Source organism: Streptomyces sp. NPDC051987, assembly GCF_040680735.1.
In the GTDB taxonomy this organism is placed as follows: Bacteria; Actinomycetota; Actinomycetes; order Streptomycetales; family Streptomycetaceae; genus Streptomyces.
This window is the reverse complement of the sequence record NZ_JBFAXI010000009.1, coordinates 1-57,671: the sequence shown is the minus strand read 5'-3', so window position 1 is coordinate 57,671 and position 57,671 is coordinate 1. Positions and strand designations below refer to the sequence as shown.

The 57,671-nt window shown below is 71.6% G+C and carries 46 protein-coding genes, 1 tRNA gene and 1 riboswitch (1 of these 48 running past the window's edge); of the genes, 28 read left to right on the top strand and 19 right to left on the bottom strand.

Translation table 11 applies throughout. The annotated features are described in order from the left end of the window. Positions 1-614: the 5' end (the start) of a sodium:solute symporter family protein gene (locus AB0M11_RS07620; RefSeq protein WP_365702600.1), read on the bottom strand. The gene continues 1,036 nt to the left of window position 1, outside the view; the window shows 614 of its 1,650 coding nt (coding positions 1-614); it begins with the start codon at positions 612-614; the stop codon falls past the left edge of the window. 200 nt (positions 615-814) lie between these two features. Here AB0M11_RS07620 and galT point away from each other — a divergent pair, with 200 nt between their 5' ends. The 3 genes from galT to galK are packed head-to-tail and all read left to right on the top strand — an operon-like array spanning position 815 to position 3,999. Beyond that, positions 815-1,873 (top strand): galactose-1-phosphate uridylyltransferase, encoded by a 1,059-nt coding sequence (gene galT / locus AB0M11_RS07615; RefSeq protein ID WP_365702438.1) that lies wholly within the window; start codon positions 815-817, stop codon positions 1,871-1,873. Continuing rightward, entirely contained in the window at positions 1,873-2,841 is a 969-nt protein-coding gene (galE, locus tag AB0M11_RS07610) for a UDP-glucose 4-epimerase GalE (protein ID WP_365702436.1), read from the top strand. The genes galT and galE overlap by 1 nt, the downstream gene beginning before the upstream one ends. Next, a complete protein-coding gene (galK, locus tag AB0M11_RS07605) occupies positions 2,842-3,999 on the top strand; it encodes a galactokinase (RefSeq protein WP_365702434.1) in 1,158 nt (385 codons plus the stop codon). 3 nt (positions 4,000-4,002) lie between these two features. Here galK and AB0M11_RS07600 read toward each other — a convergent pair whose 3' ends face one another. Continuing rightward, a complete protein-coding gene (locus AB0M11_RS07600; protein ID WP_365702598.1) occupies positions 4,003-4,461 on the bottom strand; it encodes a GNAT family N-acetyltransferase in 459 nt (152 codons plus the stop codon). 262 nt (positions 4,462-4,723) lie between these two features. Between AB0M11_RS07600 and AB0M11_RS07595 the strand changes: the two genes are divergently transcribed. Next, the gene (locus AB0M11_RS07595) at positions 4,724-5,497 is read left to right on the top strand and encodes a response regulator transcription factor (RefSeq protein ID WP_365702432.1); all 774 of its coding nucleotides are present in this window, start codon (positions 4,724-4,726) and stop codon (positions 5,495-5,497) included. A gap of 198 nt (positions 5,498-5,695) precedes the next feature. On the opposite strand, the gene tamR is transcribed toward AB0M11_RS07595, so the two are convergent. After that, complete coding sequence (tamR, locus tag AB0M11_RS07590) at positions 5,696-6,193, bottom strand: MarR family transcriptional regulator TamR (RefSeq protein WP_365702429.1); 498 nt, start codon at positions 6,191-6,193, stop codon at positions 5,696-5,698. An 89-nt stretch (positions 6,194-6,282) separates the two neighbouring features. On the opposite strand from tamR, the gene AB0M11_RS07585 reads away from it, so the two are divergent. The 3 genes from AB0M11_RS07585 (at position 6,283) to AB0M11_RS07575 (ending at position 7,725) form a co-directional block, all read left to right on the top strand. After that, positions 6,283-7,110 (top strand): trans-aconitate 2-methyltransferase, encoded by an 828-nt coding sequence (locus AB0M11_RS07585; protein ID WP_365702427.1) that lies wholly within the window; start codon positions 6,283-6,285, stop codon positions 7,108-7,110. After that, positions 7,110-7,472, top strand: coding sequence for a VOC family protein (locus tag AB0M11_RS07580; protein WP_365702425.1), 363 nt, complete (start codon positions 7,110-7,112; stop codon positions 7,470-7,472). Before AB0M11_RS07585 ends, AB0M11_RS07580 begins: the two co-directional genes overlap by 1 nt. Positions 7,473-7,551: 79 nt before the next feature. Continuing rightward, positions 7,552-7,725 carry a CsbD family protein gene (locus AB0M11_RS07575; RefSeq protein ID WP_365702423.1) on the top strand — a complete coding sequence of 58 codons (174 nt, stop codon included), beginning with the start codon at positions 7,552-7,554 and terminating at the stop codon, positions 7,723-7,725. 10 nt (positions 7,726-7,735) lie between these two features. Here the strand turns inward: AB0M11_RS07575 and AB0M11_RS07570 are convergent, their stop codons facing one another. Beyond that, the gene (locus AB0M11_RS07570; RefSeq protein ID WP_365702421.1) at positions 7,736-8,410 is read right to left on the bottom strand and encodes a TetR/AcrR family transcriptional regulator; all 675 of its coding nucleotides are present in this window, start codon (positions 8,408-8,410) and stop codon (positions 7,736-7,738) included. Continuing rightward, positions 8,407-9,417, bottom strand: a complete 1,011-nt coding sequence (locus AB0M11_RS07565) for a fatty acid desaturase (RefSeq protein ID WP_365702419.1) — start codon at positions 9,415-9,417, stop codon at positions 8,407-8,409. The genes AB0M11_RS07570 and AB0M11_RS07565 overlap by 4 nt, the downstream gene beginning before the upstream one ends. 308 nt (positions 9,418-9,725) lie before the next feature. Here AB0M11_RS07565 and ppc point away from each other — a divergent pair, with 308 nt between their 5' ends. Further along, positions 9,726-12,458, top strand: coding sequence for a phosphoenolpyruvate carboxylase (gene ppc, locus AB0M11_RS07560; protein ID WP_365702417.1), 2,733 nt, complete (start codon positions 9,726-9,728; stop codon positions 12,456-12,458). 179 nt (positions 12,459-12,637) lie between these two features. On the opposite strand, the gene AB0M11_RS07555 is transcribed toward ppc, so the two are convergent. The 7 genes from AB0M11_RS07555 to AB0M11_RS07525 form a co-directional block, all read right to left on the bottom strand. Then, positions 12,638-13,138: a hypothetical protein gene (locus tag AB0M11_RS07555; RefSeq protein WP_365702415.1), complete on the bottom strand. Its 501-nt coding sequence runs from the start codon at positions 13,136-13,138 to the stop codon at positions 12,638-12,640. Between the two features lie 42 nt (positions 13,139-13,180). Next, a complete protein-coding gene (gene pth, locus AB0M11_RS07550; protein WP_365702413.1) occupies positions 13,181-13,795 on the bottom strand; it encodes an aminoacyl-tRNA hydrolase in 615 nt (204 codons plus the stop codon). 172 nt (positions 13,796-13,967) lie between these two features. Continuing rightward, positions 13,968-14,561 carry a 50S ribosomal protein L25/general stress protein Ctc gene (locus AB0M11_RS07545; RefSeq protein WP_365702411.1) on the bottom strand — a complete coding sequence of 198 codons (594 nt, stop codon included), beginning with the start codon at positions 14,559-14,561 and terminating at the stop codon, positions 13,968-13,970. Positions 14,562-14,758: 197 nt separating this feature from the next. Further along, positions 14,759-15,739, bottom strand: coding sequence for a ribose-phosphate diphosphokinase (locus AB0M11_RS07540; RefSeq protein ID WP_365702409.1), 981 nt, complete (start codon positions 15,737-15,739; stop codon positions 14,759-14,761). Between the two features lie 140 nt (positions 15,740-15,879). Then, positions 15,880-17,328, bottom strand: coding sequence for a bifunctional UDP-N-acetylglucosamine diphosphorylase/glucosamine-1-phosphate N-acetyltransferase GlmU (gene glmU, locus AB0M11_RS07535; protein ID WP_365702406.1), 1,449 nt, complete (start codon positions 17,326-17,328; stop codon positions 15,880-15,882). A gap of 118 nt (positions 17,329-17,446) precedes the next feature. Continuing rightward, a tRNA-Gln gene (locus tag AB0M11_RS07530) sits at positions 17,447-17,517 on the bottom strand. An 11-nt stretch (positions 17,518-17,528) separates the two neighbouring features. Next, positions 17,529-18,407 carry a hypothetical protein gene (locus AB0M11_RS07525; protein ID WP_365702404.1) on the bottom strand — a complete coding sequence of 293 codons (879 nt, stop codon included), beginning with the start codon at positions 18,405-18,407 and terminating at the stop codon, positions 17,529-17,531. A 161-nt stretch (positions 18,408-18,568) separates the two neighbouring features. Here AB0M11_RS07525 and AB0M11_RS07520 point away from each other — a divergent pair, with 161 nt between their 5' ends. After that, the gene (locus AB0M11_RS07520; RefSeq protein ID WP_365702402.1) at positions 18,569-19,963 is read left to right on the top strand and encodes a histidine kinase; all 1,395 of its coding nucleotides are present in this window, start codon (positions 18,569-18,571) and stop codon (positions 19,961-19,963) included. 8 nt (positions 19,964-19,971) lie between these two features. Here the strand turns inward: AB0M11_RS07520 and AB0M11_RS07515 are convergent, their stop codons facing one another. Both AB0M11_RS07515 and AB0M11_RS07510 read right to left on the bottom strand, forming a co-directional pair. After that, on the bottom strand, positions 19,972-20,505 hold the full coding sequence (locus tag AB0M11_RS07515) for an SUKH-3 domain-containing protein (protein WP_365702400.1): 534 nt from the start codon (positions 20,503-20,505) through the stop codon (positions 19,972-19,974). A 74-nt stretch (positions 20,506-20,579) separates the two neighbouring features. After that, positions 20,580-21,128: a YwqJ-related putative deaminase gene (locus AB0M11_RS07510; protein WP_365702398.1), complete on the bottom strand. Its 549-nt coding sequence runs from the start codon at positions 21,126-21,128 to the stop codon at positions 20,580-20,582. Positions 21,129-21,426: 298 nt separating this feature from the next. On the opposite strand from AB0M11_RS07510, the gene AB0M11_RS07505 reads away from it, so the two are divergent. The 3 genes from AB0M11_RS07505 to AB0M11_RS07495 all read left to right on the top strand — a co-directional run bounded on the left by AB0M11_RS07505 (position 21,427) and on the right by AB0M11_RS07495 (position 26,298). Continuing rightward, on the top strand, positions 21,427-22,452 hold the full coding sequence (locus AB0M11_RS07505; protein WP_365702396.1) for an SMI1/KNR4 family protein: 1,026 nt from the start codon (positions 21,427-21,429) through the stop codon (positions 22,450-22,452). An 8-nt stretch (positions 22,453-22,460) separates the two neighbouring features. Next, positions 22,461-25,175 (top strand): SUKH-4 family immunity protein, encoded by a 2,715-nt coding sequence (locus tag AB0M11_RS07500; protein ID WP_365702394.1) that lies wholly within the window; start codon positions 22,461-22,463, stop codon positions 25,173-25,175. 268 nt (positions 25,176-25,443) lie between these two features. Next, entirely contained in the window at positions 25,444-26,298 is an 855-nt protein-coding gene (locus AB0M11_RS07495; protein WP_365702596.1) for a cellulose-binding protein, read from the top strand. Between the two features lie 62 nt (positions 26,299-26,360). Here the strand turns inward: AB0M11_RS07495 and AB0M11_RS07490 are convergent, their stop codons facing one another. Further along, the gene (locus AB0M11_RS07490; RefSeq protein WP_365702392.1) at positions 26,361-27,854 is read right to left on the bottom strand and encodes an MFS transporter; all 1,494 of its coding nucleotides are present in this window, start codon (positions 27,852-27,854) and stop codon (positions 26,361-26,363) included. Positions 27,855-28,360: 506 nt separating this feature from the next. Between AB0M11_RS07490 and AB0M11_RS07485 the strand changes: the two genes are divergently transcribed. Together AB0M11_RS07485 and AB0M11_RS07480 are read left to right on the top strand one after the other, a co-directional pair. Then, positions 28,361-29,149 (top strand): ABC transporter ATP-binding protein, encoded by a 789-nt coding sequence (locus AB0M11_RS07485; protein ID WP_294004041.1) that lies wholly within the window; start codon positions 28,361-28,363, stop codon positions 29,147-29,149. Then, entirely contained in the window at positions 29,146-31,725 is a 2,580-nt protein-coding gene (locus tag AB0M11_RS07480; RefSeq protein WP_365702389.1) for an FtsX-like permease family protein, read from the top strand. The genes AB0M11_RS07485 and AB0M11_RS07480 overlap by 4 nt, the downstream gene beginning before the upstream one ends. Positions 31,726-31,833: 108 nt before the next feature. Here AB0M11_RS07480 and AB0M11_RS07475 read toward each other — a convergent pair whose 3' ends face one another. Beyond that, positions 31,834-34,908 carry a hypothetical protein gene (locus AB0M11_RS07475; RefSeq protein WP_365702387.1) on the bottom strand — a complete coding sequence of 1,025 codons (3,075 nt, stop codon included), beginning with the start codon at positions 34,906-34,908 and terminating at the stop codon, positions 31,834-31,836. Between the two features lie 320 nt (positions 34,909-35,228). Between AB0M11_RS07475 and mfd the strand changes: the two genes are divergently transcribed. Then, positions 35,229-38,762, top strand: coding sequence for a transcription-repair coupling factor (gene mfd / locus AB0M11_RS07470; protein WP_365702385.1), 3,534 nt, complete (start codon positions 35,229-35,231; stop codon positions 38,760-38,762). Between the two features lie 313 nt (positions 38,763-39,075). Then, positions 39,076-39,840 carry an HNH endonuclease family protein gene (locus tag AB0M11_RS07465; RefSeq protein ID WP_365702383.1) on the top strand — a complete coding sequence of 255 codons (765 nt, stop codon included), beginning with the start codon at positions 39,076-39,078 and terminating at the stop codon, positions 39,838-39,840. 100 nt (positions 39,841-39,940) lie between these two features. Here AB0M11_RS07465 and AB0M11_RS07460 read toward each other — a convergent pair whose 3' ends face one another. From AB0M11_RS07460 to AB0M11_RS07450, 3 genes are read right to left on the bottom strand one after another with little or no spacing between them, the layout of a single operon-like run. Beyond that, complete coding sequence (locus tag AB0M11_RS07460) at positions 39,941-41,062, bottom strand: hypothetical protein (protein ID WP_365702381.1); 1,122 nt, start codon at positions 41,060-41,062, stop codon at positions 39,941-39,943. After that, entirely contained in the window at positions 41,059-42,990 is a 1,932-nt protein-coding gene (locus AB0M11_RS07455; protein ID WP_365702379.1) for a M48 family metalloprotease, read from the bottom strand. Before AB0M11_RS07455 ends, AB0M11_RS07460 begins: the two co-directional genes overlap by 4 nt. 41 nt (positions 42,991-43,031) lie before the next feature. After that, positions 43,032-43,745 carry a hypothetical protein gene (locus AB0M11_RS07450; RefSeq protein WP_365702377.1) on the bottom strand — a complete coding sequence of 238 codons (714 nt, stop codon included), beginning with the start codon at positions 43,743-43,745 and terminating at the stop codon, positions 43,032-43,034. A gap of 165 nt (positions 43,746-43,910) precedes the next feature. On the opposite strand from AB0M11_RS07450, the gene AB0M11_RS07445 reads away from it, so the two are divergent. From AB0M11_RS07445 to AB0M11_RS07390, 12 genes are all read left to right on the top strand, one after another. Beyond that, positions 43,911-46,031 (top strand): N-6 DNA methylase, encoded by a 2,121-nt coding sequence (locus AB0M11_RS07445; RefSeq protein ID WP_365702375.1) that lies wholly within the window; start codon positions 43,911-43,913, stop codon positions 46,029-46,031. Between the two features lie 170 nt (positions 46,032-46,201). Next, on the top strand, positions 46,202-46,855 hold the full coding sequence (locus tag AB0M11_RS07440; protein ID WP_365702373.1) for a hypothetical protein: 654 nt from the start codon (positions 46,202-46,204) through the stop codon (positions 46,853-46,855). Positions 46,856-46,893: 38 nt separating this feature from the next. Continuing rightward, positions 46,894-48,381, top strand: coding sequence for a protein kinase (locus AB0M11_RS07435; protein WP_365702594.1), 1,488 nt, complete (start codon positions 46,894-46,896; stop codon positions 48,379-48,381). Positions 48,382-48,457: 76 nt separating this feature from the next. Further along, positions 48,458-49,282, top strand: coding sequence for a glycoside hydrolase domain-containing protein (locus AB0M11_RS07430; protein WP_365702371.1), 825 nt, complete (start codon positions 48,458-48,460; stop codon positions 49,280-49,282). Between the two features lie 170 nt (positions 49,283-49,452). Continuing rightward, entirely contained in the window at positions 49,453-50,100 is a 648-nt protein-coding gene (locus AB0M11_RS07425; RefSeq protein ID WP_365702369.1) for a SurA N-terminal domain-containing protein, read from the top strand. Positions 50,101-50,351: 251 nt separating this feature from the next. Next, positions 50,352-51,293, top strand: a complete 942-nt coding sequence (locus AB0M11_RS07420; protein ID WP_365702592.1) for a nucleoside triphosphate pyrophosphohydrolase — start codon at positions 50,352-50,354, stop codon at positions 51,291-51,293. Continuing rightward, entirely contained in the window at positions 51,290-52,600 is a 1,311-nt protein-coding gene (locus tag AB0M11_RS07415) for a cytochrome P450 (protein WP_365702367.1), read from the top strand. The genes AB0M11_RS07420 and AB0M11_RS07415 overlap by 4 nt, the downstream gene beginning before the upstream one ends. Before the next feature lie 126 nt (positions 52,601-52,726). Further along, the gene (locus AB0M11_RS07410; RefSeq protein WP_365702365.1) at positions 52,727-53,755 is read left to right on the top strand and encodes a transglycosylase family protein; all 1,029 of its coding nucleotides are present in this window, start codon (positions 52,727-52,729) and stop codon (positions 53,753-53,755) included. A 182-nt stretch (positions 53,756-53,937) separates the two neighbouring features. After that, positions 53,938-54,112: riboswitch (cyclic di-AMP (ydaO/yuaA leader) on the top strand. Between the two features lie 4 nt (positions 54,113-54,116). Continuing rightward, positions 54,117-54,797, top strand: a complete 681-nt coding sequence (locus AB0M11_RS07405; RefSeq protein WP_365702363.1) for a transglycosylase family protein — start codon at positions 54,117-54,119, stop codon at positions 54,795-54,797. A gap of 414 nt (positions 54,798-55,211) precedes the next feature. Beyond that, positions 55,212-56,498, top strand: a complete 1,287-nt coding sequence (gene eno / locus AB0M11_RS07400) for a phosphopyruvate hydratase (RefSeq protein WP_365702361.1) — start codon at positions 55,212-55,214, stop codon at positions 56,496-56,498. A gap of 117 nt (positions 56,499-56,615) precedes the next feature. After that, positions 56,616-57,092 carry a septum formation initiator family protein gene (locus tag AB0M11_RS07395; RefSeq protein WP_351489216.1) on the top strand — a complete coding sequence of 159 codons (477 nt, stop codon included), beginning with the start codon at positions 56,616-56,618 and terminating at the stop codon, positions 57,090-57,092. Positions 57,093-57,120: 28 nt separating this feature from the next. Next, positions 57,121-57,639, top strand: a complete 519-nt coding sequence (locus AB0M11_RS07390) for a DUF501 domain-containing protein (protein ID WP_365702359.1) — start codon at positions 57,121-57,123, stop codon at positions 57,637-57,639. Positions 57,640-57,671: the final 32 nt, after the last annotated feature.

The window sequence follows — 57,671 nt, the reverse complement described above, 5'->3', positions numbered from 1 at the left end:
CCCACCTTCTTCAGGCCGAGCACGGAGAGCGGGATGAGCGCCGCCAGGATCACGAAGAACTGCAGCACCTCGTTGTAGATGGCCGAGGAGAGACCGCCGAGGGTGATGTACGCCAGCACGAACGCGCCGGCGACCACGATCGCCACCCACTGCGGCCAGCCCAGCAGCGCCTCCACGACGATCGCCAGGGCGTACAGGTTCACACCGGCGATCAGGATGGCCGCGAAGGCGAACAGGATCGAACTGAGCAGGTGTGCGGCTCTGTCGAAGCGGAGGAGCAGCATCTCGGGGACCGAGCGGACCTTGCTTCCGTAGTAGAAGGGCATCATCACCAGGCCCAGGAAGACCATGGCCGGAATGGCGCCGATCCAGTACCAGTGCACGGTGTAGGCGCCGTACTGCGCGCTGTTGGCGGCCATGCCGAGGATCTCGGTCGCGGCCAGGTTCGCCGAGATGAAGGCGAGGCCGGTGATCCAGGCGGGCAGTGACCGCCCGGAGAGGAAGAAGTCGAGGCTGGTCTTCACCGAGCGGCGGGCCGCGAAGCCGATGCCCAGCACCACGAGGAAGTAGATCGCCAGGATCGTGTAGTCCAGGCCGTTGGTCGGGAGCCGCAGCCCCGCCGCGAGGTCCGTGGTGAGATCCGTCGCGAGCGATGTGGGGGATACGGGGGCATCTGTGGGGTTCTGCACCCAGCAATTCAACACTTTCGTTGTCTCACCTTGATTGATTGCGATGTTGACTGGGGTGGTGAGTTGTGTTTTGGTGTGTTCGGTTCTGTTTGATGGTTGGCTGGCTCGATCAACGGGAGTCCGCAGTGAAGAAGACCTCGACCCGGCTGGCCGACGGTCGCGAACTCATCTACTACGACCTGCGCGACGACACCGTGCGGGACGCGGTGGACCGCCGTCCGCTGGAGCGGACGCACACCACCTCGGAGGTCCGCCGGGATCCGCTGCTCGGCGACCAGGTGGCGATCGCCTCGCACCGGCAGGGCCGCACCTACCACCCGCCGGCCGACCAGTGCCCGCTCTGCCCGACCCAGGGCGACCGGCTGAGCGAGATCCCGGACTCGTCGTACGACGTCGTGGTCTTCGAGAACCGTTTCCCCTCGCTGGCCGGCGACTCCGGGCGCTGCGAGGTGGTCTGCTTCACCTCGGACCACGACGCCTCCTTCGCGAGCCTCACCGAGGAGCAGGCCCGCCTGGTCCTGGACGCGTGGACCGACCGGACCTCGGAACTGTCGCATCTCCCCTCCGTCGAGCAGGTGTTCTGCTTCGAGAACCGCGGCGAGGAGATCGGCGTGACGCTCGGTCACCCGCACGGGCAGATCTACGCCTACCCCTTCACCACCCCGCGCACCGCACTGATGTTGCGTTCGCTCGCGGCACACAAGGAGGCGACGGGCGGCGAGAACCTCTTCGACGCCGTCCTGGAACGTGAACTCGCCGGTGAGCGGGTCGTCCTTGAGGGTGAACACTGGGTCGCCTTCGTGCCGTACGCGGCACACTGGCCCTACGAGGTGCACCTGTACCCGAAGCGCCGCGTCCCCGACCTGCTCGGGCTCGACGAGGCGGCGCGCTCAGAGTTCCCCCAGGTTTATCTGGAACTCTTGAGGCGCTTCGACCGTATCTTCGGTGAGGGTGAGCCTCCCACGCCCTACATCGCCGCCTGGCACCAGGCGCCGTTCGGGACGCTGGAGGAGTTCGAGGGTGTCTCGCGCGACGACTTCGCGCTGCACCTGGAGCTTTTCACCATCCGCCGGACGTCCGGCAAGCTGAAGTTCCTCGCGGGTTCCGAGTCGGGCATGAGCGTGTTCATCAACGACGTGCCGCCGGAGCGCGCGGCCGAGCGACTGCGAGAGGTAGCGAGTTGATGAAGTACCTGGTGACGGGCGGGGCGGGATACGTCGGCAGCGTGGTCGCCCAGCACCTGCTGGAGGCGGGCCACGAGGTCACCGTCCTCGACAACCTCTCCACGGGCTTCCGCGAGGGCGTCCCGGCGGGCGCCGCCTTCGTCGAGGGCGACATCCGCGACGCCGCCAAGTGGCTGGACCCCTCCTACGACGCGGTGCTGCACTTCGCCGCGTTCTCCCAGGTCGGCGAGTCGGTCGCGAAGCCCGAGAAGTACTGGGACAACAACGTGGGCGGCACCATGGCGCTGCTCGCCGCGATGCGCGAGGCCGGCGTCCGCAAGCTCGTCTTCTCCTCCACGGCGGCCACCTACGGGGAGCCCGTCCACACCCCGATCACCGAGACCGACCCCACCGCCCCCACCTCGCCCTACGGCGCCACCAAGCTCGCCGTCGACCACATGATCACCGGCGAGGCGGCCGCCCACGGCCTGGGCGCGGTCTCCCTGCGCTACTTCAACGTGGCCGGGGCGTACGGCGCGCAGGGCGAGCGCCACGACCCCGAGTCGCACCTGATCCCGCTGGTCCTCCAGGTCGCCCAGGGCAGGCGCGAGGCCATCTCCGTCTTCGGCGACGACTACCCGACGCCCGACGGCACCTGCATCCGCGACTACATCCACGTCGCCGACCTCGCCGACGCCCACCTGCTGGCCCTGACGGCCGCGCAGCCCGGCGAGCACCTGATCTGCAACCTCGGCAACGGCGAGGGCTTCTCGGTCCGCCAGGTCATCGAGACCGTCCGGCAGGTCACCGGTCACCCCATCCCCGAGGTCGTGGCCCCGCGCCGGGGCGGCGACCCGGCCGTCCTGGTCGCCTCGGCGGCCACCGCCCGCGAGAAGCTGGGCTGGAACCCGACCCGCGCGGACCTCGCGGGCATCGTCGCGGACGCCTGGGAGTTCGCGCAGCACATCAGCGCAGCAAGGGAGCAGTAAGTGGGCGCAGCAGCAGAGGTGACGGACGCCTTCCAGGAGCTGTACGGCACGGCTCCCGACGGCGTCTGGGCGGCGCCGGGCCGGGTCAACCTGATCGGCGAGCACACCGACTACAACGACGGCTTCGTGATGCCGTTCGCGCTGCCGCACGTGGCGACGGCCGCCGTCGGCCGCCGCACCGACGGCGTGCTGCGGCTGCACTCCTCGGACGTCGAGGGCGGGATCGTCGAGCTCTCCCTCGACGCCCTGGAACCCGGCACCGACCAGCAGTGGACGGCGTACCCGGCGGGCGTGGTCTGGGCGCTGCGGGAGGCCGGCCACCCGGTCACCGGCGCCGACGTGCACCTCGCCTCCACCGTGCCGACCGGCGCGGGCCTGTCCTCCTCCGCGGCCCTGGAGGTGGTGATCGCGCTCGCGCTCAACGACCTCTTCGCACTGGGCCTGCAGCGCTGGCAGCTGGCCCGCCTGTGCCAGCGTGCGGAGAACGTCTACGTCGGGGCGCCGACCGGCATCATGGACCAGACGGCGTCCGCCTGCTGCGAGCAGGGCCACGCCCTGTTCCTGGACACCCGTGACCTCTCGCAGAAGCAGATCCCCTTCGACCTCGCGGCCGAGGGCATGCGTCTGCTCGTCGTCGACACCCAGGTCAAGCACGCCCACAGCAACGGCGAGTACGGCAAGCGCCGGGCCGGCTGCGAGAAGGGCGCGGCCCTGCTGGGCGTGGACGCGCTGCGGGACGTCGCCTACGACGACCTGGACGCGTCGCTCGACCGCCTCGGTGACGAGGACGAGGTGCGGCGCCTGGTCCGGCACGTCGTCACCGAGGACCACCGCGTCGAGCGCGTCGTCGCCCTCCTCGAAGCGGGCGACACCCGTGCCATCGGACCGGTCCTCACCGAGGGCCACGCCTCGCTGCGCGACGACTTCCAGGTCTCCTGCCCCGAGCTGGACCTGGTCGTGGAGGCGGCGAACGCGGCCGGTGCGCTGGGTGCCCGGATGACCGGCGGAGGCTTCGGCGGCTCGGCGATCGTCCTCACCGAGGCGGCCGACGTCGACACGATCACCAAGGCGGTCGAGGAGGCCTTCGCGGCGGCCGGTTTCAAGGCCCCGCGGGTCTTCGAGGCGGTCCCGTCGGCGGGCGCCCGCCGGGAGAGCTGAGGCTCAGCCCAGCCGTTTGGTCAGCGTGTACTCCGTGATCCCCGGCGGATAGTCGGGGATCACGCACACCACGTCGTAGCCCTGCTTCCGGTAGAACTCCGGGGCCTGGAAGTCCCAGGTCTCCAGGCGGGCCGCGGTGCAGCCGCGGTCCGCGCGGGCGATCCGCTCGGCCTCCGCGAGCAGGCCGCCGCCGAGCCCCGTGCCGCGGTGGCGGGCGTCCACCCAGAGGTAGGTGACGTGCAGCCAGGACGCCCAGCTGTGCCCCACCAGCCCACCGGCCAGGTCGCCCGACCTCTCGTCCATCGCCCACAGGTGCAGCGGCGTCTCGCGTTCGTCCGGCGTGCCGCGCAGAGCCGCGAGGATCGGAGAGGCCGCCGTGTTGGTGGCCAGCAGCCGCGCGCGGAGCAGATCGCGTCGTTCCCTGTCGACTTCCGCCTCAATACGAAACATGCGGCACACCATAAACGCGCCGGCCGGGCAGTTCTGCAAATTGCCTTCCGCTCCCGGCGCCCAGCCGTACTCTGATGAGCAGTGCCGGTGGGGGCCGGTGCTGATCAGGGGGCGAGATCAAGTCGGATACGACGCCCGCGGTGGGGGTAGCAGTTCAGGCACGGCGGCGGCCGTGCGGTTCCGTCCACCCGTGGGTGTCGTGTCCGCGTGGTTCGTCGTTCTCCGGACCTTGGGGTATCCCCGGCTCGTGAAGAGCACTGGGGAAGGGGGTTTCGTGGTTCGCATCCGAGTCCTGGTCGTCGACGACCATCGCATCTTCGCCGAGTCGCTCGCCGCCGCACTGGCCGCCGAGCCCGACGTCGACGTGTCCGCGGCCGGCAGCGGTCCGGCCGCGCTGCGCTGCCTGGAGCGCGCGGCGGCCGAGGGCCGCCGCTACGACGTGCTGCTCGTCGACGCCGACCTGGGCGGTCGACTGCCCGGCGGCCGCGCGGCCGTGCCGGTGCAGGAGGCCAACGAGGAGGGGCTGGTCGACGGCATATCGCTGGTCGCAGGCGTCCGCTCGGCCCAGCCCGCGGTCCGGGTCGTCGTCCTCGCCGAGAAGGACGACCCGCGGCGCGCGGCCCTGGCCCTGCAGGCCGGTGCGGTGGGCTGGGTCGCCAAGGACTGCTCGCTGTCCCGGCTGCTCAACGTCATCCGGGGCGTGCTGCGCGACGAGACGCATCTGCCGCCGGCCCTGCTCACGGGCGTGCTGCGGGAGCTGACGGCGGCCCGCAAGCACCGCACCGAGAGCGAACGCCTGGTGGAGTCCCTCACCCCGCGGGAGCGCGAGGTCCTCCGGTGCATGGTGGCGGGCCTGGGGCGCAAGGCCGTCGCCGAGCGCCTCTTCCTGTCCCCGCACACCGTCCGCACCCACATGCAGAACGTCCTCGGCAAGCTGGGCGTCCACTCCACCCTGGCGGCGGTGGCGCTGGCACGGCGCGCCGGGGTGGGCCCGGCGGACCTGGGCCCCACGGGACGGATCATGCCGGAGGAGAGCAGCAGCGCCTGACCGGCACACCTCGGCAAGCGCCCCGCCAGGGGGCGCGACCGGCGGTAGCGCCCCGCAGGGGCGCGGGGAACTGCGCGACCGGCCACGACGGCGCGGCAGTCGAGCCGAGCGGTGGCGCCCCGCAGGGGCGCGGGGAACTGCGCGACCAGCCACGACGGCGCGGCAGTCGACGAAGTGCGGCACTTTCCAGCGGAGCGCTCAGCCGGGGATGTTGTCGAACGGGGCGGTCAGCTGGCGTAGCAGGCCGGCGAGTTCGGTGCGCTGGGCGGGGGAGAGCTCGCCGAGGATCGCCCGCTCCTGGGCGAGGAGACCCGCCAGGGCCTGGTCCGCGCGGTCCTGCCCCTCCGTGGTCAGCCGGACCAGCACGCCCCGCCGGTCGCTGGGGTCCGGCAGCCGCTCCACCAGCCCCTTCTTCGCCAGCCGGTCGATACGGTTGGTCATCGTGCCCGACGTGACCAGGGTCTGCGTCAGCAACTGCCCGGGGGAGAGCTGATACGGCGTGCCCGCGCGCCTGAGCGCGGTGAGCACGTCGAACTCCCAGGGCTCCAGGCTGTGCTCGGCGAAGGCCAGCCGACGTGCCCGGTCCAGGTGCCGGGCCAGCCGGCTCACCCGGCTCAGCACCTCGAGCGGTTCCACGTCGAGGTCCGGGCGCTCCCGGCGCCACGCAGCGACCAGCCGATCGACCTCGTCCTCCATGGCGATCAGTGTAGTGGTTGTGTCGACATGAAGTCTCTTGACATCAAGTCTCTTGACATCGAGATAGCTTGCCGGGGAAGGTGGAGGACATGACGACTCCCGCCTGGGACCCCGCCCAGTACCTCCGTCACTCCGGCCACCGCGCCCGCGCCTTCGCCGACCTCCTCGCCCACGTCCCCGACCTGCCCGGCGACCCCCCGGCCATCGCCGACCTCGGCTGCGGCCCCGGCAACGTCACCGCCGTCCTCGCCGACCGCTGGCCCACCGCCCGCATCACCGGCTACGACAACTCGGCCGCGATGCTCGACAGGGCCGAGGTCGACCACGCCGGCCCCACCCCCGGCGGCGGCCGCCTCGACTTCACCCACGCCGACCTGCGCACCTGGACGCCCGAGCGGCCGTACGACCTGATCGTGTCCAACGCGGCGCTCCAGTGGGTCCCCGGACACCTCGACCGCTTCGCCGACTGGCTCGACGCGCTCGCCCCCGGCGGCACCTTCGCCTTCCAGGTGCCGAACAACATCGACGCTCCCCTGCACGCCCTCATGCGCGAACTCGCCGCCACGCCCCGCTGGAAGACCCGGCTCGCCGACGTGCTGCGCTCCGAGGACTCCGTCCACCCGCCGGCCGTCTACCTCGACCGGCTCGCCCGCCTCGGCTGCGCCACCGACGTCTGGGAGACCACCTACCTGCACGTCCTGGAGGGCCAGGACCCCGTCCTCGACTGGGCCAAGGGCACCGGACTGCGCCCCGCCCTGACCGCCCTCGGCGACGACCCGGACGCCCGGGACGCCTTCGTCGCCGACTACCGCGACCTGCTGCGGGAGGCCTACCCGAGCGCCCCCTACGGCACGGTCCTGCCGTTCAACCGCCTGTTCGTCGTCGCCCGCACGGCCGTCCCCGAGGAGAACGCCTGATGCTCACCGCCCTCGACCACGTCCAGCTGGCCATGCCCCCGGGCTCCGAGGACCTGCTGCGCGCCTACTACGTCGGTCTCCTCGGCATGACCGAGGTCCCCAAGCCGCCCGTGCTCGCGGCGCGCGGCGGCTGCTGGTTCCGGGCCGGGACCCTGCACCTGCACCTGGGCGCGGAAGCGGCCTTCCGCCCCGCCCTGCAGGCCCACCCGGGGCTCAGGGTCACCGACATCGAGGCGTTCGCCGAACGGCTCGCGGCCGGCGGCGCCCCCGTCACCTGGGACCACGACCTCCCCGGCCACCGCCGCTTCTTCTCCCAGGACCCCATCGGCAACCGCCTGGAGTTCCTGGAGCCGGTGCGCTGAGCCGCCGTTTGCCAGGGCGCGCTCCTGGTTACCCGGGGCAATGACCCCACCCAGGCAACCGCGTCAGGAGGGACCGACGGTGTCAGGACACCAGAAGGCCAAGGGCAAGAAGGAACAGATCAAGGGCAAGGCCAAGGAGGTCGGCGGGCGCGCCGCACGCGACCTGCCGATGGAGGCCGAGGGCCGCCTGGAGCAGTCCAAGGGCGACGCGCGCCAGGCCAAGGAGAAGGCGAAGGACATCTTCAAGCACTGAGCACCCCGGCTCAGGCCTTGCGGTGCCCTATCAGCCGCGGCTTCTGCTCCAGCCCGTCCAGGCCGTGCCAGGCGAGGTTCACCAGGTGGGCGGCGACCTCCGCCTTCCTCGGGCGGCGCACGTCCAGCCACCACTGGCCGGTCAGGGCGACCATGCCCACCAGCGCCTGCGCGTACAGCGGGGCCAGCTTGGGGTCGAAGCCGCGGCTCTTGAACTCCCGGCCCAGGATGTCCTCCACCTGGGTCGCGATGTCCGAGATGAGCGAGGCGAAGGAACCCGTGGACTGCGGGATGGGCGAGTCACGGACCAGGATCCGGAAGCCGTCCGTGTACTCCTCGATGTAGTCGAGCAGCGCGAACGCGGCCTGCTCGCACAGCTCCCGCGGATGGCCGGCCGTCAGCGAACTGGTCACCATGTCCAGCAGGCACCGCATCTCACGGTCCACCACCACCGCGTACAGCCCCTCCTTGCCGCCGAAGTGCTCGTACACCACCGGCTTGGACACCCCGGCCTTCGCCGCGATCTCCTCCACCGAAGTGCCCTCGAAACCCTTCGCGGCGAAGAGGGTACGACCGATCTCCAACAGCTGCTGGCGGCGCTCCGCACCGGTCATACGGGTACGACGCGCCCGCCGCTGCTTGTCGGGACTGGGGGTGCTGGAGTCGGTCGCCACGGCGTCAATCATGCCGCCTGCGCAGGCTCCGCCCCCTCCCGGGAGCCGCCTTCCCCGGTGTTACGGCGCGAATCGATACGCGAGCGTGACGGCCAGCGCACGTCGTACGCCCAGCCGAGCTGCTCGCACCAGCGGATGATCCGCGCCGAGGAGTCCAGCTGCCCGCGCTCCACACCGTGCCGCGCGGAGGTGGGGTCGGCGTGGTGCAGGTTGTGCCACGACTCGCCGCAGGACAGCACCGCCAGCCACCACACGTTGCCCGAGCGGTCCCGCGACCTGAACGGCCGCTTGCCCACCGCGTGGCAGATCGAGTTGATCGACCAGGTCACATGGTGCAGCAACGCCACCCGGACGAGTGAACCCCAGAAGAACGCGGTGAACGCACCCCACCAGGACATCGTCACCAGACCGCCGATCAGCGGCGGCAGCGCCAGCGACAGCATCGTCCAGTAGACGAACTGCCGGGAGATCGTCCGGATCGCCGGGTCCTTGATCAGGTCCGGCGCGTACTTCTCCTGCGGGGTCTGCTCCTCGTCGAACATCCAGGCGATGTGCGCCCACCACAGGCCCTTGATCAGCGCCGGCACGGTCTCCCCGTACCGCCACGGCGAGTGCGGGTCACCCTCGGCGTCGGAGAACTTGTGGTGCTTGCGGTGATCGGCCACCCAGCGCACCAGCGGGCCCTCCACCGCCATCGAACCCGCGATCGCCAGCGCGATCCTCAGCGGCCGCTTCGCCTTGAACGAACCGTGCGTGAAGTACCGGTGGAAACCGATGGTCACACCGTGGCAGCCCAGGTAGTAGAAGAACACCAGCAGGCCCAGGTCGAGCCAGCTCACGCCCCAGCCCCACGCCAGCGGCACCGCCGCCAGCAGCGCGAGGAACGGGACGACGATGAACAGCAGCAGGGTGACCTGCTCGACCGAACCCTTCCGCTCGCCGCCCAGCGTGGCCGACGAACCAGGCGAACCGGCCGACTTGCGGGCTTCTTCGATCACATCGGAACTAGACGAGGTCATGCGCGTCCCCTGTGGGGTCGAGGGTTGGAGAGGTGCCGATCCGCGGCGACCGGACGGGACGATAGAGGTACTTTCCCTACGATTCCGTAACCTACGGCGACGTAAGTATGGCAGCGAGGCGTCTTCCGGCAAGAGCCCCAGAGCCTGCGCGTCCTCATGGACACCTATCCTTGGAGTCGGTCGGACAGCGCGGTCCGCTCTGTTTCCTTCCCGGATGTCCGGCCCGTATGCGACCAGGCCATGCCTGCCGCACGGCCGCCAGACGGGTTCCCTCCAGACGAGCTTCAACACTGCAAGGAGCCGCACCTGTGAGCAGTGCCGACGACCAGACCACCACGACCAGCAGCGAGCTGCGCGCCGACATCCGCCGGCTGGGTGATCTCCTCGGCGAGACCCTGGTCCGCCAGGAGGGCCCGGAGCTGCTGGAACTCGTCGAGAAGGTCCGCCGCCTCACCCGGGAGGACGGCGAGGCCGCCGCCGACCTGCTGCGCGGCATCGAACTGGAGACCGCGGCCAAGCTGGTCCGCGCCTTCTCCACCTACTTCCACCTCGCCAACATCACCGAGCAGGTGCACCGCGGCCGCGAACTGCGCGCCCGCCGCGCCGCCGAGGGCGGCCTCCTCGCCCGCACCGCCGACCGGCTCAAGGACGCCGACCCCGAACACCTGCGCCAGACCGTGCAGAACCTCAACGTCCGACCGGTGTTCACCGCCCACCCCACCGAGGCCGCACGCCGTTCGGTCCTCAACAAGCTCCGGCGCATCGCCGCGCTCCTGGACACCCCGGTCATCGAGACCGACCGCCGCCGCACCGACATCCGCCTCGCCGAGAACATCGACCTGGTGTGGCAGACCGACGAGCTGCGCGTCGTCCGCCCGGAGCCCGCAGACGAGGCCCGCAACGCCATCTACTACCTGGACGAACTGCACGCCGACGCGGTCGGCGACGTCCTGGAGGACCTGACGGCGGAACTGGAGCGGGTCGGCGTCAAGCTCCCCGACGACACCCGCCCGCTGACCTTCGGCACCTGGATCGGCGGCGACCGCGACGGCAACCCCAACGTCACCCCCCAGGTCACCTGGGACGTCCTCATCCTCCAGCACGAACACGGCATCAACGACGCCCTGGAGACGATCGACGAACTCCGCGGCCTCCTCTCCAACTCCATCCGTTACACCGGCGCCACCGAGGACCTGCTGGAGTCCCTCCGCACCGACCTGGAACGCCTGCCCGAGATCAGCCCCCGCTACAAGCGCCTCAACGCCGAGGAGCCCTACCGGCTCAAGGCCACCTGCATCCGGCAGAAGCTGACCAACACCAAGCAGCGCCTGGCCACCGGCACCCCGCACGAACCCGGCCGCGACTACCTCGGCACCGCCGAACTCCTCGCCGACCTGCGTCTGATCCAGACCTCCCTGCGCGCACACCGCGGCGGCCTCTTCGCCGACGGCCGCCTGGCCCGCACGATCCGCACCCTCGCCGCCTTCGGCCTCCAGCTGGCCACCATGGACGTCCGCGAACACGCCGACGCCCACCACCACGCCCTCGGCCAGCTCTTCGACCGGCTCGGTGAGGAGTCCTGGCGCTACGCCGACATGCCCCGCGACTACCGCGCCAAGCTCCTCGCCAAGGAACTCCGCTCGCGCCGGCCGCTGGCCCCCACCCCCGCCCCCGTCGACGCGGCCGGCGCCAAGACCCTCGGCGTCTTCGAGACCGTGAAGAAGGCCCTGGAGATCTTCGGCCCCGAGGTCGTCGAGTCCTACATCATCTCCATGTGCCAGGGCGCCGACGACGTCTTCGCCGCCGCCGTCCTCGCCCGCGAGGCCGGCCTGATCGACCTGCACGCCGGCTGGGCGAAGATCGGCATCGTGCCGCTCCTGGAGACCACCGACGAGCTCAAGGCCGCCGACACCATCCTGGAGGACATGCTCTCCGACCCCTCCTACCGCCGCCTGGTGGCCCTGCGCGGAGACGTCCAGGAGGTCATGCTCGGCTACTCCGACTCCTCCAAGTTCGGCGGCATCACCACCTCCCAGTGGGAGATCCACCGCGCCCAGCGCCGGCTGCGCGACGTCGCCCACCGCTACGGCGTCCGGCTGCGCCTCTTCCACGGCCGCGGCGGCACCGTCGGCCGCGGCGGCGGCCCCTCCCACGACGCGATCCTCGCCCAGCCCTGGGGCACCCTGGAGGGCGAGATCAAGGTGACCGAACAGGGCGAGGTCATCTCCGACAAGTACCTGATCCCCTCCCTCGCCCGGGAGAACCTGGAACTGACCGTCGCCGCCACCCTCCAGGCCTCCGCCCTGCACACCGCCCCCCGCCAGTCCGTGGAGGCCCTGGCCCGCTGGGACGCCGCCATGGACGTCGTCTCCGACGCCGCCCACGCGGCCTACCGGCGCCTGGTGGAGGACCCCGACCTGCCGACGTACTTCCTCGCGTCGACGCCGGTCGACCAGCTCGCCGACCTGCACCTGGGCTCCCGGCCCTCCCGCCGCCCCGGCTCCGGCGTCTCGCTCGACGGCCTGCGCGCCATCCCCTGGGTGTTCGGCTGGACCCAGTCCCGGCAGATCGTCCCCGGCTGGTTCGGCGTCGGCTCCGGGCTCAAGGCCCTGCGCGAGGCCGGCCTCGACACCGTCCTGGACGAGATGCACGAGCAGTGGCACTTCTTCCGCAACTTCATCTCCAACGTCGAGATGACCCTGGCCAAGACCGACCTGCGGATCGCCCAGCACTACGTCGACACCCTCGTCCCCGACGAACTCAAGCACGTGTTCGACACCATCCGGGAAGAGCACGCCCTGACCGTCGCCGAGGTCCTGAAGATCACCGGTGAGGCCGAACTCCTCGACGCCACCCCGGTCCTCAAGCAGACCTTCACCATCCGCGACGCCTACCTGGACCCGATCTCCTACCTCCAGGTCACCCTCCTCAAGCGCCAGCGCGACGCGGCCGCGGCCGGCGAGCAGCCCGACCCGCTGCTCTCCCGCGCCCTGCTGCTCACCGTCAACGGCGTCGCGGCGGGCCTGCGCAACACCGGCTGACGGCCTCCGCACACACCGGTGCCCCCGGGGTCGTACCGCGACCCCGGGGGCACCGCCCGTCTCACCGCCCGCCCGTCTCACCGCCCGGCCGTTCTCACCGCCCGGCCGTTCTCACCGCCCGGCCGTTCTCACCGCCCGGCCGTTCTCACCGCCCGGCCTGCCTCACCGCCCGGCCCGGCTCACTGCACCGCGGCGAACGCGGCCGTCAGCAGCACCAGCCCCGAGCCCCCCAGCACCCACGCCGCCCGCCGCAACCGCATACCCCCCGCCACCACCACCGACGCCAGCAGCAGCGCACCGCCGAACGGCACCCAGGCGTACAGGACCCCGGCCGTACCCGACCGCACCACGTCCTCGGTCCCGGGCTTCACGATCACGTCGTACGTCCGCCCCTTGCGCACCCCGACCGACTTGTCGAGGACGACCGCGGCACGCGCCGACGCACCCGTCGACACCGGAGTGAACGGCCCCGTGCAGGTGTCCGCACCGCACGCCGCCACCCTGACCGTGCCCCGCTCCTTGCCCTTGGTCAGCATCACGTCCTGCGCGGTCCCCCAGGACCCCCACACCCCCGCCACGAGGATCAGCACGGCGACCGCACCCATCGACACGACACGCAACGCGTCGACCGGGGCCGTACGGGAGGAAGCGGCGGAGGCAGCAGGCATGGCCGGGATCATTGGCCATGCCCCTGCGGCGGGTCAACTGCCGTGGGGGACAAGTCAGGAGTTGTACGAGCTTTGCGCCCGCTCCAGCCCCTCCGTGACCAGCGCCTCCACCGCGTCCGCGGCCCGGTCCACGAAGTAGTCCAGCTCCTTGCGCTCCGTCGAGGAGAAGTCCTTCAGCACGAAGTCGGCGACCTGCATACGCCCCGGAGGCCGGCCGATCCCGAACCGCACCCGGTGATAGTCCGGGCCCATCGCTTTCGTCATCGACTTCAGCCCGTTGTGCCCGTTGTCCCCGCCGCCCAGCTTCAGCCGGAGCACGCCGTAGTCGATGTCCAGCTCGTCATGGACCGCGACGATGTGGGCGACCGGCACCTTGTAGAAGTCGCGCAGCGCGTTCACCGGACCGCCGGAGAGGTTCATGAACGACATCGGCTTGGCCAGGATCACCCGCCGACTGCCCGGCCCCGGCGCCCCCAGCCGCCCCTCCACGACCTGCGCCTGCGCCTTCCCGGCCCGCTTGAACTTCCCCCCGATCCGTCCGGCGAGCAGATCCGCGACCATGAAACCGACGTTGTGCCGGTTGGCCGCGTACTCCGGCCCGGGATTACCGAGCCCGACGATCAGCCAGGGGGCATTGGCGGCGGCGCCTGCGGGGGTGCTCACGTCCATCTCTCCTCACGTGCCACAGCCGCTGCTCCCCCGGGGGAGCAGCGGCTGGAGCGATACAACTACCGCTGTGGGCAATCGTTCCGCAGGGCGGAACGGGTGGGCACAGCCTGCAGCGCCGGCGCCTGTGCAGCAGACGCCACGGCAGCCGACGGTCGAGCCGCGCCGACCAGACTCAGGCCTCGGCCGCTTCCTCGGCCTCGCCCTCGCCGGCCCCGGCTTCCTCCGCCTGCGCGGCCAGCACCTGGAGAACCACCGCGTCCTCGTCGACCGCCAGGGTCACGCCCGACGGCAGGGTGATGTCCTTGGCGAGGACGGACGCGCCGGCCTCCAGGCCCTCGACGGACACGGAGACGGCCTCGGGGATGTGGGTGGCCTCGGCCTCGACCGGCAGCGCGTTCAGCACGTGCTCCAGCAGGTACCCACCGGGAGCCAGCTCGCCCTCGGTGTGCACCGGGATCTCGACCGTGACCTTCTCGCCGCGCTTGACCAGCAGCAGGTCGACGTGCTCCAGGAAGCCCTTCAGCGGGTCGCGCTGCACGGCCTTCGGGATCGCCAGCTCGTTGGACTTGCCGTCGATGTCCAGGGAGATCAGGACGTTCGGCGTACGCAGCGCCAGCAGCAGGTCGTGGCCCGGCAGGGTCAGGTGGAGCGGGTCCGAACCGTGGCCGTACAGCACACCGGGAACCTTGCTGTCACGACGGATACGGCGCGCGGCACCCTTGCCGAACTCGGTGCGCGTCTCGGCGGCGATCTTCACCTCGGACATGGTGATCACTCCTCGTAGAGGTAGGAACGGACGGGGTCACCCGGCCACGAACGGCCTGCTACGAAGAGCGCGTCGATAACGGAGGCGTGGCCTCCCTCGCCGAGCAACTGGGGAAGTCTACTCGGCGCGGCAGGCCACGGAGAAATCGATCAGCGTCCGCCGGACGCCGGCCGATCATGCAGAAGCGTTTTTACAGCTCACTGCTCGTCGAACAGGCTCGTCACCGAACCGTCCTCGAACACCTCACGCACCGCACTCGCGATCGTCGGCGCGATCGACAGCACCGTGATCTTGTCCAGATCCCGGCTCAGCTCACCCGGCGTCGGCAGCGTGTTCGTCAGCACGAACTCACTCACCCGCGAGTTCTTCAACCGGTCCGCCGCCGGACCCGACAGCACACCGTGCGTGGCGGTGACGATGACGTCCTCGGCGCCGTGCGCGAACAGCGCGTCCGCCGCCGCACAGATGGTGCCACCCGTGTCGATCATGTCGTCGACCAGGACACACACCCGGCCCTTGACCTCACCCACGACCTCGTGGACGGTCACCTGGTTCGCCACGTCCTTGTCGCGCCGCTTGTGCACGATCGCGAGCGGCGCTCCGAGCCGGTCGCACCACCGGTCCGCCACCCGCACCCGGCCGGCGTCCGGGGACACGATCGTCAGCTTGTCCTTGTCCACCTTCGTGCCCACGTAGTCCGCCAGCAGCGGCAGCGCGAACAGGTGGTCCACCGGACCGTCGAAGAAGCCCTGGATCTGGTCCGTGTGCAGATCCACGGTCAGGATCCGGTCCGCGCCCGCCGTCTTCATCAGATCGGCGATCAGCCGCGCCGAGATCGGTTCACGGCCCCGGTGCTTCTTGTCCTGCCGCGCGTAACCGTAGAACGGCACAATCACCGTGACGGACCGCGCCGAGGCCCGCTTCAACGCGTCGATCATGATCAACTGCTCCATGATCCACTGGTTGATGGGAGCCGTGTGGCTCTGGATCACGAAGCAGTCGGCACCACGAGCCGACTCCTGATAACGGACGTAGATCTCCCCGTTCGCGAAATCGAAGGCCTTCGTCGGGACGACCCCGACACCCAGCTGCTGGGCGACCTCCTCGGCAAGCTCGGGGTGGGCGCGGCCGGAGAAGAACATCATCTTCTTCTCGCCGGTCGTCTTGATCCCGGTCACAGCACTGTCTCCTCAGAGGTGTCTCAGCCGTACAGCCGGACCTCCAGCGCCCTGTGATCCGGGCACGGAAGGCGAATCAGCTGGTTAGGTGCGGGTGTGCACTTATCACGGTACGACGTCTTCGGCGCACCTGTTTCCGGTCAGTCCTCGCTCGCACCCCGCCGGGAAGCCGCCTCGGCCGCCTTCGCCGCCGAACTCCCCGGACGCTTACGAGCCACCCAACCCTCGATATTCCGCTGCTGGCCGCGGGCCACGGCCAGCGAACCGGGCGGCACATCCTTCGTGATCACCGACCCGGCAGCCGTGTACGCCCCGTCCCCGATCGTGACAGGCGCCACAAACATGTTGTCCGAACCCGTCTTGCAGTGCGACCCGACCGTCGTGTGGTGCTTGCTCTCACCGTCATAGTTCACGAACACGCTCGCCGCACCGATGTTCGAGTGCTCGCCGATCGTCGCATCCCCGACGTACGACAGATGCGGAACCTTCGTCCCCTCCCCGATCGACGCGTTCTTCGTCTCCACGAACGTACCGATCTTGCCCTTCGCACCCAGGCGCGTACCCGGCCGCAGATAGGCATACGGTCCCACAGACGCACCCGCACCGATATGCGCGGAATAAGACACCGTGTTGTCCACCCGCGCCCCCGCGCCCACCCGCGTGTCCCTCAGCCGGCTGTTCGGACCCACCTCGGCGCCCTGCCCCACATGCGTCGCACCCTGCAGCTGCGTCCCCGGATGGACCACCGCGTCCTGCTCGAACGTCACCGTCACATCCACCCACGTCGTCGCCGGATCCACCACGGTCACACCGTCGAGCATCGCCCGCTCCAGCAACCGGTCGTTCAGGATCCGCCGCGCCTCCGCCAGTTGCACCCGGTTGTTGATCCCCACGATCTCCCGGTGGTCACCCGCCACCGACGCCCCCACCCGGTGCCCCGCCTCCCGCAGGATCCCCAGCACGTCCGTCAGGTACTCCTCACCCTGACTGTTGTCCGTCCGCACCTTCCCCAGCGCGTCCGCCAGCAACCGCCCGTCGAACGCGAACACCCCCGAGTTGATCTCCCGGATCGCCCGCTGCTCCGCCGAGGCGTCCTTGTGCTCCACGATCGCCGTCACGGCCCCGGACGCGGCGTCGCGCACGATACGGCCGTAGCCGGTCGCGTCCGGCACCTCCGCCGTCAGCACGGTCACCGCGTTGCCGTCGGCGTGGTGGGTCCCGGTGAGCCGGGTGAGCGTCTCCCCGGTCAGCAACGGGGTGTCCCCGCACACCACGACCACGGTCCCCTCGACCGCCCCGCCCAGTTCCTCCAGCGCCATCCGCACGGCGTGTCCCGTGCCGTTCTGCCGCTCCTGCACGGCCGTACGGACGGCCGCGTCGACCTCGCCGAGGTGCGCGGCGACCTGCTCGCGGGCGTGCCCCACGACGACGACCAGGTTCTCCGGCTCCAACTCACGGGATGCGGCGAGCACATGGCCCACCAGGGAACGGCCGCAGATCTCATGCAGGACCTTCGGTGTGGCCGACTTCATACGGGTGCCCTCACCCGCTGCGAGAACGACGACGGCTGCCGGGCGAATGGCGCTCACGGAGTTGCCCTTCGGCTTTTTGGACGGGTGGGGGTGACATCCGCAGGATACCGGGGCGTTTCGTGGGGGACATGAGAGCGGGCCCTGACAGTGCTGTCAGGGCCCGCTACTTGTCATGCTCCCGGAGAAGGATTCGAACCCTCATTCAACGGACCAAAACCGTTTGTCCTGCCCTTAGACGATCCGGGATGGTTTTGCCGCTATGTCCGATTCCGTTGATCGGATGCGGTGGCAGCCCCTACTATGCCGTACCAGGCGCCCTCCATGCGACGGTACAAGTCGGCGCTCCTGAGCACGTAGATGACCAGGCAGCCACGGTAGGTCTCCGAGGTATTCTTCCGACTCGTCTTCGGGTTGTGCTTCTTGAGGGTGGCCTTCTGGAATGCAGAGGGCCTGACGCCTGCCAAATCGGCCCAGAACTCTTCGGCTTCGGTCACGTTGGCCGATTCATGGATGCTTACCCTGAAGCGCAGGCGCTCGCGCTCCACTCCGAGGGTGTCGAGCCATCGCAGGAAGAACCTGATCACGTTCGGGTCGCTATTGATGAAGTGCAGCCGCTCACGGCGGCTGTATGGCTTGTCCTTGGCGCCCTCGGCCCAGTAGAGAGCCACGCCCGCCAGGAACACCTCCCGGTCCGTTAGCTCGCCGATGGCACGGCAGGCGGCTTCCTTCGTGTGTCGACGCTCCTCCTCGCGCCGATGCAGTGCTGCCTCCCAGCCGCGCCGGGCGATAGCCGAGGCCTCCTCTGTGGTCCGCTTCCGCTCCGGCCTCGGCAGATCCCGTACCCACAGGGAGATCGAACTCTTCGAGCACCCCAGCTCCACCTGGATCTGGTCGTACGTCCACCCCTGGAGCCGTAGGTCCCGCGCCCTCTCCCTCAGGTCGTCCTTCGCGTTCGGACGCTTTGTCCAATCTGGGGGCGGCTCGCCCTCCAGGAGGCGGTTGAGGATGTCGTTGTTGTGGATGTGCAGGCGGTCGCGGATCTGGCGGCGGCTGAGCCCTGTCCGCCGCAGCGCCACCGCCTGTTCCCGCAGTCCCTCGAAGTCCTGGTACTTGCTGTGTGGATGTGCCATGGGCATACCGTCCGGACGGAATGATCGGTTCCGGGGTCGAACGGGGGTTGGTTCAACAGTTCGGGGGATAGCGGAGGGTTTTGGTGTTGTTCGGTTACGGAGTGTGTTGTAGACGAGTAGACGAAACTCACCGGAAAAGCCCACCCTCGCGCCCGTAGGCTGGAGGCATGACCACGACGGGGGCAGACCACGCGACGGCCGTGACAGGGCCGTGGTGGTGGTCGAGGTGGCGTGGCGCGGTCCTGGACGTGGGGCTCGCGCTGGTGTCGGCGCTGGAGTGCGCCGCGGAGGGGATTCCGTTCGCGCGAGACGCGGGGATTCCGATGGCGGCGGGGATCGTGTTCGGTCTGCTGGCCGGTTCGGTGCTGGTGCTGCGGCGGAAGTGGCCGATCGCGGTGGTGCTGGTGGCGATCGCGATCACGCCGGCCCAGATGGGCTTCCTGATGGGCATCGTCGGCCTGTACACACTGGCCGCGGCGGAGCTGCCGCGGCGGATCATCGTGGCGCTGGCGGGGATGTCGCTGGTGGGCACGATGATCGTGACGTTCGTGCGGGTGCGGCAGGACATGGCGCGGGGTGATCTGACGCTGGGGGACTGGTTCGTGCCGTTCGCGGCGGTGACCACCTCGCTCGGGTTGACCGCTCCGCCGGTGTTGCTGGGGTTGTACGTGGGTGCGCGGCGGCGGTTGATGGAGAGTCTGCGGGAGCGGGCGGACAGTCTGGAGCGGGAGCTCCAGTTGCTCGCGGAGCGGGCGGAGGAGCGGGCGGAGTGGGCTCGGGGTGAGGAGCGGACGCGGATCGCGCGGGAGATGCACGACGTGGTCGCGCATCGGGTGTCGCTGATGGTGGTGCACGCGGCGGCGTTGCAGGCGGTGGCGCGGAAGGATCCCGAGAAGGCGGTGCGGAACGCGGCGCTGGTGGGGGACATGGGGCGGCAGGCGTTGACGGAGTTGCGGGAGATGCTGGGGGTGCTGCGTTCGGGGGACGGTGACAGGCGCCGTACGGCGTCGGGTGCGGCTTCGGCGTCGGATTCGTCGGCGTCGGTCTCGGCGTCGGATTCGTCGGCGTCGGTCTCGGTGCCGGTCGGTGCGTCGGCCTCGGTGCCGTTGGCCGCGGTGGGGGCCGCGGCCGCGGCGGCGGCTTCGCGGGTGGCGGCGGAGGAGGAGGGGCCGTGGCTGTCGGAGCTGGAGGTGCTGGTCGGGCAGTCGGCGGCGGCGGGGATGGTGGTGGAGCTGTCGGTCGAGGGCGCCGTGCGGTCGTACGCGGCGGAGATCGAGCAGACGGCGTTCCGGGTGGTGCAGGAGGCGTTGACGAACGTCCACAAGCACGCGGCGGGCGCGAAGACGCATGTGCGGCTGGCGCACCGGGTGGCGGAGATCGCGATGCAGGTGGAGAACGGGCCGCCGCCGGAGCCGGCGTCGGCGGCGTCGGCGGGGTTGCCGTCGGGCGGGAACGGTCTGGTGGGGATGCGTGAGCGGGTGCTGGGGCTGGGTGGGGTGTTCGTGTCGGGGCCGACGGATGCCGGGGGGTTCCGGGTGTCGGCGGTGATTCCGGCGGCGTGACCGTCCGGTCAGGCGTGGGTGGTGAGGCGTTGGGGTGTGACGCCGGCGATGAGGGCGGTGAGGGCGTGGTCGATGTCGGGGCCGACGTACCAGTCGCCGGTGTGGTCGAGGGTGTAGACGCGGCCTTCGGCGTCGATGGCGAGGAGTGAGTGGGTGTCGGTCTCCGCGCCGAGGGGGCAGATCTGGGTGTGCAGGGCGCGGCCGAGGTCGCCGAGGGTGCGGGCGAGGTGCAGGCCGTGCAGCGGGTCGAGGTGGAGGGTGGCGGGGGCGATCTGGCGGCCGGTGCCGGTGGGGTTGATGTGCAGGCCGCCGAACTCGGCCCAGGCTTCGACGGCGGCGGGGAAGACGGCGTGCCGGTGTCCGGCGGGTGAGGTGTGCTCGCGCAGGGTGTCGGCCCAGATCTCGGCCTGTTTTATGTCCCAGCGGCCGGGGAGCCAGCCGGCGGCGCGCAGGGTGGCGTCGACGGGCGCGGAGAAGCGCGAGGGGGATCCCCCTGGCCGAGGGAAGCCGAGCCCGGGGGAGGAGGTGCGGTCGGCGTGCATCTGCCCTTCGTTCGTTCGTTCGCGTGTAGTGCGGGTGCGGGTGTCTTGCCGGTGGTGCGGGGGTGGGGTGGGTGTCAGGCGTCGGTGGTGGGGTCGACGACGCGGACGCCGAAGTGGGCGGTGAGGGCTGCGCAGGCCCGGCAGGGGGCGGCGAAGCTGCCGTGCAGGGGGTCGCCGTCCTCGCGTATGCGGCGGGCGGTGAGTTTGGCCTGCTTCAGGGACTTGCGGGCTTCGCCGTTGGTCATGGGTTTGCGGGCGGCGCGTTTGCTGCGGGCGCTGTCGGCGGCGCTGATGTGGCGTGAGATGAGGATGGCTTCGGCGCACCGGCCGGTGAAGCGGTCGCGTTGTCCGCTGGGGAGGGTGTCGAGGAATTCCTGGACCAGCGGGTGGAGCGGGGGCGGCTGGTCGCCGCGGGCGGCAGTGCCGGTGAGGGTGGTGCCGCGGACGGAGAGGGCGGCGGCGACGGTGGGCAGGATGCCGTCGCGGCGGTGCTGGAGGGTGGGGGCGGGGGGTGTCTCGGTGCTGCTCCAGCCGATGCGGGGGTCGCCGTCGGCGGGGCCGTGGAGGGCGCCGTGGGGCGCGCCGGACAGGGCGGTGTGTGGTCCCGTCTGTGTGGTGTTCATGATCGTCTTCCCCTCCCGAGCATCCCCCCGAAAGTCACAGACTGCCAAATCCTGTGGCGGGTGCGGTAGCTGGGGCGGTGCGACACGCCCGGGTTCGGGCGTGCTGTCACGGCGGGGTGACGGCTGGTCACCGAACTGGAGCGCCGGTGACCGGGGTTCGGGTACCGCATAGGCTGTCGGCACCGCGATGGGCGCGGTCGACGCGTCTGGGACGTGGGAGAGACAGCCGGATACGGGCCGTGGCGTGCCGCAGGGGTGCGGTTTCGGTTCGTACAGAGTGCCGCAGGGGGCATCCGTCATGACGACAGGTCGGCTCGGGGTGGGGGCACCGCCCAGCGGCCAGGCCCAGGGACAGGCCGCGCCGCCGAACGCGGCCTATGCCGGGCAGGTCGTGCACTTCCCGGATCCGGTCCGGGCGGCACGTCACCCGAGAGGGGTACGGGTCGACGAGCGTGGCTACCCCGACTTCTCGCCCTACGCGCGTGCGGCGGCGGAGATCGCCGATCCGCCGGAGGGTTTCGGCGTCGACGAGTTGCGGCTGACGGACTTCGTGTCCGCGAACGCGGCGCTGGCGGCTTCGGGTCATGAACTGTGGGACACGGTGCCGGCGGTGGCGACGCCGCACGGCTGGACGTGGCATCACGTGGTGGAGTCGCGGCGGCTGGAGCTGGTGCCGGTCGAGGTGAAGGCGTTGCTGCGGCATCACGGTGGGGTGGCGACGGCTCGGGTGGACCACGACAAGCGGGGGACGCGGCCGTTGCAGGAGACGCGTCCGGCGCATTTCGGGTTGCCGAAGTCGGGTGTGGCGGTGTCGGAGTCGCAGGTGCAGGGGGTCGAGGAGGACCTGGGGTACCGGTTGCCGGGTGCGTACCGGTCGTTCCTGAAGGCGGCGGGTGGGTGTGCGCCGGTGGGTACGGCGTTGGACGCGGGTCTCGGCCTGCTGGTGGACCAGCCGTTCTTCACGGTGCGCGACGAGGCGGCGGTGAACGACCTCGTGTACGTCAACAAGTGCCTGCGTGACCATCTCACCAAGGACTACCTGGGCGTGGGTTTCGTGCAGGGCGGTCTGCTGGCGGTGAAGGTGAAGGGTGAGCGGCCGGGTTCGGTGTGGTTCTGCGCGTACGACGACGCGCGCGACGTGGATCCCGGGCTGCCGCCTGCGGAGCGGGTGGAGCGTCTGCTGCTGCCCTGCGGTGAGGACTTCGACGTGTTCCTGTCGCGACTGGCGGGTTCCCCGCCGGAGTTGGAGACGGTGGCGAACCTGATGGTGGACGGTGGGTTCGCGCGGGCCGTGCCGGTGTCCTTCGACGGCTCGGGGGAGTGAGGCCGGTCATGGTGACGTTCGCGCAGGCGCAGGAGCGCGCGGAAGAGTGGATCAACGGTGACGTGCCGGTGTACCAGCATCGTGAGGTGCGGGTGCGGGAGTTCGGTCTCGGGTTCGTGGTGTGGGGCGAGGACCGGGCGGAGGGCCCGCGGTCGGACGCGGGCGGACAGCGGCTGGTCATCGCCCGGGACAGTGGTGAGGCCACGTTGTGGCCGGCGTTGCCGGTGGGTGAGGTGATCCGCCGGTACGAGGAGGAGTACGGCCGTGGGGCGGAGGTCGCGGACGCGGTGCCGGCGCCCGCGGCCCGGGTGGACCTGAACCAGACGTCGTTCCTGCTGAGTCCGCCGGAGTGGCTTCAGGAGGCGGCGGACAAGCTGGGCATTCCGGATCGACGGTCGGGCGGCGCGGAGGCGGCTGCTTCGGCGGCGGCCGCGGGTGCGGGCAGCGGTCCTGTTTCTGGTCCTGTTTCCGGTTCCGGTTCTGTTTACGGTTCCGGTGCTGGTTCCGGTGGGCTCGCCGAGACGCGGGCCGGGGTGCCCGGGGCGTCGGGTGGGGTCGGTGCGGGGGCAGGCGGTGGTGCCGCGTGGCCGCCGGCCGCGGCCGACTCGGGTCCGGGGGCCGAGGCGGCCCGCGGGGCGTCCGGTGCGCCCGACGTGCCTGCGGGGGCGACTCCTTGGGCCGGTACGGACACCAACGCCTATGCCGGTGACGACCGTTCCGTCCCGCTCCCCGCGACGGTGTTCGCACCGCCGTTGAGCGATGCCGACGACGGTGCGCTGGGGGACGCCGAGACGGCCCTGATGGCGGGGGGCAGTCAGCTGCCTCGTACGGCGGTGTCCCCGGCGCTCGACGAGGCGGGTGGGCCGGGCGTGCGGGACGCGCAGGACGTGCCCGGTCGTGCGCCGCGGGGTGGCACGCCTCCGCCGCCTCCGCGGGACGTCCCGTCGTACGGCTATCCGCAGGGACCGGGGCCGGTGGCCGTGGGCACGTCCGCTCAGCCGCAGGCGCCCGCGCCTTCCGACGGCTACCGGCAGCCGCCGGCCGCGCCGGGCTACGGGTATCCGCAGGCGCCGGCCGGTGCGGCGCCGGGTGCGCCCCAGCCTCCGGCGTCTTTGGCGGGTCTCCCGCATGCGGCCGCTCCCGGTCGGCCGCTCGCGCCGGACGCCGAGGACATAGCGGACGCCGCGACGAGCAGGGCGGCGCCTCCCCTGCGCAAGGCGCGGGGCGGGGCCGCTGCGCCGCCTCCGCCGCCGCCGGGCGTGCCGGGGGCGCCGGGCGGCCGGCCGGGGAGCCCGCCTGGGGCGTCCGGGCCGGCGCCCGGGTACGCGCCGACGCAGATGGTGTCGGCGCCGGGCGCGCAGACTCCGCCCGGTGCTCCGGGCGGAATGCCTCCGGGCGATGCCGATCGCGCGGCCACGATGCTGGCCGGCCCGAGCGGGGTGGGCGGGGGAGCTCAGCAGGCGCCGGACGCCCCGGCTGTGCCTCCCGCTCCGGGCGCACCTCAGCCCCCGGGCGCCCCTGGCACGCCTCGGGTGCCGGGTGGCGTGCAGGGCGCTGCCGCCGGTGCGGGCGGCGCGGCGGTTCATCACGCGGAGACGGTGCTGGCGGCACCCCCGGTGGGCGCGCCTCAGCCCCCGGGCGCTCCCGCCATGCCGCCGGGTGCCCCGCAGACGCCGCCGCAGATGCCGCCCCCGATGCCGGCCGGTGCGATGCCGCCGCCCCCGGCGTACGGCTACCCGCAGCAGGGGCAGCCGACGGTGGGCCCCGGTTATCAGGCGGTGCTGCGCTACCGGGCGCAGGACGGTTCGGAGCAGCAGCTGATCCGGCGTTCGGCGCCGGGCACCCCGCACCCGGAGTGGCAGATCTTCCACGAGCTGCGGGCGATGAACGTGCCGCCGGACCAGGTGCTGGAGCTGCACACGGAGCTGGAGCCGTGCGAGCTGCCGGGTGCCTACTGCGCGCGGATGATCCGTGAGCAGTGGCCGCAGGCGCGGCTGGCGAGCATCGCGCCGTACGGGACGGACCACGCGAGCCGTCAGCAGGGGATGCGTCAGTTGCTGGTGCACCAGGGCGAGTTGCACCAGGTGGCGGCGGGTCCCGCGCGGCCCGCGCCGGTGCGCGCGCCGTTGCCGCACGTGCAGGTGGCGCCGCCGGTCCCGCCGGAGGCGATCGCGCAGGAGCTGGCGGCGGCGTTCGGTCCGGGCGTGTTCCGGTTCGAGCATGCGGCGGTGTCGCGCCAGGGGGTGCCGCCGATCGTGGCGCACACGCTGGTGGCGGCGGGGCTGCCGCTGGACATGGGGCCGTTCTTCTGGGCGCAGGCGCAGCCGGGCCGTCCGGTGCCGACGCTGGCGGAGCTGGCGCAGGAGCGCGGTCTGCGGCCGGCGCCGGACGCGGCGTCGTACCTCGTCATGGGGACCGACTTCGGCAAGGCGGTCTGTGTGCAGTACGGCACCGCGAACATCGTGGCGGTGCCCGTGGAGGCGGGGCCGGGCGGGGCGTCCGTGCCGCCGCAGTTCGTGAACACGGGGCTGCCGGAGTTCGCCCGGTGTCTGGCTCTGCTGGGCCGGATGTGGCGGCTCCGGTTCGGTCTCAACCAGGAGCAGGCGGGCCGCTGGACCGTCGACTTCCAGGCCCAGTTGGCCTCCCTGGACCCGGCGGCGCTCGGTTCGCCGGAGAGCTGGTGGTCGGTGCTGCTGGAGCAGATGTGGGACGGGCTGCTGTGACGCGCAGGTAGAACGGCCGTACGAGGGCCGGTCGGGTCGGTGACCTGGCCGGCCCCTCGTCGTTCCGGGCGCGCGGCCGGCAGTTCACGCCCCTGACGTGCCTCCGCCTGCTGGCGTGGTGTGCGGTGTTTCCGGCGTGGCATGCGGAGTGTCGCGTTATGAACACTTACGTCCGATCCATCAAGATGTCCGCGAAATCATCATTTCGTGCGGGTCCGGCGGAGAGGGGTTCCAGGTGAGCAGCGCGTCGATGTCGCCGTACGAGTTCATGACCGTCCGGGGGCGTGGCTACCGCCCCGACCAGGTCGACACGTTCATGGTGGAGCTCTGCGAGGACCGGGACGCGGCATGGGAGCGTGCCGCGCGGCTCACCGTGCTGGCCAAGGACATGGAGGCGGAGTACGAGCGGTTGCGTGCCGTGGTCGAGCAGCTGCCTCCGCAGACGTACGAGGCGCTGGGGGACCGTGCGCACCGGGTCTTCCGGCTGGTGGTGGAGGAGGCGCGGGCCCTGCGGGAGGGCGCCCGGCGGGAGCTGACGGAGGGGGTCGCGGAGGCCGCGGAGCGCGCCGAGAGGGCGCTGTGCGCGGCGCAGGAGCAGGCCGACACGCTCCGCGCGGAGACCGAGGAGCGCGCCCGCCAGTTGCTGCTGGCCGCGCGTGCCGAGGCGGACGACATCCGCGTCGGCACGCGGCTGGAGGTCAAGGAGCAGCGGGGTGAGGCGGTGTCGGCGTTGCGCGAGGTGCGTCAGCGCACCATCGCGATGCTCGCCGACCAGGCCAAGGAGCATGCCGAGCGGTGGGCCGAGGAGGAGCGTGAGGAGGTCGCGCGTGCGGCCGCGGTCGACGCGCACAACGCCGAGCGCATCGCCCGTGCCGAGGCCGCCCTGGCGGAGGCGGAACGGGCCCTTGAGGAGGCCGGGGAGTCGGCGCGCCGCTCCGAGGAGGAGGCGCGCGTGCGTGCCGCCGAGCTTGTCGCGGAGGCCCGGATGCTGGAGGAGCGCATCGCGCGGGAGACCGAGCGGGTGCTGCGCGAGCACGGGGAGACCTGGGACGACGTGCAGGCGCACATGGACCACATGCGGGACAGCCTGATGACCCTGACGGGGCGCGCGGCGGCGGAATAGCGTCCTGGCGCCGGGCTTTCCTCCGGGTCTCGGGGGTCACCCGCGTCGGCTCCGGCGTGGAGTCAGTCCGTGCGGACGGGGAAGCGCCGGGGTGCGACGAGCAGCAGCATCAGGAAGGCCAGTGCCGCCGCGCACGCCGCCCCGAAGTACACCGCGTGGACCGCGTCGGCGATGGCGTGGCGGGTGGCCTCGGGTGCCGTCCCGTCGTCCAGCGCGCGCGTGACGGAGTCGAGGTCGCCCGCGCCGCCCAGCCGGGCGGCGAGCACGCTGTTGGCGACCGCGCCGAACACCGACGCGCCGATCGTCTGGCCGGTCTGCCGGCAGAACAGCACCGACGCGGTCGTGGTCCCCCGCTCCTCCCAGCCCACCGTCGACTGCACGCCCACGATCAGCGGCAGCTGGAACAGGCCCAGCGCGGCGCCCAGCAGGAGCATCAGCAGGGTCGGCTGCCAGGCCGACCCCGGGTAGGGCAGGAAGGGGAAGGCGAACAGGATCAGCGCGGCCGCGCCGATGCCGAGCAGCGCGGTGTCGCGGAAGCCGATCCGCCGGTAGACGTGCTGGCTGAGGGCCGCCGAGACGGGCCAGCTCAGCGTCCACACCGACAGGACGAACCCGGCGGCCACCGGCGCGAGCCCGAGCACCGACTGCGCATAGGTGGGGAGGAACACCGAGGGCGCCACCATCAGCAGGCCGAGCGCGCCCAGCGCGAGGTTGACGGCCGCGATCGTGCGGCGCCGCCACACCCACCCCGGGATGATCGGCTCCGCCGCCCGGCGCTCGATCCGCACCACCACTCCCACCAGCGCGAACCCGGTGCCGAACAACGCGCACGACGGCGCCGACCACCAGGCCCACGCCACCCCGCCCTGCACCAGCGCCGTCAGCAGCACGCCGCCGCAGGCGAAGACCGCCAGCGCACCGGCCCAGTCCACTCGCGAGGGCGTGCGCGGCGCGCGCTCCGGCTCGTGGAGGTGGCGCACTATCAGCCAGAGCGCGGCCGCGCCGATCGGCAGGTTGACCAGGAAGATCCACCGCCAGTCCGCGTAGGCGGCCAGCACGCCGCCGAGTCCCGGCCCGGCGACCGCCGACACCGCCCACACGGTGGACAGCTTCGACTGGATCTTCGGGCGCTCCTCCAGCGGGTAGAGGTCGGCGGCGAGGGTCTGCACGGTGCCCTGGAGCGCCCCGCCGCCCAGGCCCTGCACGATCCGGAAGGCGATCAGCGCGCCCATGCTCCAGGCGGCCGCGCACAGCAGCGACCCCAGCAGGAAGACCGCGGCGCCCACCACCAGCACCGGCTTGCGGCCGAAGGTGTCGGAGAGCTTGCCGTACACCGGCAGGGTGACGGTGACGGCCAGCAGGTAGCCGGAGAAGAGCCAGGAGAAGACCGAGAAGCCGCCGAGGTCGCCGACGATCTGGGGGACGGCGGTGGAGACGACGGTGGAGTCGAGGGCGGCCAGCGCCATGGCGAGCATGAGGGCGGCCACCACGGCCCCCCGCCGGCCCGTCCCGGTCTCGCGTCCCGCCGCGCGTACCGCGGGTCTCGTGTTCTCCACGCCGGCTTCCCCTCCCCGTGTGTCGGCCATGTATCTATGCCGCGCCCAACAGCTTCCCATCCGCCGCGACACGAAGGGAGTCCGCGTCCACCTGCTGGGAACGGGCGGTCGCGGCCGGGACCAGGATGGGGAAGGCGGAAGCACCCGGTCGCTCGACCCTCACGCGGCGAGAGGGTGGACGCTGTCCGGGGCGGCGGGTGGAGACCGACCCCGAGAAGGGCTCCACCCGGCGGTGGACATCCCCTAGGGGCTCCTCCGTACTACGGCTCGGGGAGGGCTCGTACCGCCGGAGGACGAGACGGCACCCCGGCCGTCCTTAACCTGGCTTTACGCCGCCGGGGACGGACGACCGAACCGGCGGGGGTGGGGTTTCCCCCCCGGAAAGACGGGGCTTCGCACCAGCGCGGGACCAACCGCGCACCGGCAGACTCATCGGCGTACCGACCGCTTCGCAGCGGAGCACGGCACCAGGCTGCGCCGCCGCTGACCGACTTAGGAGACATACCGTGACATCGGCTGTGACCATTCCCAGGCACGGGGGTACTGGAGGGCGTACGGCCGTTGCCGCGCGGGCGCGGCAGGTCGTCAAGGCGTACGGCGCCGGGGAGACCCGGGTCGTCGCCCTGGACCACGTCGACGTGGACATCATGCGGGGGCAGTTCACCGCGATCATGGGGCCCTCGGGGTCCGGCAAGTCCACCCTGATGCACTGCCTCGCCGGGCTCGACACCGTGACGAGCGGTCAGATCTACCTGGACGAGACCGAGATCACCGGCCTGAAGGACAAGAAGCTCACCCAGCTGCGCCGGGACCGGATCGGATTCATCTTCCAGGCCTTCAACCTGCTCCCGACGCTGAACGCGCTGGAGAACATCACGCTCCCCATGGACATCGCCGGCCGCAGGCCCGACAAGGAGTGGCTGCGGCGCGTGGTCGACACCGTGGGGCTCGCGGACCGGCTCAAGCACCGCCCCACCCAGCTCTCGGGAGGCCAGCAGCAGCGCGTGGCCGTGGCGCGCGCCCTCGCCGCCCGCCCCGAGATCATCTTCGGTGACGAGCCGACCGGAAACCTCGACTCCCGCGCGGGCGCGGAGGTCCTCGGCTTCCTGCGCAGCTCCGTCGACGACCTGGGCCAGACGATCGTCATGGTCACGCACGACCCGGTCGCCGCGTCCTACGCCGACCGCGTGCTCTACCTCGCCGACGGCCGGATCGTCGACGAGATGTTCAAGCCGACCGCGGAGACCGTCCTGGACCGCATGAAGGACTTCGACGCGCGGGGGCGTACGTCATGACCGTCCTGAAGACCTCGATGCGCAACTTCTTCGCGCACAAGGGGCGCATGGCCCTGTCGGCCGTCGCCGTGCTGCTGTCGGTGGCGTTCGTGTGCGGCACGCTGGTGTTCACCGACACCATGAACACGACGTTCGACAAGTTGTTCGCGGCGACCTCGTCCGACGTGACGGTCAGCGCCAAGGGCGCCTCCGACACGGGGGAGACCACCTCCGACAACGGCAGGCCGCCGGTGCTGCCCGCCTCGGTGGTGGGCAAGGTCCGCGCGGTGAACGGCGTCAAGGCGGCGGAGGGCACGGTCTTCTCGACCTCCGTGACCGTGGTCGACGCCAAGAAGGACAGCCTGTCGCCGTCCAGCGGCGCGCCGACCATCGTCGGCAGCTGGAACGGCAACGACGCCCGCACCATGAAGATCACCTCCGGTAGGGCGCCGGCCGACTCCGGCCAGGTCATGGTGGACGCCGACACGGCCGACAAGCACCACCTCAAGCTGGGCGACGAGATCGGCGTGATCAGCGCGGTCGGCACGCACACCGCGAGGATCTCCGGCATCGCCGACTTCACCGTCACCAACCCCGGTGCCGCGATCTTCTACCTGGACACGAGGACCGCCCAGCGGACGCTCGTCGGGCAGAGCGGCGTCTTCACGAACATCAACGTGACGGCCGCCCCGGGGGTGACGGACGCGCAGCTGAAGAAGAACGTCGTCGGCGCGCTCGGCACCGCCTACAAGGTGCAGACCGCCAAGGAGACCGCCGACGCCAACCAGAAGGACGTCGAGAGCTTCCTCAGCGTCATGAAGTACGCGATGCTCGGCTTCGCCGGGATCGCCTTCCTGGTCGGCATCTTCCTGATCATCAACACCTTCTCGATGCTGGTCGCCCAGCGCACCCGCGAGATCGGCCTGATGCGGGCCATCGGCGCCGGCCGGCGCCAGGTCAACCGGTCCGTGCTCGTCGAGGCCCTGCTGCTCGGCGTGGTCGGCTCGGTGCTGGGCGTCGGCGCGGGCGTCGGCATCGCCGTCGGCCTGATGAAGCTCATGGGCTCCATGGGCATGCACCTGTCGACCAGTGACCTCACGGTCGCCTGGACGACCCCGGTGCTCGGCCTGGTCCTCGGCGTCGTCGTCACCGTCCTCGCCGCCTACCTGCCCGCGCGCCGCGCCGGCAAGGTCTCCCCGATGGCCGCGCTGCGCGACGCGGGCGCCCCCGCCGACGCGCGGGCGGGCCGCATACGCGCCCTGGTCGGCCTCGTGCTGACCGGCACCGGCGGCTACAGCCTCTACCTGGCCGCCGGCACCGACCAGGCCAAGCAGGGCTCGGCCTGGCTCGGCCTCGGCATCGTCCTCTCCCTCATCGGCTTCGTCGTCATCGGTCCGCTGCTCGCGGGCGGTGTCGTACGGGTCCTGGGCGCCATCCTGCTGCGGATGTTCGGCCCGGTCGGCCGCATGGCCGAGCGCAACGCGCTGCGCAACCCGCGCCGCACCGGCGCCACCGGCGCCGCCCTGATGATCGGACTGGCGCTGGTCGCCTGCCTCTCGGTGGTCGGCTCCTCCATGGTCGCCTCCGCCTCCGACCAGCTCGACAAGACCGTCGGCACCGACTTCATCATCCAGTCCGACAGCGGCCAGCGGATCACCCCGCAGGCGGTCAGGGCCGTCAAGGACGTACCCGGACTCGCCCGGGTCACCGAGTACCGCACCACCACGGCCGACTACACCACGCCCGACGGCAAGACGCTCAAGGACACCGACATCACGGCGGCCGACCCGACGTACGCGACCGACCTGCGCACCAAGACCGTCGCCGGAAACCTCAAGGACGCCTACCTGCCCGACTCGATGTCCGTGCACGACAAGTTCGCCAAGGCGCACGACATCCACCTCGGCTCGAAGATCGCCGTGAAGTTCAAGGACGGCCGCACGGCCCACCTGACGGTCCGGGCGATCACCAGCAGCGACGGCCTGATCGACGCCGGCTCCAAGTACACCAACATCACCACGCTCGCCAAGTACGTGCCGGCCGCCAGGATGCCCCTGGACGACCTGGTCTTCGCCACCGCCAAGGACGGCCAGCAGGACGCCGCGTACACGTCGCTCAAATCGGCCCTGCACGACTATCCGCAGTACACCGTGCGCGACCAGACCGACTACAAGAAGGCGCTCAAGGACCAGATCGGCCAGCTGCTGAACCTGATCTACGGCCTGCTCGCCCTCGCGATCATCGTCGCGGTCCTCGGTGTCGTGAACACCCTCGCCCTCTCGGTCGTCGAACGCACCCGCGAGATCGGCCTCATGCGCGCCATCGGCCTCTCCCGACGCCAACTGCGCCGCATGATCCGCATGGAGTCCGTGGTGATCGCCCTCTTCGGTGCCCTGCTCGGCCTCGGCCTGGGCATGGGCTGGGGCGCCACCGCCCAGAAGCTCCTCGCCCTGCAGGGCCTCAAGGTCCTGGAGATCCCCTGGCCGACGATCACCGGCGTCTTCGTCGCCTCGGCCTTCGTGGGCCTGTTCGCCGCCCTGATCCCGGCGTTCCGCGCGGGCCGCATGAACGTCCTCAACGCGATCGCGACGGACTGACCGCGACCGCCCGACAGACCACCGCACACGGGGGTTGCGGGGGAACGCCCGGCGCCGGAGAACCTCACGGACTCTCCGGCGCCGGGCGCTTTGTCTGCGCCAGGAGCGTCAGCTCCCTTCGAGCCGGCTCCAGAACTCCTGCGTGCCGGGGCGAGTTCCGTCGTTGGCGAGGATGGCGGCCGCGCCGCACTTGAGCCGGAGCCGGATCTTGCGCTCTCCGCTGGCCGAGAAGGTGTCGTCATGGGCCAGCTTCGAGTCCAGCAGCTCGTTGACGAACCTCTTCCAGATGTCCGGACCGTATTCCTGGGTCCACTTCAGCCGGGTGTCCTCCGGCTGGTAGTCGCTGCGGAGAATGACGGACTTCTCCACGCGCCGGACCATCGTCGTCAGGTAGTGGCGCGCGGCCAGCACTTCGACGGGCGGAAGGTTGTCGTTCCTGTCCTCGGCGTCGACGACCTCTGCCCCGTAACGTCGAAGCGCGTCGAGAATGTGCTCCCTGCGGTACAGGAACTTGTTGGGAAGCAGCAGTTCCACGAGATCGGCGTGGCGCACCCCGCGCAGCCCTGCGAGGTCCGACGGCGAGCCGCTCACCCTGATCTTCTTGACGCCGGTGTTGTCGAGCCGCAGGGTCCAGCCGCCCGATGCCGGCAGGACCAGCCCGGCCAGCTCACAGCCGACGATGCGGGTGTCCACGTCCTGAACCCCGGACAGGTCGAGTTCGTCCATGAACACGGCGTTGTGTATGTCCGCGCTCGGCATCCGGCCCGTCTCCTTGATCACGGCTCCCCACAGGGCGCCGAGGTTGGTGGCCGCGACGGTGGACTCGATCTGCTGCTCCGTGCGCTGGATGCGGGGCGCGAAGTCGGCGATGGCGCGGGTCACCCGCTCCTGCCCGGCCGCGGCGACGACCCGGGTGACGGTGGCGGACCGCCAGGGGGACTGCTTCAGCATCCCCTGGAACACCGCGGTGTGTCCGTCCAGGAGATAGCTGCTCGCGGCGCCGGCCAGGAACTGGTCGAAGAACAGCTCGTGCTGGAAGCGGAAACGCGAGGCGGACGCGTCGTCCGAAGCCGCCGTGAGCCCGCAGAGCACCGGCAGCCGCTGCCTGAGGTGGCGCCGGGAGGACAGTTCCTCTTCGATCGCGTACTGGGCCGCCTCCTGCAACTCGCCGATGTCCGCCTCGCGTTCCTCATGGGTGGCCATGAACTCCGCGACGTACTCGAACATGCGCCTGAGTTCGGCGCTGGTCAGGAGGGCGGTGTCCCCCTGACCGGTGAGCTTGCGTTCCTCGCGCGCCACGTACTTGTCGAGCAGGCGCTCGGCGAGGGCGTTGCTCGGAATCACTCCCTCGTCGGGGTCGAGGGTCATCTCCGCGAAGGCGTGCGCGAAGAACGGCAGCCCCAGCAGCTGCCGGTCGTGCTCGGACAGACGGTCGAGGCTCTCGCGCGGGACCCCGTACTCGTCCAGGAACGACATGACGTCCTGCGGCGACCAGCGCTGCACCGTCGCCACCCGGTGGCGTACGAAGGCCATCCCCCGCTCGTAGGCGCGCTCGACACTGGAGCGGTACTGGCCCATGTAGTAGGAGGACCTCGCCGACACCACGACGACGCCCCGGCCGCCCAGCTCGTCCAACCAGGGCCGCAGCGACCCGATCGCGTCGCTGTACCCCACGCCGCCCAGCAACTCGTCGAATCCGTCGATGAGCAGGGTCATCAGTCCGTTGCGGCACAGCGCCTTGACGCCCTTGTCGGTGAGGTTCCGGGTCGACGCGACGGCGCTGTCCACCACGGTGCGGAGGCTGTCGAGCACCTGGCCTGTGGAACGGACGTACAGGAACAGGGCCCGGTCCGACGGCTCGCCCGCGTGCAGCGCCCGCTCGACCTCCGAGGCGCGGCTCTTCGCCGCGTCGAGCATCGCCCGCGTCTTGCCGATCCCTGCTTCGCCATTGATGAAGACCACCTGCGTCTGACCCCGGTTGGCCTGCAGGTCCTGGTCCACACCGTCTATGAGCGCGGCGAACGTCTGGGGCGGCTCCTCGTGGCTGCCGTCCATGTCGGAGACGACGACCTTGGCCATCCGGATGCCGGGGCGTTCCCGGGAGGCCCAGCCCAGGGAGTCCTGCTCCTCCGTGGCCAGCTGGCGCTCCAACTGCTCCAGCCGCTGCCGCAGACGCGTCGCGACCACCGGCCAGTTGGCCAGTGAGCGCAGGTACTCCGTGTACGGGACCCAGCCGGACTCCGCCCGCCACTGACGCATGTTGTCGGGGCCCAGCCGGAAGTAGTCCCGGCGGGGCTGGGTTCCCGTGCCCTCTCCGGTCGCCTTGTCCCAGTAGAACTCGAAACCCTGGTCGTGGTCGGCGTAGACGGGCTCGGAGTCGTCGTCGGCGAAGCCGCCGAGATCCTGCTCGACGTCCTTGATGAAGTATTCCAGCGTGCCGTTGTCCGCCTTCTTCGGTTTGAGAAGGGGGTGCAGCGCCGCCTGGACCGCCTCGTCGGAGGGAGAACTGTTCACCGAACCGCCCCCGAAGCAGAGGAAGGCGGGGTGCGCGCGGGTGAACTTGGAGAAGAGATGCCAGACACCGCTGGGCTTCATGTGCAGGAACGGCCAGAGCGAGACCTCTTCGCCGTTCCAGGCGAACGACGGCCGAAGCTCCCCCGAGTCGCCTTCGCGCAGGACCAGTTCGGCGGCGGTGAGGGACTCCGTGACCGCGTCGGCGATGGAGCGGACGAGTTCGTCCAGCGTGGCCAGCTCGCTCTCCCCGGCCGGGAGCGGCCCGCCGTGGCTGATGTGGTCGCGCAACCGCTTGAGATCGCGCAGTTCCTTCGGGGCACCCGGAACGCCCTGGTCGTAGAGGTCCAGGACCCTGCCGACGGCCCGGCCCACGTGCCCGGCCGGCACCGTGTCGCACTGGTCCAGCTGCTGGCGGGCGCGCCGCAGGTAGCCGGTCCACTCGCCGAGGCCGGGGGAACGGCCGACAGGCGCGGCCGTCGCCCCGGCCGCCCGCACCGTCGAGGCGGCCAACAGCGCCAGGAACCGCAGCTCGAAGTCGAGGACGGAGAAGCCTTCGTGGATGCTGCGCGGGCGGTTCCCGGACGCGTAGGAGGACTCCATGAACCGGAACGCCCCGGCGGGAGTGTCCGCCTCCGGTTCCGCGGTCGGCGATGTTCCTGTGCTCTGCACCGTTTCCCCCGCTTCTGATCGTGTGTCAGTGCAACGCACCCTAGCGACCGAACCGGGGCATCGTCCGACCTGCGGGCGAGAACGGCGCGGGAAGCGCGGCAGCGACGGCCGGGAAGAGGTGCGCCGTACGCGTCGGGCTGTGTCGGGACGGTCACGCGGCGTCGTCGCCTCCGGCGCCTGCGGACTGTCCACAGCCTCACCGCTCACGCCTGCACCGTCGTAGGCTGGAGGTTCCCGGCTCGCACCGCGCGTCGGGCCGTTCGTGTTGCCCATCCGCGGTCCGGTGTACCCACCCCGGTCCCTCAGACGGAAAGCCCTCCATGAGCCTGCACGGTCTGCTAGACGCCGTCGTCAAGGACCCCGCCCTCGCGGAAGCGATCAAGGCGGCCGCGGACGGCAACCGCATGCACGTCGACCTGGTCGGCCCCCCGGCGGCCCGCCCCTTCGCGGTCGCCGCCCTGGCCCGCGAGGCCGGCCGCCCCGTCCTCGCCGTCACCGCCACCGGCCGCGAGGCCGAGGACCTGGCGTCGGCGCTGCGCACCCTGCTGCCCTCCGAGGGCGTCGCCGAGTACCCCTCGTGGGAGACGCTCCCGCACGAGCGCCTCAGCCCCCGCAGCGACACCGTCGGCCGCCGCCTCGCCGTCCTGCGCCGCCTCGCCCACCCGAGCGCCGACGACCCGGAGACCGGCCCGGTCTCCGTCGTCGTCGCACCCGTACGATCCGTGCTCCAGCCGCAGGTCAAGGGCCTCGGCGACCTGGAGCCGGTGGCGCTGCGCACCGGCCAGAGCGCCGACCTGAACGAGGTCGTGGAAGCCCTCGCCGCGGCCGCCTACGCGCGCGTGGAGCTCGTCGAGCGGCGCGGCGAGTTCGCCGTGCGCGGCGGCATCCTGGACGTCTTCCCGCCCACCGAGGAACACCCGCTGCGCGTCGAGTTCTGGGGCGACGACGTCGAGGAGATCCGCTACTTCAAGGTCGCCGACCAGCGCTCCCTGGAGGTCGCCGAGCACGGCCTGTGGGCACCGCCCTGCCGCGAGCTGCTGCTCACCGACGACGTCCGCGCACGCGCGCGTGCCCTCGCCGAGGAGCACCCGGAGCTCGGCGAGCTGCTGAACAAGATCGCCGAGGGGATCGCGGTCGAGGGCATGGAGTCCCTCGCCCCGGTCCTGGTCGACGACATGGAGCTGCTGCTCGACGTGCTGCCCAAGGGCGCGATGGCCGTCGTCTGCGACCCGGAGCGGGTGCGCACGCGCGCCGCCGACCTGGTGGCCACGAGCCAGGAGTTCCTCCAGGCGTCCTGGGCGGCCACCGCCGGCGGCGGCGAGGCGCCCATCGACGTCGGCGCCGCCTCCCTGTGGTCGATCGCGGACGTCCGCGACCGCGCCCGCGAGCTGGACATGATGTGGTGGTCGGTGTCGCCGTTCGCCGCGGACGAGGAGCTGTCCGCCGACACCCTCAAGCTCGGCATGCACGCCCCCGAGACCTACCGCGGCGACACCGCGAAGGCCCTCGCCGACACCAAGGGCTGGCTCGCCGACGGCTGGCGCACGGTCTTCGTGACCGAGGGCCACGGCCCCGCCTCCCGCACGGTCGAGGTGCTCGGCGGCGAGGGCATCGCCGCCCGCCTCGACGTCGACCTGGGTGAGCTGAGCCCCTCGGTCGTGCACGTGTCGTGCGGCTCGATCGACTACGGCTTCGTCGACCCGGCGCTGAGACTCGCCGTCCTCACCGAGACCGACCTGTCCGGCCAGAAGGCGGCCGGCAAGGACGGCGCCCGGATGCCGGCCCGCCGCCGCAAGACCATCGACCCGCTCACCCTGGAGTCGGGCGACTACATCGTGCACGAGCAGCACGGCGTCGGCCGCTACATCGAGATGGTGCAGCGCACCGTCCAGGGCGCCACCCGCGAGTACCTGGTCGTGGAGTACGCCCCCGCCAAGCGCGGCCAGCCCGGCGACCGGCTGTACATCCCGACCGACCAGCTGGAGCAGATCACCAAGTACGTCGGCGGCGAGGCGCCCACCCTGCACCGCCTGGGCGGCGCGGACTGGACGAAGACCAAGGCGCGCGCCAAGAAGGCCGTCAAGGAGATCGCGGCCGACCTGATCAAGCTGTACAGCGCGCGCATGGCCGCCCCCGGCCACGCGTTCGGTGCGGACACGCCCTGGCAGCGCGAGCTGGAGGACGCGTTCCCGTACGCGGAGACCCCCGACCAGCTGACCACGATCGCCGAGGTCAAGGACGACATGGAGAAGTCGGTCCCGATGGACCGCCTGATCTGCGGCGACGTCGGCTACGGCAAGACCGAGATCGCGGTCCGGGCCGCCTTCAAGGCGGTCCAGGACGGCAAGCAGGTCGCCGTCCTGGTGCCCACCACCCTGCTGGTGCAGCAGCACTTCGGCACGTTCTCCGAGCGGTACTCGCAGTTCCCGGTCAGCGTGAAGGCGCTCTCCCGGTTCCAGACCGACACCGAGGCGAAGGCGACCCTGGAGGGCCTCAGGGAGGGCGCGGTCGACGTCGTCATCGGCACCCACCGGCTCTTCTCCTCGGAGACCAAGTTCAAGGACCTGGGCCTGGTCATCGTCGACGAGGAGCAGCGCTTCGGCGTCGAGCACAAGGAGCAGCTGAAGAAGCTGCGCGCCAACGTCGACGTGCTCACCATGTCGGCCACCCCGATCCCGCGCACCCTGGAGATGGCGGTCACCGGCATCCGCGAGATGTCCACCATCACCACACCTCCGGAGGAACGGCACCCGGTGCTCACCTTCGTCGGGCCGTACGAGGAGAAGCAGATCGGCGCCGCCATCCGCCGCGAACTGCTGCGCGAGGGCCAGGTCTTCTACATCCACAACCGGGTGGAGTCCATCGACCGCGCGGCGGCCAGACTCCGCGACATCGTCCCCGAGGCACGCATCGCGACCGCGCACGGCCAGATGTCGGAGTCGGCGCTCGAACAGGTCGTGGTCGACTTCTGGGAGAAGAAGTTCGACGTCCTGGTCTCGACCACGATCGTCGAGTCCGGCATCGACATCTCCAACGCCAACACCCTCATCGTGGAGCGCGGCGACACCTTCGGCCTCTCCCAGCTGCACCAGCTGCGCGGCCGGGTCGGCCGCGGCCGCGAGCGCGGGTACGCGTACTTCCTGTACCCGCCGGAGAAGCCGCTCACCGAGACCGCGCACGAACGCCTCGCGACCATCGCCCAGCACACCGAGATGGGCGCCGGCATGTACGTGGCGATGAAGGACCTGGAGATCCGCGGCGCGGGCAACCTGCTCGGCGGCGAGCAGTCCGGGCACATCGCGGGCGTCGGCTTCGACCTGTACGTGCGCATGGTCGGCGAGGCGGTCGCGGACTACCGGCGGCAGCTGGAGACCGGGGAGATCGAGGAGGAGCCGCCGCTGGAGGTCAAGATCGAGCTGCCCGTCGACGCGCACGTCCCGCACGACTACGCGCCCGGCGAGCGGCTGCGCCTGCAGGCGTACCGGGCCATCGCCTCCGCCAACTCCGAGGACGACATCAGGGCGGTCCGCGAGGAACTCACCGACCGCTACGGCAAGCTGCCCGAGCCGGTGGAGAACCTGCTGCTGGTCGCCGGGCTGCGGATGCTGGCCCGCGCGTGCGGGGTCGGCGAGATCGTCCTCCAGGGCACCAACATCCGCTTCGCGCCGGTGGAGTTGCGCGAGTCGCAGGAGCTGCGGGTCAAGCGCCTGTACCCCGGGACCGTCATCAAGCCGGCCGTCCACCAGCTGCTGGTCCCCCGCCCGAAGACCGCCAAGGTGGGCGGCAAGCCGCTGGTCGGCCGGGAACTGCTGGGCTGGGTAGGGGAGTTCCTCGCCTCGATCCTCGGGTCGTAATTGCCGGCCCCGGCACGCCGCTTCATGGCCGACGGGCGCCAGGTCCCGGCGTGCCCGCCGGGTTCGACCGGAGCGCGCCGGGGGCGACGGGGCCGCAGAGCGGTGTGTGCCCTCCGGCCGGACGGCGTTCGCCCGCGCTCAGGGCGTGAACCGTGCCGTCGGGGGCATGCGATGCGGCGAGGCGTGAGCGGGCGCGCCGGGACGGCGGCCGGGCTCCGGCTGCCGTCCGGGCCCGAACCGTCCGCCCGTTACCGTGAGACCAGCGAGGATCCGCCCCCGAGGAGGCGGGTCGGGCGGGAAAGAGGGGGCGTACGTGGCGCGTCTGAGGGGCGGGGCGGCCATGGCCGTCGTCGTGGTCTTCGCCGTGGCCGGCTGCAAGGACATTGCTCCGCCTGAGGGCAGTGGACCATCCGGTTCCGCCGTCGCGACCACCGGTGACGGCCGGGCCGTGAACCCGCTGGACAATCCGGACGGCACGAAACCGGGGCTCGGGGCGATCACCTCCGCCGCCGACCGGGCGAAGGCGCGGTCGCTGATCGAAAATGTGGTGACGAAGGGACGCGGGCCGAAGACGGGCTATGAGAGGGACAAGTTCGGCTATGCGTGGACGGACTCCGCTCCAGGCGGCATACCCTTCGCTCACAACGGCTGCGACTCGCGAAACGATCTTCTGAAACGCGATGGCGAGAAGGTCCGTTTCCGGGCCGGATCCGACTGTGTCGTCGCCTCCATGACGCTGCACGACCCGTACACGGGCAAGACCATCGAGTGGACCAAGTCGCACGCCACGACGGTGCAGATAGACCACGTCATGCCACTGTCGTACGACTGGCAGATGGGCGCGGCGCGTTGGACGAAGGGCAAGCGGGAGGACATCGCCAACGACCCGCTCAACCTGCTTCCCGTGGACGGCCCCACCAACGGCGCCAAGAGCGACTCGGGGCCCGCGAGCTGGCTGCCCCCCGACAGGCAGATCCGCTGCTCCTACGCGGTGCGCTTCGCCCAGGTGTCGCTGAAGTACGACCTTCCGGTGACGGCCGCGGACAAGCGGACGATGCTGACGCAGTGCGGCGGCTGATCCGGCCGAGTGGTCGGCGTCACCTCCCCCGGACCGAGGGAGCCGTGGGGCTCGCGCCGGGCCACTCCGGACGGTCAAGGGGAGGCGGCCGATCCCGCTGTCACCGGCCCTGGCGGCCGCGCGGCGGAGGGGCCGGGCAGCCTGCCTTCTCCCAGGCCACGAAGGTGTTGGTGCGGGCGAAGACGAACGCCTTGACCGGGTTCGCCGAGTACGACCACGGCGGGCTGCCGATGTAGCCGCCGACCGCCCGGAACTGCTCGACGGCCTCGGCGTACCGTTTCGTCTGGAACAGGGTGTCCGCCAGCATGTGCCGCACCGTCGGCAGCCGGTGGTGCCCGGCCGGTGCCCGGTCCACGGCGTCCAGGGTGGCGTCCACGGCCGCCTGCACGAACGGCTGGTTGTACACGGGCGCCTCCGGCTCCCGGGACGCGTGTTCCATCAGGGCGTCCAGGCGCAGGACGGGCAGCAGGCTGCCCTGCGGCGCGGTGGCCGCGGCCTGCTCGGCGAACGCGTACATCAGGTCGTGCGAACCCCGCCACTTGGCGCACCAGTACTGCAGTGCGCTCATGTGCGCTCCGAAGTGGTACGGATCGCGTGCGGTGATCTCGGCCCACAGCGCCCGGAAGTCGTCGTGCGACCAGCCGAGGCCCAGCGCGATGGAGATCTGCGCGATCCAGGGGCAGGGGTCCTCGGGGGCCATCCGGGCGGCTTCCTGACAGGCGGGCAGCGCCTCGGCGAGCAACCGGTGGAAGCCCTCGAACTGCTCGGCGGTGGTGTGCTTCGCCTGTTTGGCGCCGCGGACCTTGCCCGCGAGCACGACCAGCGCGTCGGCGTGCACGAGGGCGGCGGCCGGGTCGCCGGGGTACTCGGTCCGCCACGCCTTGAGCCAGGCGTCGTCCTCGGCGGCGGCGTGGACCAGGATGCCGAGCCGGTACCAGCGCAGGTCCCAGTCCCGGCCCGCTCCGGCCAGATAGGCGGCGGCCCGCCGCCAGTCACCCGCGAGGGCGGCCGCCGCGACCGCGTCGGCCTCGGGATCGGGGCCCGCGGAACCGCTGTCGAGCTGGGCGGCGGGCACCAGCCCGTACTTGGCGGGGTCGATGTTGACCGGCGCCTTGGCCTTCGCCTCCGCCCGGAGCGCCCGCGCCTTGCGGGCGTTGCGCGGGATGGTGACGGCCGCGTAGAGGAGGGCGCCGGCACCGGCTATGTCGATCAGGACGTTCATACCGGGTCTTTCGGGTAGGAGCCGCCGAAGAGGGCGGTTGACGGGGTGGGCGCGGGAGTGGTCGCGGTGTGGCCGCCGCCGGACAGCAGCAGAGCCCGCAGGGGAGCCGTGCCGGGCGGCTCGGCGACCACCTGGTCCAGGGCCTGCTCCAGCGCCTCGGTGAACCGCTCGGGGGACACCGTCCGCACCGCGGGCCCCGACCAGCACAGTTCCCACCGGCACAGCCCGGTGTCCAGTGCGGTGAGCAGCGCGAGTCGGCGCAGGGCCGCACGGAAGGCGGTCCTTTCGAACTCGCGTGCCACCCGCCCACTGCTCCGGCCGGCCTGCTCCGATCTGGGCAGCCGGGCGGCCATGTCCTGCAGCAGGCCGTGGTCGACCAGGTCCAGGAGGCAGCCGAGGTGCGTCGCTGCGGATGCCCCCGACACGGCGACGCCCCGCGCACCGGCCACCTGGGCCACGGCCTCCAGCAGCGGCCCCGCTTCGCGCGCCCAGCTCTCGCGCCGGGCCCGCATGGGCAGTTCGGCCCAGGGCACCCGCCGCCAGGACAGCGCCTCGCGGGGCAGTACGGCTCGTTCCAGTGCGGCGAAGAGGCGGTCCGGCTCCCGGAGCAGCGCGAGGGCGGGCGGCCGGGGGCGCGCGGTGGCGTGTCCGCGGCCGGGGACCTCGGAGTACCCGGAGTGCTCGGAGTGCCAGGGGACCTCGGAGTGCCCGGAGTGCCCGGAGTGCCCGGAGTGCCCGGATCGCTCGGGGAGTTCGGGGGGCTCGGGGAACTCGGGGAGCGCCTCCAGTGCCGCGACGCGGTCGGCCGTGGGCGGGTGGCTGTCATACGGGGAGCGTTCCTCGGGGGACACCGGCGGGAGCGGTCGGCGGGCCCACGCTTCCAGGTCCGTCCGGCGCGCGGGGTCCGCCAGCAGGAGCGCGAGCCCGCCGTGGAACTGTCCTTCCGGCGGCAGCAGCCCGGCGTCGCTGCCCAGCAGGGCGTACTCGCCCAGGTAGAGGTCGTCGGCGGCTTCGAGCACGGGGATGCGGCGCAGCGCGGCGGCCGTGACGCCCGGCCCGGCGACCCGGGCGGCCACCAGGTCGGCCGCGTACTCCTGCCGACGGCTGACGGTCTCGGTCAGTCGCAGACACCACCGCGCGTACGCGGAGAAGACGAGGGCCAGGTAGTGGTCCGGGCCCCGGGTGGGCTCACGTTTCAGCGGTGCCGGCCTGCCGGCCGCCCGGCGCCGTGCGGCCCGTGCGGCGGTCCTCGCCCTCTCCTCGGCCTCCTCACGCGTGGCCCGCTGCCGCAAGGTGTGCGTGATGTGCAGCAGCCTGCCGTGCAGCGCCCAGAGCAGGCCGCCCAGCCGGGTGTCGTCGGACGCGTAGTGGCCCAGTTCGTGCCCGAGCACGGCGTCAAGTTCGTCCTGCGGCAGACCGATCAGCAGCGCCGTGCCGAGGAAGAGCCGCCGTTCGCCCGCGACCAGCCCGAGCCAGCGGGCGTCCTCCCGCACCATGGCGTTGGCCCCCGGGACCACCCGGATCTCCGTGGGCGGCCGGGTGCCCACCCGATCGGCGAGCTCCCGCACCCGCCGCCACAGCTCCGGCTGCTCACGCGGCGTCAGCGGCACACCGGGCAGCTCGTCCCGCCCGTCCCCGGGGCCGCGGGTGAGCAGGACGACCCGCACCACGCACCAGACGATCGCCAGCGAGCCGAGCCAGCCCTCGACGGCCATGACCGTGAGGCCCGGCCCCCGGGCCAGGAGGACGTCCAGGCCCGCGAGTGCGACGAGGATGAGGAGGGCCAGCAGGTAGAAGCCGAGCAGCAGGCCGAGAACGAGCGCGGCACGCAGCGGTGCTCCGGGCACGCCGGGTGCGCGTACGGCGCGCTCTCGTACGGCGGTTTTCCCGGTGGCCGCCCGGTCGGCGGGACGGGACCTCAGGCGCATCGGCATCCTTCACGGAAACGGAACGGAAGCTGCTGCTTCAGCTACTTCTTCAGCGCCGACAGGATCGTCGTCGTCACCTTCTTCGCGGACGCGGCGCCGTTGTCGCTGCCCGCGGTGGACAGCACGGTGACCACGGAGCTGCCGGAACGGGCCGCGACCAGCGTGGTGCCGTTCTCCCAGTAGCCGCTCGTCAGCGTCATCGTGTAGGCCTCGTCGCCGAGTCCGGACGTGGCGGTGCCCGTCAGCTTCACCTTGGCGTGCGCGTCGGTGTCGGTGTACGTGGCGCACTCGGCGGCCACCGTCCGCAGCGCCTTCATCACGGCGGTCGCCGTGGTGCCCTGGAAGGCGTCGATCTCCTGGTCCACTTCCTCGGTCTTGTTCGCGTAGCCGTTCTGCGCGAACGACACCCCGCCCTTGTAGCCGGAGACCTGGATCCAGGACGTGGTCTCCAGCCTGGTGCAGTCCGGCTTCCCGGTCTTCGGGGCGGTGGGGGAGAGGAGCCGGCCCCCGCTGTCCGCGGAACCGTCGGACTCAAGGGTGAGTCCGGCCGGGAACGCCGAGGCGGGCGCCAGCGCCTTCTTCAGCTGCGTGCCCGTGGCCAGGCCGGAGTTCGGGTCCTTCGCCTTGGCGGGCGCGGCGCTGGTACCGGTACCGGAGCCGGCGGTGGATCCGGTGGATCCGGTGGAGCAGGCGGTCAGGGCCAGTGGCAGGGCGGCGACGGCCATCAGCATCACGGCACGGGACGGGATACGCATCAGGAGTCCTTCGTTGGGTGGTGAAGCGGTACGTCAATAAGAGCAGAGCCTGTGAACCGAGTCAACACGGTGCACGTGGGAGGGTGTGTACACGTGCGTGAAGCGGTAGATCTTGCACGCATCGGTATGCTCGGTGCACACATGGGACGACGGGAGCGAGGGCGCGTGCAGGACAACGCCACAGAGGTGACCGCGGCCGGTATCGCACGGCTGGCCGGAGTGGGCCGCGCCGCCGTCAGCAACTGGCGCCGCCGGCACGCCGACTTCCCCAAGCCGGTCGGCGGCACCGAGACCAGCCCCTCCTTCGCGCTCGCCGAGGTCGAGTCCTGGCTGCGCGATCAGGGCAAACTCGCCGAGGTTCCGCTGCGCGAGCGGGTCTGGCAGCACCTCGTGGGGCACCCCGACGGCGCGCTGACCGCGCTGGTGCACGTCGGCTGCGTGCTGCTGCTGATCCACGAGCGCCCCACCGTCTGGCTCCAGGCGAGCGCCGGTTCGGACGAGCGCCTCGCCGCGCTGCTGCCCGGCGCGCTGCAGGAGGTGCTGACCGCGCGCCTCGGCGGAGCGGCGGCGCGTACGGTTCACAGCGAGCGGCCCTCGGGCGTCGCCGAAGCTGTGAACAGATCCGCCGACACGGAGGCTGTGAACAGGGCGGCCGGCGCGAAGGCTGTGAGCGCCCCCACCGGCCCCCAGCTCCTCCGCTCCGTCCCGCTCCTGCGCGGCGCCGCCGAACTGGCCGCCGAGACCGGCGCCCGGCAGGCCTTCGAGTTCCTGCTGGGCAGGCACCTGGACGCCAACCCCCGCCAGTACACGCTCACCCCGGCCGAACTCGCCGCTCTCATGGCCGACCTGGCCGGCCCTGCCCGCACCGTGCTGGACCCGGCCTGCGGAACCGGCGCCCTGCTGCGAGCCGTTGCCGTCCGCCCCGGCCAGGAGCTGTACGCCCAGGACAGCGCCCCCGATCTCGCCGCGCTCACCGCGCTGCGGCTCGCTCTGCACTCCCGGGCCGGGGTGCATGGCGCGGCCGGCGACACCCTGCGCGCCGACGCCCACCCCGGGCTGCGCGCCGACGCGGTGCTGTGCCATCCGCCGTTCAACGAGCGCAACTGGGGGCACGACGAACTGGCGTACGACGCACGCTGGGAGTACGGCTTTCCCGCCCGCACCGAGTCCGAACTGGCCTGGGTGCAGCACGCCCTGGCCCGGCTCGCCGACGGCGGCACCGCGGTCCTGCTGATGCCGCCGGCCGTCGCCTCCCGCCGTTCCGGGCGCCGGATCCGCGCCGACCTGCTGCGCCGGGGCGCGCTCCGGGCGCTCGTCGCGCTGCCGGCCGGGGCGGCGCCGCCGTACAGCATCCCGCTGCACCTGTGGGTGCTGCGCCGGCCCGACCGGATGCCGGCCACGCCCGAGGTGCTGCTCGTGGACACCGGGAGATTCGCCGGGGAAGGACGGGGCGGCCCGGACTGGACGGCGGTACGCGAGGCGGTCCTGGACGTCTGGCGTGCCGCCGAGCGCGACGAGGGGCCGGTGGAACGGCCGGGGCTGGCCCGTTCGGTGCCGGTCATCGAACTCCTCGACGACGACGTGGACCTCGCTCCCGCCCGCCATCTGCCTCCGGCCGCCGCGGCCGACGGCGCGGAACAGCTCACCGAGGTCCGCGAACGGCTCGGCGAGACCCTGCGCCTGACCGCCGACCTCACTCCGCCGCCGGCCGACCAGGCGCCGCCGGTGCGCTGGCCGCTCACCACCGTCGGTGAACTGGCGCGCGGGGGCGCGCTGGTGCTGCGCACCGGGGGGAACGGAGGGCCCGCGCGCGTGCCCGTGCTCACCGACCATGACGTCCTCGCCGCGGCGCCGCCCTCGGGCACGCTTCCCGAGAGCGACGAGGAGGCCGTGCTGACCGAGCCCGGCGACGTCGTGGTACCGGTCCTCGGCGGCGGTGCGGTGGCGCGGGTGATCGACGCCGCGACAGCGGGCGCCGCCCTGGGGCGCAACCTCGTGCTGCTGCGCCCCGACCGCTCGGCCCTCGACCCGTGGTTCCTGGCCGGCTTCCTGCGCGGTACCGCCAACAACCGGCAGGCCAGCAGCTATGCCTCCACCGCGACCCGGCTGGACGTGCGCCGGCTGCAGCTGCCCCGGCTGCCTCTGGAGGAACAACGGCGCTACGGCGCGCGCTTCCGCGCACTCGACGAGTTCGAGCGGGCGCTGCGGCACGCGAGCCGGCTCGGGGAGCACCTCGTGCGCGGGATGTACGACGGCCTCACCGACGGCTCCGTCGCGCCCGACTGATCCCTGTTCGGTGCCCTCCGGCGGTCGGTCCGACAACGGTTCGGTACAACCCGAACCGGTTGTCCGTGCCGGGCCATATGCTCGAACCGACCACCGCACGACCGGTGTCGTCCGCGGACGGACCGGGCCGGACGGGAACGTACGCCATTTTCAGGCACATAGGAGCGACCATGCAGGGCCAGGGCCATGCGCAGCCGGTGCAGCGGCCGCCGCACGAAGCGGTACTGGTCCTGTTGCGCGTGGTGTTCGTGGCGATGGGCGTGTGCAGTCTGGGCCTGCTGACATGGGTGATGATGCTGCGGCTGGCCGCGGTGACCCGCAGATCGGCGGACTGGGGCCTGCTGGTGGCGGTGGGGGCGTCCGACGTCCTCAGCCTGGTGCTGCTGGGCAACGAACCCGGCGACGACGTGCACACCCCCGGCGGCTACCTGGGAATCATCCTGCTGTTCGGCACGCTCCTGGGCACGATCGTCTACTACCTGGTGGCCGATGTCCGTCACTTCCAGCGGCAGCGTGCGGCGTACACGTCGCAGGCGACGCGGACGTACGCCTACCCGCCCCCCGGCTCGCCGTACACCACGGGGACGCTGCCCCCGGCCGCCCCGCACACCCCGCCTCCGCACACCCCGCTCTCGCACACCCCGCCCCCGCACACCGTTCCCCCGATGCCCGGACCACCGCTCGCACAGCCTGCGACACCCGGGCCGCCCGGACGCCCGGCGCCCGCCCGGATCGAGCAGGTGCGCGCCGAACTCGACGAACTCAGCGACTACCTGCGCAGGCACGACGGGCACCGCGAGGGCGACTTCGAGGGCGGAAGGTGACCGTGGCGACGGGACGCGTCGTCGCCGGCCGCTACGAGCTGTCCACGCTCATCGGGCAGGGCGGCATGGGCCAGGTGTGGACGGCGTACGACCAGCGGCTGGACCGGCGGGTGGCGGTGAAGTTGCTGCGCCCCGACAAGGTGGCGGGCGCGGAGGCGGAGGAACTGCGCCGGCGGTTCCTGCGGGAGTGCCGGGTCACCGCGCAGGTCGACCACCCCGGGCTGGTCACCGTGCACGACGCGGGCAGCGAGGGTGAGGAGCTCTTCCTCGTCATGCAGTACGTGGACGGCGCCGACCTCTCCGACCACCTGGCGGAGCACGACCCGTACCCGTGGCAGTGGGCGGTGGCGGTGGCCGCGCAGCTGTGCGCCGTGCTGAGCGCCGTGCACGCCGTGCCGATCGTCCACCGCGACCTCAAGCCGCGCAATGTGATGGTCAAACAGGACGGCACGGTCACCGTCCTCGACCTGGGCGTGGCCTCCGTGATGGACACGGACACCACCCGCCTCACCCACACCGGCTCCCCGATCGGCTCGCCCGCCTACATGGCGCCCGAGCAGGCGATGGGCGGCGCGGTCGGCCCGTACACCGACCTGTACGCGCTCGGCGTGCTGCTGCACGAACTGCTCAGCGGGGAGGTCCCGTTCGCGGGCTCCACGGCGCTCGGCGTGCTGCACAGGCACCTGTACGAGCCGCCGCTGCCGGTGCGCCGGACCCGCCCCGAGGTCCCGGAGCCACTGGAGCGCCTCGTCCTGCGCCTGCTCGCCAAGGACCCGCAGCACCGTCCGGCGTCCGCGCAGGAGGTCTACGAGGACCTGTCGGCGCTCCTGCCCGCGCGCGGGACGCCATCCGGGGCGCCCCTGGACCCCACGCGCCCCTTTCTGCGCCCGCACGCCCCATGGCCGGACCGGGCGCGGACGCCCGCAGCCCAGCCCGCGGCCCCCGTGGCCGCCGTCCCGGACAGACCGGACGTCGCCGCGGCCGTCGACGAGGTCAAGCGGCTGCTCGGAGAGGGGCGCATCACCCAGGCCGTCGACATCCTGGGCGCGATCCTGCCCGTCGCCGCCGACCGGCACGGCGAGCGCTCGACGGTCGTACGGACCCTGCGCAAGCAGTACGCGGCCACGCTGATGGACGACGGGCAGTACCGGCGCGCGCTGCCCGAACTGCGCCGCCTCGCCGACGAACGCGCCGCCGAGGCGGGCCAGGCCGACCCGCAGGCCCTGCGCTTCCGCTACGAGACCGCCCAGTGCCTGGAACAGCTCGGCGAACCGGCCGCGGCGCTCGCGGAGTACCGTGCGCTGCTGCCCTACTACGAGAACCAGTACGTGGCCGGCGACCCGCAGCTCGCGCACGACGTGCGCCGCAGGATCGGGCATCTGCTGCTCGCCCTCGGCGACCGTCCCGCCGCGCACGACACGCTGGCACGGCTGCTGATGGACGTGGAGCGGCTGCACGGACCGGGCCACCCGACGGCCGTGGAGGTCCGGCGCACCCTGCAGTGGCTGGGGCAGATGCGCGGCTAGATCCCGGACAGTGCATACTGCACCTGCTTTTCGCACGGCTTTTCGCACAGCAGAGACACAGGGGTGGGGTGCCGGCATGTCCAGCCATCGGCAGTCGAAGAAGCGCAGATACGTCACCTGGGGCGTCGCGGGGGCCGCGGTCGTCGCCGGAGCCGGGATCGCCGCGCAGACGTCCATGGCGGCCACCACCTGGCCCGCCCAGAAGACGTTCACCGGCCGCGCCTTCGACACCTGCGCCGCGCCCTCCCTCGCCGCGATGAAGGCCTGGAACACCGGCTTCTACGGCGCCGCCGCCGTCTACATAGGCGGCAAGAACCGCGGGTGCAACCAGCCCAACCTCACCGCCTCCTGGGTCAAGTCCGTCTCCGCGGCCGGCTGGAAGCTCATCCCGCTCTACGTCGGCTCCCAGCCGTCGTGCGGATCCGGCGGCTCCGTGAAGATCAGCGCCTCGACGGCGGCCTCCGTGGGCAGGTCCGAGGCGGACGACGCCGTCGCCAAGGCCGCCGCGCTCGGGATGAAGGCCGGCAGCCCGATCTTCCTCGACATGGAGGCCTACGACACGACGAACACGTCGTGCAACAACGCCGTGCTGACGTACGTCCGCGCCTTCGACAAGGAACTGCGCGTCAGGACGTACCGCGCGGGGCTCTACGGCTTCACCAGCTCCAGCGCCAAGGCGATCGCGAACGCCACGGACAAGACGGACCTGCCGGGCAACCTCTGGTACGCGCTGTGGGACAAGCAGAACACCACCACCGCCGACTGGCCGTTCGGCTCGACCCAGTTCACCGGGCACAGCCGGGCCCACCAGTACATGGTGAACAGCAAGGAGACCCGCGGCGGTTACACGATCACGGTGGACCGGGACGCGTGGGACGCCCCGGTGGCGATCACGGGCTGATCCCGGATCCGAGGCGCGACGACCCGCAAACCCTTCCGTGGGGTGGTGCGGCGGTGCCGGACGCGGGTGTGAATCGTTGGTCGAATGGGTTGGCCAGAGCCTGCCCACTGCCTACCATCGATCACCGCAAGACCTTGTGCACCGTCGCACAAACTCCTCGGGAGGTCTCCTTGCACCGCCGCCGTCGCACCGCGCTCGTCCTGTCCGCCGCGATCGCCGCCGCGGCTCCCTTCCTGACCGCCTGCGGCAGCGACGCGCACCCGGGCGCGGCGGCCGTCGTCGGCGGGCAGCGGATCACCGTCTCGCAACTGGAGAACCGGGTGAACGAGGTGCGCCGGGCCCAGCGCGCCGCGGTGCCGGACGAGACGCAGTACCAGCAGGTCCTCGCCTCCACCAGCAGCCTCACCCGGGACACCCTCTACAACATGGTCCTGGACAAGGTGCTGCACCGGGCCGCCCAGGACGCGGGTGTCACCGTCACCCGCAAGGAGGTCGAGGAGATGCGCACCGGCCTCGAACGGCAGGCAGGCGGCTCTGCGGCGCTGCAGACCGCCTGGCTGCAGAAGTACGGCATCGCCCCCGCGCGTCTGGACGACAACCTCCGTTTCCAGGTGGAGGCCGACAAGCTCGCCCGGACGCTCGGCACCGAGACCTCGCAGCCCGCCTTCTGGAAGGCCCTGGCCACCGCGTCCGAGGAACTCCACGTCGACCTCAACCCGCGCTACGGCGCCTGGGACGTGCAGAAGAGCAGCCGGGTGGACGCCAAGACGCCGTGGGTACGGGAGGTCACGTCGGCCGGGACACAGGTGTCGGCCTAGGGGCCGCCCGGCGCCGGGGAAGCGGCAGCGGATCGGGCAGCGGATCGGGCAGCGGATCGGGCAGCGGATCGGGCAGCGGATCGGGCGGTCATACGATCAGTTGATCGTCCCTGGCCTGTGGATGAACCGCGAGGTCGGCGGCGGCGGTGCGTTACGTTCGGAGCGTGAACACCACCAGGCCCGAACCCACCACCCCGGAACCCGCTCCGGCCGCCCGGTCCGCCACGTCCGACACGGCCGACGCAGGCCGGATCGTCCTGCTCACCACCAGCCACCGGGTCGCCCCCGGCCTGCTGTCCTGGCCCGCCTGGCAGGCGCTGCGCGCGGCGGACCGCGTGCTGTGCGCGGACGGCGCGCACCCCCAGCTGCCGTACCTGCGCGAGGCCGGGACCGCCGTGGACGAGGCCGCGCCCACCGCCGAGGAGCTGGTCGACGCCTGCGTCGGCGGCCGCACGGTGGTCGTCGTCGCGACGGGTGAGGGCGAGCCCGCCCTCACCGACGGCCTGGCCCGCCTCGCCGGCTCCGGCCGGGTCCGGATGCCCGAGCTGGAGCTGCTCCCCGCCTCCTACGACCTGCCCGGTGCCCGCCTCCTCGACCTCGTCCAGGTCATGGACCGGATCCGTGCGGAGTGCCCCTGGTCCTCCCTGAAGACCCACGAGGGCCTGGCCAAGTACGCCATCGAGGAGGCGTACGAACTCGTCGAGGCGATCGAGGAGGGCGACCGCGACGAACTGCGCGAGGAACTGGGCGACGTGCTCCTCCAGGTCGTCTTCCACGCGCGGATCGCCCAGGAGGACCCGGACGCCCCCTTCTCCATCGACGACGTGGCCGGAGGCATCGTCGCGAAGCTCATCCACCGCCACCCGCACGTCTTCGGCGACGCGACCGCCTCCACCCCGGAGGAGGTCAAGGAGCACTGGCTGCGCACCAAGGCGATAGAGAAGCAGCGCGCGTCGGTGACGGACGGCGTGCCCCTCGCGCAGCCGGGCCTCGCACTGGCGGCGAAGCTGGCCTCCCGGGTGCGCACGGCGGGACTGGACGTGCCGCTGCCACAGGCCCAGGGCATCGGCTACGAACTGCTCGCGCTGGCGGCCCACGCCGAGGCGGAGGGCATCGACCCGGAGGCGGCCCTGCGCGCGGCGGCCCGGTCCTACCGGGACGCGGTGCGGGCGGCGGAGGGGGTGCAGAGGTGACCTCCGCCGCACCCGAACTCTTCACCTGGGAGTTCGCGACGGACCCCTACCCCGCCTACGCCTGGCTCCGCGACAACGCCCCCGTCCACCGCGCCACTCTCCCCAGCGGGGTGGAGGCCTGGCTGGTCACCCGCTACACCGACGCGAAACAGGCACTCGCCGACCCGAGGCTCTCCAAGAACCCCGCGCATCACGACGAGCCCGCGCACGCCAAGGGGAAGACCGGCATCCCGGGTGAGCGCAAGGCCGAGTTGATGACGCACCTGCTGAACATCGATCCGCCGGACCACACCAGGCTGCGGCGGCTGGTGAGCAAGGCGTTCACGCCACGCCGGGTGGCCGAGTTCGCGCCGCGGGTGCGGGAGCTGACCGATCGGCTCATCGACGGGTTCGCGGCCGACGGGTCCGCCGACCTCATCCACGAGTTCGCCTTTCCGCTCCCCATCTACGCCATCTGCGACCTGCTCGGCGTTCCGCGCGAGGACCAGGACGACTTCCGGGACTGGGCGGGGATGATGCTGCGACATACGAAAGCAGGGCAGGCGGGAGGGCCGCGGGGCGGGGTCGCGCGGTCCGTGAAGAAGATGCGCGGATATCTGGCCGAGCTGATCCACCGCAAGCGGGAGGCGCTGTCCGCCGAGGCCGCTCCCGGCGAGGACCTCATCTCCGGGCTCATCCGGGCCTCGGACCACGGCGAGCACCTCACCGAGAACGAGGCCGCGGCCATGGCCTTCATCCTGCTGTTCGCGGGTTTCGAGACGACCGTCAACCTGATCGGAAACGGGACGTACGCCCTGCTCACCTACCCCGAGCAGCGCGTCCGGCTGCAGGACTCCCTCGCAGCCGGCGAGCGCGGCCTGCTGGAGACAGGTGTCGAGGAGCTGCTGCGCTACGACGGGCCGGTGGAGCTGGCCACCTGGCGGTTCGCCACCGAGCCCGTCACCATCGGCGGCCGGCGCATCGCGTCCGGCGACCCGGTTCTGGTCGTCCTGGCCGCGGCGGACCGGGACCCGGAGCGGTTCGCCGAGCCGGACACCCTCGACCTCGCACGGCGCGACAACCAGCACCTCGGGTACGGCCACGGCATCCACTACTGCCTGGGCGCCCCGCTCGCCCGCCTGGAGGGCCAGACCGCGCTCGCCGGCCTGCTCACCCGCCTCCCCGATCTGCGACTCGCCGTGGACGAGAGCGAGTTGCGGTGGCGCGGCGGGCTCATCATGCGCGGACTGCGCACCCTCCCCGTGGAGTTCACGCCGAGCCCGTACCGGCCCACCTCGGCAAAAGGTGATCAGCGCTCAACTCTGTGATCTTCACGTGATCTACGCGGCATTAACTTGTGACAAGTGATCGTCTGTCGATACGTTCACTCATCAGCGCGGCGCCCCTGCGGGACCCGCCGCGCTGGTCACCGCTGTCGCTCGAAAGGTTTCCGCATGCTCTCCGGGAACGGTCGTCACCGTCGCCCCCGTCAGGCTCCGGCCCTCCTCGTCGCGGCCGGGGTGACCGGCTCCGCCATCGCCATCCCGCTCCTCGGCGCGGTGAGCGCCCACGCGGCCGACGGCTCCACCTGGGACCAGGTGGCCGAGTGCGAAAGTGGCGGCTCCTGGAGTGCCGACAGCGGCAACGGCTACTACGGCGGCCTCCAGATCTCCCTGGACGACTGGGACAAGTACGGGGGGACGGAGTACGCCGCGACGCCGGACCAGGCGAGCCGTTCGCAGCAGATCTCGGTCGCCGAGAAGATACTCGCCGACCAGGGCACCAAGCCCTGGCGGACCTGCGCCCTGCTCGCCGGGCTCTCCTCCGACGACGCCTCGGTGAACGTGGACACGGGGCTCGGCGGGTCGAGTGATTCGTCTGCTTCCTCCGACTCGTCGGACTCGTCCTCCGGGCTGTCGGACGCGTCGTCCTCCGCCGGCTCCGGTTCCGGCTCCTCCCCGGGCGCCACGGTCTCCGGGAGTGACTCCGGAGCCCCCTCCCCGAGCGCGAGCGCGGGCGGTGACGCCACGGCGGATACCCCCAGCAAATCCGCCAAGACCGACAAGTCGGATTCCTCCAGCTCGAACTCCGGCTCCAGCTCCGACTCCGGGACCGCGAAGGCGGGTGAGGATCCCGTCACGGCCGAGGCCGACGACTCGGACAATTCGTGGCAGACCGGGGGTTCTTGGAGTCTGGTCGACACGGGTGCCGTCAGTGGCGGTGGCAAGCATCGCGGTGGCTCGGCGGACGAGAACGTGACGAACGGTCAGAGTGCCACCTCCTCCGGACGGCACGCCTCCCGGGACGACGACACCTACACCGTCCGCGAGGGCGACACCCTCGCCTCCATCGCCGACTCCCTTGACCTCGACGGCGGATGGCGTGCGCTCTATGCCGTGAACAAGGCCGACATCGGTGCCGACCCGAACGCCATCGCCCCCGGTCAGACCCTGAAACTCGGCGGCGAACCGGGCGAAAAGTAGCGAGAGTTGACGTCCCGTTTCGGGTCTGATGTCCGGTTTGGCGAAAGTGTGGGATGAGTCTCAGAAGCCCTGATCATCTTTGAAATTCACCTGATGCCCTGTTTACGGTCGAGGCCGCTCGTCACCACGAGCCCCGGCTGTCGCAACGCCGAGTCCTGCCAGCGGCCGTCCGGGAACAGTCGTCGCGTCAAGCGCCGTAGGCAGGAGCGGGGGACCCAAGGTAAGTGCCGGGGCCGGCAGTCGAGGCTGCCGATCCGGCTCGGGGTGAAGCCGCGCACCGACACACGGGTGTGCGGCCGGGCAACTCAACCGGCCCGAACCCGACAGCTCACCTCGCAGGCGTCGGTGAGGGGATCGATCCATGCTGTTTTCCGGCAAGGGCAAGCACCGCCGTCCGTCCAAGGCCGTCCGCGCCATCGCCGTCGCCGGTGTCACCGGCGTCGCCGTGGCCGCTCCGCTGATGGCGTCCGGCAGCGCCTCCGCGGCCACCGCCTCCGAGTGGGACGCCGTCGCCCAGTGCGAGTCGGGTGGCAACTGGGCCATCAACACCGGCAACGGCTACTACGGCGGTCTGCAGTTCTCCGCCTCCACCTGGGCCGCGTACGGCGGCACGCAGTACGCCGCGCAGGCCAACCAGGCCACCAAGGCGCAGCAGATCCAGATCGCCGAGAAGGTCCTCGCCGCCCAGGGCAAGGGCGCCTGGCCGGTCTGCGGCAAGGGCCTGTCCGGGGCCGCCTACGTCGGCGGCAGCTCCAGCAGCTCCAGCTCGTCGAGCAGCAGCGCCGGCAGCCGCTCGACCGACACCCAGGCCGCCTCCCGCTCCGCCGAGCGCCCGGCCGCCAAGAAGACGGTCACCACCCCGACCGGCAAGAAGGTCAAGAAGGGCGACGGCGAGTACAAGGTCGTCAAGGGCGACACCCTCAGCTCGATCGCCGAGAAGCACAAGGTCAAGGGTGGCTGGCAGGCGCTGTTCAAGCTGAACAAGGACATCGTCGAGGACGCCGACGTCATCTACCCGGGCCAGCAGCTCCACCTGAAGTAAGGGCCGCGCCCGCAGCGCCGCGCGTACTCGGCGGCGCCCAGCTGGGCCACAGCTCCCGCACAACCGTGGTCCCCATAGTGGAGACCGCGTGAGGACCACCCCCGTCCCCACAGCCCCCCGCTCCGGTGCGTCTCCCCCCGTACGCACCGGAGCGGGGTTTCTCTTTGCCGCCGTCGAGCCGTCCGGGCGCCCCGTCGGCCCGCCGTTCCCCTTCTTGGTCCGCTCTTCTTCCGTTCTTCATCGGCCCCCCCTTTGTTCCGCACGTGAACAATGAGTACCGTCTGTGTGTCCACGGGCCGGTCGGTCGTGCCGGCCGACGGGCCCGGGACGGTTAGGCTCTAGTCGCAAGGCTGAGCAAGGGCCGCCGAGGCCCACGTGCGCCCCGCACAACCAGCGTCACATCCCAAGAAGGAGATGCTCGTGCCGTCCATCGACGTCGTCGTAGCCCGGGAAATCCTGGACTCCCGAGGCAACCCCACGGTCGAGGTCGAGGTCGGCCTCGACGACGGCAGCACGGGTCGTGCCGCCGTCCCGTCCGGCGCCTCCACCGGCGCCTTCGAGGCCATCGAGCTCCGTGACGGCGACCCCAACCGCTACCTGGGCAAGGGCGTCGAGAAGGCCGTCCTCGCCGTCATCGAGCAGATCGGCCCGGAGCTGGTCGGCTACGACGCCACCGAGCAGCGCCTGATCGACCAGGCCATGTTCGACCTGGACGCCACCGACAACAAGGGCTCGCTCGGCGCCAACGCCATCCTCGGCGTCTCCCTCGCCGTCGCGCACGCCGCCTCCGAGGCGTCCGACCTGCCGCTGTTCCGCTACCTCGGCGGCCCGAACGCGCACCTGCTGCCCGTCCCGATGATGAACATCCTCAACGGCGGCTCGCACGCGGACTCCAATGTCGACATCCAGGAGTTCATGATCGCCCCGATCGGCGCGGAGTCCTTCTCCGAGGCGCTGCGCTGGGGTGCCGAGGTCTACCACACCCTCAAGAAGGTCCTGAAGAACAAGGGCCTGTCCACCGGCCTCGGCGACGAGGGCGGCTTCGCCCCGAACCTGGAGTCCAACCGCGCCGCGCTGGACCTCATTCTGGAGGCCATCAAGCAGGCCGGTTACGTCCCCGGCGAGCAGATCGCGCTCGCGCTCGACGTCGCCGCGTCCGAGTTCTACAAGGACGGCAAGTACGAGTTCGAGGGCAAGTCCCGCTCGGCCGCCGAGATGACCGAGTACTACGAGGAGCTCGTCGCCGCGTACCCGCTGGTCTCCATCGAGGACCCGCTGTTCGAGGACGACTGGGCCGGCTGGAAGGTCATCACCGACAAGCTCGGCGACAAGGTCCAGCTCGTCGGCGACGACCTGTTCGTCACCAACCCGGAGCGCCTGGCCCGGGGCATCGAGGAGGGCACCGCCAACGCCCTGCTGGTGAAGGTGAACCAGATCGGTTCCCTGACCGAGACTCTGGACGCCGTCGAGCTGGCCCAGCGCAGCGGCTTCAAGTGCATGATGTCGCACCGCTCCGGCGAGACCGAGGACGTCACCATCGCCGACCTGGCCGTCGCCACCAACTGCGGCCAGATCAAGACCGGCGCCCCGGCCCGCTCCGAGCGCGTCGCCAAGTACAACCAGCTGCTGCGCATCGAGGAGATCCTCGACGACGCGGCGGTGTACGCGGGCCGCTCCGCGTTCCCCCGCTTCAAGGGCTGAGCCGGCCGAGCCGGTAATCGGTCAAGGCTTAGCCAGTCGTACGTACGTCCCCGTACCCGGTCCCGTACCGTGTCCGGGGACGTACGCACGTACCAGGGCGACCAGGGAGGCGGGGACATGGCCGTGAAGGACCGGGACCGGTTCTCCACCGCGACCAGGCTCAAGCTGCTCGGCGAGCAGACGGCGGCCAGGGTCTACCGCTCCCAGACCAGGCGCCAGGCCCGCCGCTCCCGGCTCACCGGCCGTGCCGCGCTGCTCGCGATCGTGCTGTGCACGATGGTCGTCGCGCTCGCCTATCCGATGCGGCAGTACGTCTCCCAGCGCGCCGAGATCTCCGACCTGGAACGGCAGCAGGAGCAGGCCCGGCAGCGGGTCGAGCAGCTGCGCGACCTCAAGGCACGGTGGCAGGACGACGCGTACGCCGAGCAGCAGATCCGCGAGCGGCTGCATTATGTGATGCCGGGGGAGACCGGGTTCGTGGTGATCGACCCCGGTGCCGCCAAGCAGGCGCACGCCTACCTGGGGGCGGCCGACCGGCCCTGGTACGCGAACGTCTGGGACGGCGTCGACAAGTCCGACGCGTCCGATCAGTGAACCGACAGAAAGCCACGTAGAACCAGTCATGCACACGCCTCCGCCCTCCACCCCGCGCACCGAGCCGACCGACGCGGACGTCGAGGCCTTCAAGCAGCAGCTCGGGCGGCCGCCGCGCGGGCTGCGGGCGATCGCGCACCGCTGCCCGTGCGGGCAGCCGGACGTCGTGGAGACCGCGCCGCGGCTGCCGGACGGGACGCCGTTCCCGACGCTGTACTACCTGACGTGCCCCAAGGCGGCCTCGGCGATCGGCACCCTTGAGGCCAACGGCGTGATGAAGGAGATGACGGCGCGGCTGGAGAGCGATCCGGAGCTGGCGGCGGCGTACCGGGCCGCGCACGAGGACTACGTGCGGCGCCGGGACGAGATCGAGGAGCTGACGGGGTTCCCCAGCGCCGGGGGGATGCCGGACCGGGTGAAGTGCCTGCACGTGCTCGTGGCGCACTCGCTGGCGGCAGGGCCCGGCGTGAATCCCCTCGGCGACGAGGCGATCGCCATGCTGCCCCAGTGGTGGGCCAAGGGCGCGTGCGTGGTCACCGGCGAGTGACGACCCCCCAGGGGGCTCCGCCCCCTGGACCC

What these genes read in the sequence shown, in the direction of transcription:
- AB0M11_RS07545 (WP_365702411.1), bottom strand. Translation starts at nt 14,561, where the DNA reads ATGTCCGAGGTGAAGATCGCCGCCGAGACGCGCACCGAGTTCGGCAAG.
- AB0M11_RS07480 (WP_365702389.1), top strand. Translation starts at nt 29,146, where the DNA reads ATGACCGTCCTGAAGACCTCGATGCGCAACTTCTTCGCGCACAAGGGG.
- AB0M11_RS07555 (WP_365702415.1), bottom strand. Translation starts at nt 13,138, where the DNA reads ATGATCCCGGCCATGCCTGCTGCCTCCGCCGCTTCCTCCCGTACGGCC.
- AB0M11_RS07585 (WP_365702427.1), top strand. Translation starts at nt 6,283, where the DNA reads ATGACGACTCCCGCCTGGGACCCCGCCCAGTACCTCCGTCACTCCGGC.
- eno (WP_365702361.1), top strand. Translation starts at nt 55,212, where the DNA reads ATGCTCGTGCCGTCCATCGACGTCGTCGTAGCCCGGGAAATCCTGGAC.
- AB0M11_RS07395 (WP_351489216.1), top strand. Translation starts at nt 56,616, where the DNA reads ATGGCCGTGAAGGACCGGGACCGGTTCTCCACCGCGACCAGGCTCAAG.
- mfd (WP_365702385.1), top strand. Translation starts at nt 35,229, where the DNA reads ATGAGCCTGCACGGTCTGCTAGACGCCGTCGTCAAGGACCCCGCCCTC.
- AB0M11_RS07450 (WP_365702377.1), bottom strand. Translation starts at nt 43,745, where the DNA reads ATGCGTATCCCGTCCCGTGCCGTGATGCTGATGGCCGTCGCCGCCCTG.
- AB0M11_RS07580 (WP_365702425.1), top strand. Translation starts at nt 7,110, where the DNA reads ATGCTCACCGCCCTCGACCACGTCCAGCTGGCCATGCCCCCGGGCTCC.
- AB0M11_RS07515 (WP_365702400.1), bottom strand. Translation starts at nt 20,505, where the DNA reads ATGCACGCCGACCGCACCTCCTCCCCCGGGCTCGGCTTCCCTCGGCCA.
- AB0M11_RS07525 (WP_365702404.1), bottom strand. Translation starts at nt 18,407, where the DNA reads ATGCCCATGGCACATCCACACAGCAAGTACCAGGACTTCGAGGGACTG.
- AB0M11_RS07600 (WP_365702598.1), bottom strand. Translation starts at nt 4,461, where the DNA reads ATGGTGTGCCGCATGTTTCGTATTGAGGCGGAAGTCGACAGGGAACGA.
- AB0M11_RS07510 (WP_365702398.1), bottom strand. Translation starts at nt 21,128, where the DNA reads ATGAACACCACACAGACGGGACCACACACCGCCCTGTCCGGCGCGCCC.
- AB0M11_RS07390 (WP_365702359.1), top strand. Translation starts at nt 57,121, where the DNA reads ATGCACACGCCTCCGCCCTCCACCCCGCGCACCGAGCCGACCGACGCG.
- AB0M11_RS07500 (WP_365702394.1), top strand. Translation starts at nt 22,461, where the DNA reads ATGGTGACGTTCGCGCAGGCGCAGGAGCGCGCGGAAGAGTGGATCAAC.
- AB0M11_RS07520 (WP_365702402.1), top strand. Translation starts at nt 18,569, where the DNA reads ATGACCACGACGGGGGCAGACCACGCGACGGCCGTGACAGGGCCGTGG.
- AB0M11_RS07405 (WP_365702363.1), top strand. Translation starts at nt 54,117, where the DNA reads ATGCTGTTTTCCGGCAAGGGCAAGCACCGCCGTCCGTCCAAGGCCGTC.
- AB0M11_RS07430 (WP_365702371.1), top strand. Translation starts at nt 48,458, where the DNA reads ATGTCCAGCCATCGGCAGTCGAAGAAGCGCAGATACGTCACCTGGGGC.
- galE (WP_365702436.1), top strand. Translation starts at nt 1,873, where the DNA reads ATGAAGTACCTGGTGACGGGCGGGGCGGGATACGTCGGCAGCGTGGTC.
- AB0M11_RS07570 (WP_365702421.1), bottom strand. Translation starts at nt 8,410, where the DNA reads ATGATTGACGCCGTGGCGACCGACTCCAGCACCCCCAGTCCCGACAAG.
- AB0M11_RS07565 (WP_365702419.1), bottom strand. Translation starts at nt 9,417, where the DNA reads ATGACCTCGTCTAGTTCCGATGTGATCGAAGAAGCCCGCAAGTCGGCC.
- AB0M11_RS07505 (WP_365702396.1), top strand. Translation starts at nt 21,427, where the DNA reads ATGACGACAGGTCGGCTCGGGGTGGGGGCACCGCCCAGCGGCCAGGCC.
- AB0M11_RS07495 (WP_365702596.1), top strand. Translation starts at nt 25,444, where the DNA reads ATGACCGTCCGGGGGCGTGGCTACCGCCCCGACCAGGTCGACACGTTC.
- AB0M11_RS07460 (WP_365702381.1), bottom strand. Translation starts at nt 41,062, where the DNA reads ATGAACGTCCTGATCGACATAGCCGGTGCCGGCGCCCTCCTCTACGCG.
- AB0M11_RS07455 (WP_365702379.1), bottom strand. Translation starts at nt 42,990, where the DNA reads ATGCGCCTGAGGTCCCGTCCCGCCGACCGGGCGGCCACCGGGAAAACC.
- tamR (WP_365702429.1), bottom strand. Translation starts at nt 6,193, where the DNA reads ATGGAGGACGAGGTCGATCGGCTGGTCGCTGCGTGGCGCCGGGAGCGC.
- pth (WP_365702413.1), bottom strand. Translation starts at nt 13,795, where the DNA reads ATGGACGTGAGCACCCCCGCAGGCGCCGCCGCCAATGCCCCCTGGCTG.
- AB0M11_RS07410 (WP_365702365.1), top strand. Translation starts at nt 52,727, where the DNA reads ATGCTCTCCGGGAACGGTCGTCACCGTCGCCCCCGTCAGGCTCCGGCC.
- AB0M11_RS07440 (WP_365702373.1), top strand. Translation starts at nt 46,202, where the DNA reads ATGCAGGGCCAGGGCCATGCGCAGCCGGTGCAGCGGCCGCCGCACGAA.